Raw genomic sequence first — 56,635 nt, forward strand, 5'->3', positions numbered from 1 at the left:
TAATCATTTGGCTCGATAATCTACCGACTCAGCAATTTATTTAATCAAATGGCCAATTAATTTACCGAAATCCCCAACTAATTTACCATTTGGCCTTAAATCCAACTATAGCCGGCAGCTGTTTTCATAAATATTGCTGGAAAAAGCATTATTGATGGGCATTAGAGCTGAGTATTTGATCAGAATAACCAGGTGAGCAGCTGCTTAAACTGTGAATTTAATCATTTGGCTCGATAATCTACCGACTCAGCAATTTATTTAATCAAATGGCCAATTAATTTACCGAAATCCCCAATTAATTTACCATTTGCCTTAAATCTAACTATAAGCCGGCAGCTGCTTTCTTAAATGCATGCCGGACGGGCGAATTGCTCTGCGTCCTTGCTTAACATATCGTTGAATACAGCAACTTTAACCATGAATAATCAATTCCCAAGACAATCCACCAACACCCCAACTAGACTAACAAATATAACCCTGCTGTCCAACCCCACACTCTGCCTTCAAATGTGATTGCCTGCTGCGGCCGCCATGGACACAATGTCAAAATGGCTGCTTTCGTTCAAAAAACCACAAAAAAAAGAAGCATCAGCTTCTACGAGAATATTTCCGGTGTATTTACTTTCCGCAGTTTCTTTAGATAATATTTATATTTTGGATTGTCCGTGTCGGTGTTAATCAGATCAGATTCACAATCTGTGCAGATGAAAGAAGTATATAAATGTATGCCCCTTGTTTTATCCTCTTCGCAAATGACACAGGTTTTCTTCATCTGATTGTTTGCCAATAAAGAATCCATATCTCCACCTCCACCTCTTATTCTGTCCATTGTGCAAAAAATAATACAATTTTTTGAAAAGTCTCGAGGGTATTTACATGTTTTCTATTGTATGTTCTGCTTCGCTTCTGGGTGTATGTCTATAGGCAATTCTTTTGGCAACAGCTTATTTTTATTTAGGGGACGCATTATCTTTTTAAGATGTGGTCTGATAAAATAGGTGAAGAATCTAACAATCTGGTGATAACAATGAATGACTATAATAATATTCCCCTTTACGGCAGGCTGCTGGATCATATAGGTAAGGACAGCATTTCCCTGCATGTCCCGGGACATAAGAATGGCCTTTTATATAAAGGCAGCCAAGAGGCCTACGCAGAGGCACTGAAGCTGGATGTGACGGAATTGTCCGGTCTGGATGATCTCCATGCTGCTTCAGGTGCCATCAAAGAAGCAGAACTTTTAGCAAGCAAGCTGTATGGAGCTAAAGAGAGCTCTTTTTTAATAAATGGGTCGACTGTTGGAAACCTTGCCATGATCCTTGGGACTGTGAAGGAAGGCGAGACGGTCCTTGTGCAGCGGAATTGCCATAAGTCCGTTTTGAATGGGATACGTCTTGCCAAGGCATCTCCTGTTTTCCTGGGGCCGGAGTATAATGGTGACTGGGGGGTGGCCGGCGGCATTGCTCCAGGGACGGTGGAAAAAGCTATCAGCCTTCACCCTGATGCCAAAGCAATCATCCTGACTTATCCGAACTATTATGGCATGGTATTTGATTTGCAGGCAATCATCCATAAAGCCCATCAGCATGGGATACCTGTATTGGTGGATGAGGCGCATGGGGCTCATCTGATTAAAATGTCCCGGCTGAAGTCAGCAGTGGAGCTGGGGGCTGATTTCGTGGTGCAGTCAGCCCATAAGACGCTCCCTGCCATGACGATGGGTGCTTATCTCCATTATAATAGCCGGCTCATCGGTTATGAGGGAGCAAGGGAATATTTGCAGATGCTGCAGTCCAGCAGCCCTTCTTATCCGATCATGGCATCATTGGATGGTGCCAGGCATTATTTAGAAACATTTACAGAAGAGGATGATAAAATCCTCCTTGAGCGTATAGAATCATTCAGGCGCGGGCTGGCCGGCATAAGCGGCCTGCTGGTGCTGGAATATGAAGAAGGTGCAGGAGACCCGCTGAAAGTTGTGATCCAGCCTGAAGGGTTGTCCGGCTTTGAGCTGCAGAGCCTGCTGGAGGATGAGGGGATTTATCCTGAAATGGCGGATCCCTATAATGTCGTGTTTGTCCTCCCGCTCTTAAAGAAGGATATGGATTTTCCTTTTAAAGAGATTATTTTTAAAACGGAGAAGGCCATGTCCGGAAAAAGGAAGGGCCAGACTGCAAAAGTGAATTATTTTCAAAAGCCATCTGTTTCGACCCTTGCCGTGAATGCCCAGGACCTGATGGGGATGAGCAGAAAAGCAGTATCCATGGAGGAGGCGGCAGGAAAGATATGCGCAGAGCTGATCATTCCGTATCCTCCAGGTATTCCGCTCCTTTTTCCCGGTGAAGTGATATCAGAAGAGGATGTGAAGAGCATCCGGCTTTTACAGGCAGGCGGTGCAAGGTTCCAGGGCGGCAGCCATTTAGATAAAAATCAAATCAGCATATATGCTTTACAAGCAGAATGTAAGCAGGAGGAACATGATGGATAAAGGTTTATTTATAACAGCGGAAGGTCCTGAGGGAGCCGGCAAGACGACTATTATCAATATGCTGGCGAGCGGGCTCGCTGATGAAGGATATAAAGTGATGCAGACGAGGGAGCCGGGCGGCATTGAAATCGCTGAGCAGATCAGGGCTGTTATCCTGGATACAAAGAATACGGCAATGGATCCTCGGACAGAGGCGCTTCTTTATGCAGCAGCGAGAAGGCAGCACTTGGCAGAGAAGGTGCAGCCTGCTCTTGATGAAGGCTATATCGTCCTGTGCGACCGTTTTATTGACAGCTCGCTTGCCTATCAGGGATATGCCCGGGGGCTTGGGATTGATGAGGTCTATTCGATCAATCATTTCGCCATTGAAGGCATGATGCCTGAGCTGACCTTATATTTTGATATCGATCCGGCTTCCGGCCTCCAGAGGATCGGCCGGAATCAAGGCCGGGAAGTGAACCGGCTGGATTTGGAGAGCCTGGAATTTCATACGAAGGTACGGGAAGGCTATGAGATCCTGCTTGCAAAATTCCCGGATAGGATTAGCCGCATAGATGCTTCTCTTCCTGTGGAAGAGGTTTACCAGCTCGCATCTGCCAGGCTGAAATCGCTGTTTGCAGATAAATAGATTCTGAACGAAAGGGCCTCATGGGGCCTTTTCTCCTTTTCAGGAAAATTTTTTTGTTCTTTAGAGAACGGATTTATTTCATTGCTCCTGAATAGACGCTGTTTATAGACAGAATTCTTGCTATAATATAGATAGATACACGCGGAAAAACACTTTTTAAAGGACGTGACAATAGATGAAGCTAATATTAGCCGTTATTCAGGATCAGGACAGCAATAAGCTGATGAGTGCGTTAGTGGAGCATAATTTCAGGGCAACAAAGATGGCGAGCACCGGCGGTTTTTTAAAAGCGGGCAACACGACCTTTATGATTGGTACAGATGATATCCGGGTGGACAAGGCCCTGCAGGTCATAAAGGACAGCTGCAGTGCGCGCGACCAGCTGGTGGCGCCAGTATCGCCGATGGGCGGGAATGCCGATTCTTATGTGCCGTATCCGGTTGAGGTCGAAGTGGGCGGAGCGACAGTATTTGTTCTGCCGGTTGAAAGCTTCCATCAGTTTTAATAAGGGATAACAGGAGACGATCGCTTTGAAAATAAATCAGGATTTGCGCCTTAACCTTGATAAGGTTAAGCAGGATCAAAAGCTTCAGCCAGGCGATGGGGCAAAGTTCCAGCAGCTTGTCCAGAAGCAGGACCAAAAAATGCAGATGGCCCAGCTTCAGGGGCTTTTGAAGGATATCGACTCTGCCGGGGAACGCCTGGGGAGATCGCGCAATTTCAAGGATCTTGCCAAGTTTAAAACACTTGTCAAACGTTTTGTGAAGGAAACAGTGGATTATGGGATGGAGCTGAACCAGTCCCACAGCTGGAACCAGTATGGACAGGGCCGGTCTTTAAAGATTGTGGAGACCATTGATCAGAAGCTGGCCGATCTGACGGAGGAAGTCATGAAGAAGGAAAAGCAGTCCATCGGTATTCTCGGGAAAATCGGGGAAATCAAAGGACTGCTCATTAATATATATATGTAGGTGAGTGATCAGTTTGGCAAAAACGTGGGAGCAGCTGGAGAGGCTTCAGCCTGCCGTATTGAAATTATTCAAAAACAGCATACAGAAGGACCGGCTTGCCCACGCCTATTTATTTGAAGGGATGAGGGGGACCGGCAAGAAGGATGCCGGGCTTCTTTTGGCAAAAAGCCTGTTCTGCGAAAGGCCGGAGGGCGGCTATATCCCATGTGAAGACTGCACGAACTGCAGGAGGATCAACAGCGGCAACCATCCGGACATACATCTGCTGGAGCCTGATGGGCTTTCAATTAAAAAGCATCAGATACAGGCGCTTCAGGAGGAGTTCTCGAAAACAGGAGTGGAGTCGAAGCGCAAGCTTTATATGATCAACCATGCCGATAAAATGACGGTAAATGCGGCGAACAGCCTTCTCAAGTTTCTGGAGGAGCCGAACTCTGACTCTGTCGCCATCCTGATGACCGAACAGGGACAAAGGATGCTGCCGACCATTTTGTCCCGCTGCCAGACCATTTCATTCATTCCGCTAACGCCCCAAAATATGGAAATGCAGCTTGCGGAAAACGGTGTAAGCCCGCAAATGGCGCCATTATTGGCCCAATTAACCAATAATTTGGATGAAGCAATCGCTCTCTCCAGTGATGATTGGTTTGCACAAGCACAAAAAATAGTGTTAAAATTATATGAAGTGCTGAAAAAGAATCCTTTAGAGGCGATGGTTGCACTGCAGGAAGAATGGTTTTTGCACTTTAAAGAGAAAGAGCAGTTTGATCGCGGTTTGGATTTGCTGATACTTATCTTTAAGGATTTACTATATATACAGCTTGGGAAAAAGGGACAGGCTGTTTATCTAAACGAGATGAACCGTTTAGAGCAATATGCATTACAAACGTCCGGACGTCGTCTGACCGAGCAGATGACAGCCATTTTGGAGGCAAAAAGAAAGCTGCACGCAAATATGAATCCGCAGCTGTTGATGGAACAGCTTGTGTTAAAATTGCAGGAGGGATCTTCATTTGTATGATGTAGTGGGAGTACGGTTTAAGAAAGCCGGGAAGATTTATTACTTCGATCCCGGAGATCTCTCAATTCAAAAGGACGACTTTGTAATCGTGGAAACAGTCCGGGGCGTAGAGTACGGAAAAGTAGTAATTGCCCGGAAGCAAGTGGATGAGAACGATGTTGTCCTTCCATTGAAAAAAGTTCTGAGAATTGCAGATCAAAAGGATCGGATGATTGTTGAGGAAAACAAGGAAGCTGCACATGAAGCCTATGAGGTGTGCTGTGAAAAAGTCAGCACTCATCAGCTTGATATGAAGCTTGTTGATGTTGAATATACATTTGATCGAAATAAAGTGATTTTTTACTTTACAGCCGACGGAAGAGTAGATTTCCGGGAGCTTGTAAAGGACTTGGCAGCGATCTTTCGGACAAGGATCGAATTGCGCCAAATTGGTGTTCGGGACGAAGCTAAGATGCTCGGTGGCATAGGACCATGCGGTAGGATGCTTTGCTGTTCTACCTTCCTGGGGGATTTTGATCCGGTGTCGATCAAGATGGCAAAGGACCAGAACCTTTCCCTTAACCCAACGAAAATATCCGGACTGTGCGGACGTCTCATGTGCTGCCTGAAGTACGAGAATGATGAGTATGAGTCTGCGAAAGAGCAGCTGCCGGATATAGGAGCGGTCATCAATACTCCACAGGGCCGCGGCAAAGTGGTTGGGCTCAATATTTTAGAACGCGTTCTGCAAGTGGAAGTGAGAGACCAGGAGCGTGTCCTTGAATATACGCTGGACGAAGTGCTGACAGAAGGTGCTGTTTCGGTACAATCCACAGATTAATGAGGTGGAACGCGTGGATAAAAAAGAAATTTTTGACTCCGTGATCAATATGGAAACCCAAATCGGACAACTGTATACACAGCTTGGCGAGCTTAAACAGCATCTGGCAGAGATACTTGAGGAGAATAATTCCCTGAAGCTGGAGAATGACCATTTAAGGCGCCGGCTGGAAACAACGGCAGAGCAACAGTCCAACAGGAAGAAAGACAAGAAAGGGAAAAGCAAGCCTCAGCAGGATGATAAAGTCATCGATATTGGTGAAGGCTATGACAATCTTGCAAGGCTTTACCAGGAAGGTTTCCATATTTGCAATCTGCATTTTGGGAGCCCGCGCAAAGAAGGGGATTGCCTTTTCTGCCTTTCCTTCCTTAATAAGAAATAATGTAAGCCTTCCTTTTGCCGGGAAGGCTCTTTTTACAATGTTTATCGGAGGAAATTGTATGCTGAATTTAAAAGGGGATGAGCGGCTGGATTATCTGCTTGCTGAAAAGCTGCGCATCATCCAGAGCCCGTCTGTGTTTTCTTTTTCCCTGGATGCAGTCCTGCTGGCGAGGTTTTCTTATGTGCCGATCCAGAAAGGGAACCTGATTGATCTGTGCAGCGGGAATGGTGTAATCCCGCTGTTTTTGAGCAGCCGGACAAAAGGGTCGATCACCGGTGTGGAAATCCAGGAGAGGCTCCATGATATGGCTGTGAGAAGCATAGAGTACAATGGGCTTGAAGACAGGATTAAAATGATTCATGGGGATATCAAGGAGATGCCGGCCCTGCTTGGGCACGGGAAGTATGATATTGTAACATGCAATCCGCCTTATTTCCTTACCCCAGCCAAAGATCAGATCAATGCCAATGAACATCTTGCCATTGCCAGGCATGAGATTCTGTGCACACTTGAGGATGTGGTGCGCGTCTCAAGCCAGCTGCTGAAGCAGGGAGGAAAGGCGGCTTTTGTCCACAGGCCAGGAAGGCTCCTTGATATGGTCACTCTGATGAGGCAGTATAAGCTTGAGCCGAAGCGTCTCCAGTTTGTTTATCCGAAACAGGGCAAAGAAGCCAATATGCTCCTTGTTGAAGGGGTCAAGCAGGGGAGCCCGGATTTGAAGGTGCTGCCGCCGCTTTATATCTATAATAAAGATCATGAATATACATCGGAAATCAGTGAGATGTTATATGGAAAATGATGCACATTACTTCTATGTTTTAAAATGCAGGGATGGCAGCCTCTATGCCGGCTACACCAATGATCTCGACAGGCGGGTCAGGCTTCATAATGAAGGGAAGGCGGCTAAATATACAAGGGGGCGGGGACCGGTTGTGCTAGTCTACCATCAGGTCTTTTCAGGAAAAACTGAAGCGATGAGGGCAGAATATCAATTCAAGCAGTTAAGCAGAAAAAAGAAAGAAGACTTTCTAATGAAGGAAACAGGTGATTTGGATGTGGCAGCAAAAGAGCTTTAGCAATGATTATAAGAAGGGTACGCTTTATTTGGTGCCGACGCCGATTGGAAACCTGGAGGATATGAGCTTCCGGGCCGTGCGGATGCTGAAAGAGGCTGATTATATTGCAGCTGAGGATACACGTAATACAAAGAAGCTTTGCAATTATTTTGAAATAGAAACGCCTGTCATCAGCTATCACGAGCATAATAAAGGCCATAGCGGTGATAAGATCATTCAGATGCTTGAAGAGGGATCAGCGGTTGCCGTGGTGAGTGATGCCGGGATGCCGACTATCTCGGATCCGGGCTATGACCTGGTCGTAAAGGCGCTTGAACACCAGCTGACTGTTGTTCCGCTTCCAGGGGCAAATGCTGCACTGACGGCTCTCATTGCTTCAGGCATTGCCTCGCAGCCTTTTTATTTCTATGGTTTCCTGAACAGACAGAAAAAAGAAAAAAAGCAGGAGTTGGAAAAGCTCGCTAAAATGGATGCAACCATTATCCTGTATGAATCCCCGCATCGCCTGAAGGAAACACTGCAGCTGATGAGCGGGCAGTTGGGCGAACGCCAGGCCGTTCTATGCCGGGAGCTTACAAAGAGATATGAAGAATTCATCCGGGGCAGCCTTTCAGAGCTGGCGGAATGGGCAGAATCTGATGAAGTCAGAGGAGAATTCTGTATTATCCTGGAGGGGAACCCGGAGGGAGAATCAGCGGAAGAAGATATGTGGTGGGAGCAGCTTTCCATTGAAGAGCATGTGAAGCACTATATATCTGTGAAGGAAATGACCTCCAAGGATGCCATTAAGCAGACAGCGAAGGATAGGAGCCTGAATAAAAGAGAAGTTTACAGCGCCTATCATATTGAGCAATAGAAAAAAGCTTCCGGTATATGGAAGCTTTTTTCTTTTCATATAGTATCAAAAAGTATTACACTTACACAGAGCGCAAGTGACTATACTTTTATTATTTTGCAGTTTCAAATGTGCTTTGGATTTCTTTCAGCAGCTGCTCTGCACCGTCACGGCTCAGGATCAGCTTGCCGCCTGCAAGTGTGATGTTATCATCAGAGACTTCGCCGGTAACCTGGCAAGTCATGTTTGGCTTATATTTTTTCAAAATGATGCGCTCATCATCAACATAGATTTCAAGAGCGTCCTTTTCGGCGATGCCAAGTGTACGTCTTAACTCAATCGGAATAACTACGCGTCCCAGCTCATCAACTTTACGAACAATACCTGTAGATTTCATATTAAAAATCTCCTCTCATATCTCCACTATTTTCTTTTTCTCTATCTATAGATTCGTCATTATTCGACAAAATTCTTATAGATTACATAATACCAGCCATTCCCAAATCCGTCAATTACTTTTAAATCAAATTTTTTTAGAAATTTTTAGGCGATGAAGAAAGTTGCTATATCAGGGTTTTGTGGCTGGAGAGACACATTTTTGGCATAGAGCTGTTCTGAAGATTATTTTGAATTAAGAGTATAAATTTATACTATGATAACATCATTCGACAAAATTCTACAATAATGTCGAAACGCTTCATAATATATACTTCGTGCTTGGTTCCGGATTTTTGGGGATGGAAGGGGGAGCTTCAGACCTGGGCAAGCCGCCTCCGCTTTTCTTCATGTCCAGCTCCCGGCGCTAGCCCCTCGAGTCTTAAGCCAATCAGATCAGGAGGTTAAAGAACAACCTTCCGCTCTGCCCGTCTTAAGCTTGTCGGGGCTGAGCAAGCGCCCTCCGCCTTTCTTCATGTCCAGCTCCGGGCGCTAGCCCCTCGAGTCCTAAGCCAATCAGATCAGAAGGTTAAAGAACAACCTTCCGCTCTGCTCGTGTTAAGCTTGTCGGGGCTGAGCAAGCGCCCTCCGCCTTTCTTCTTGTCCAGCTCCGGCTCCTAGGTGCTCGAGTCATAAGCCACTTTGGAACCGAAGGCAAAGAACGCCTTCAATTCCAAAGCGTCTTATGCTGGGCTCACAGGATGTGGGTCATGCAGGCGTTGCCACAGGACGTGGCGTATTTAGCCTCCGTTCCTTAAATTGCAAGTCGCCTCCGCCTTTCTTATGTCCAGCTCCAGCGGCTAGAGCCTCGAGTCATAAGCCACGGCAGAATTAAAGACAAAGAACGCCTTTTATTCTGCCGCGTCTTATGCTTGTCGGCTCTGGGCAAGCCGCTTCCGCCTTTCTATTTGTCCAGCTCCGGGCGCTAGCCCCTCGAGTCTTAAGCCAATCAGATCAGAAGGTTAAAGAACAACCTTCCGCTCTGCTCGTCTTAAGCTTGTCGGGGCTGAGCAAGCGCCCTCCGCCTTTCTTAGTTGCACTATTTGATATTTTTAGGTATATTTTGAGGGTATAAGAGGCTATGCTGACGAGTATAGAAAACATAGTGAATTTGCTTGATTGCGGGCATGCTAGGCTGATTTTCGCTCTCGTCCTGGAAAGGGCGGGATTTTTTGCATTCAGGGCCTGAGATGCCATGTCAAATAGATGGACGAGCTTGTTTCTTTTGCTTGCTCTTACTTTGCTGAACATTAACAGGAGGGAAACCAATGGAAGGAAAATTGAAGACCTTTTATCTTACAACCCCGATCTATTATCCGAGCGGAAATCTGCATATCGGCCATGCCTACACAACAGTGGCCGGAGATGCGATGGCCCGCTATAAGCGCCTGCGCGGCTATGATGTAATGTATTTGACCGGTACGGATGAACATGGACAGAAAATTCAGCAGAAAGCTGAAGAAAAAGGCGTAACGCCGCAGGAGTATGTTGATGAGATCGTCGATGGCATCAAGGACCTGTGGAGCAAGCTGGACATCTCCTATGATGATTTCATCCGCACGACCCAGGATCGCCACAAACAGGTGGTTGAAAAGATTTTCGCCCGCCTGCTTGAGCAGGGCGATATTTATTTGGGAGAATATGAAGGCTGGTATTGTACGCCTTGTGAATCATACTTCACAGAACGCCAGCTGGTTGACGGCAACTGCCCTGACTGCGGACGCCCTGTCAATAAAGTGAAGGAAGAATCCTATTTCTTCAAGGTGAGCAAATACGCAGACAGGCTGCTTAAGTATTATGAAGAAAATCCGCATTTCATCCAGCCAGAATCACGCAAGAATGAAATGATCAACAATTTCATCAAGCCTGGACTTGAGGACCTGGCTGTTTCAAGGACAACCTTTGACTGGGGCGTAAAAGTGCCGGACAATCCAAAGCATGTGGTATATGTATGGATCGATGCGCTTTCCAACTATATTACGGCCCTTGGCTACGGAACAGAAGACGACTCCAAATATCTGAACTATTGGCCTGCGGATGTCCATCTGGTCGGCAAGGAAATTGTCCGTTTCCATACGATCTACTGGCCAATCATGCTGATGGCGCTGGATCTGCCGCTGCCAAAGAAGGTATTTGCCCATGGCTGGCTTTTGATGAAGGATGGGAAAATGTCCAAATCCAAAGGGAATGTCGTTGATCCTGTTACATTGATTGACCGCTACGGACTGGATTCCCTCCGCTATTACCTCCTTCGCGAAGTGCCGTTCGGCGCTGATGGTGTTTTTACACCGGAAGGATTTGTTGAGAGGGTCAATTTCGACCTGGCAAATGACCTGGGCAATCTGCTTAACCGTACGGTGGCAATGATCGAGAAGTATTTTGACGGAACGATACCTGCCTATCAAGGATCTGAAGGCGAGTTTGACAAGCAGCTGCTTGATATGAACAAAGAAACAGTCGCCAAGTATGAAGAAGCGATGGAAAAGATGGAATTCTCTGTAGCCCTTTCATCTGTGTGGCAGCTTGTGAGCAGGACGAACAAGTACATCGATGAAACACAGCCATGGGTGCTTGCGAAGGACGAAGCACGCAAGGAAGAGCTGGGCAATGTGATGTTCCACCTGGCTGAGTCTCTGAGAAGGACCGGCGTATTGCTGAAGCCTTTCCTGACACGCACGCCGGATGGAATCTTCAATCAGCTGAATGTGAATACAGAAGAGCTGACATCATGGGAAAGCCTCGAGACGTTCGGCCTGATTCCGGAGAATACGAAGGTAGTCAAAGGAGACCCGATCTTCCCAAGGCTTGATATGAAAGAAGAAGTGGAATACATTAAAGAAAAAATGCAGGGAAGCGCACCAGCTCCTGCAGCAGAAGAGAAGAAGGTGCCTGAGAAGCCGGACAGCGAGGAAATCACAATTGATGATTTTATGAAGCTGGACCTGCGGGTAGCTGAAGTCATTTCGGCTCAGCCGGTCAAGAAAGCGGATAAGCTTCTAAAGCTTCAGCTTGATCTTGGGTATGAAAAGAGGCAGGTAGTTTCCGGGATTGCAAAATTCTATAAGCCGGAAGAGCTTGTCGGCCGCAAGGTTATCTGTGTGACCAACCTTAAGCCGGTTAAGCTGCGGGGCGAGCTTTCAGAAGGTATGATCCTGGCCGGAAGCGAGGACGGAGCGCTGTCACTTGCGACTATTGCCGAGTCACTGCCAAACGGAGCGCGTGTAAAATAAGCCAGTAGAATGGACATAGGGATGTTTTGCGTTTCATAAGCGTCGGACAGCCCTATGTTTTCTTTCATTTAAGGACAGGAAAGATATTTTGTAACATAAATGAAATAATAGAGATGTAAATATAATATTTTCTCTAGTAAGGAGTTTTTCTATGTTATTCGACACGCATGTACATTTGAATGCCGAACAGTTTGAGGAAGATCTGGAAGAAGTGATCGGGAGGGCGCAGGCAGAAGGTGTCTCCCATATGGTGGTTGTCGGCTTTGACCGCCCGACAATCACCAAAGCCATGGAGCTGGCAGAAGCCTATGATTTTATTTTTGCATGTGTCGGCTGGCATCCTGTCGATGCTATTGATATGACTGATGAGGACCTGGCCTGGATCGAGGAGCTGGCTGCCCATCCAAAAGTAGTGGCAATCGGGGAGATGGGGCTTGACTATCATTGGGATAAATCGCCGAAGGATGTCCAGAAGGATGTATTCAGAAGGCAGATCAGGCTGGCGAAGAAAGTTAAGCTGCCGATCGTCATCCATAATCGGGACGCAACGGCTGATGTTGTGGAAATCCTGAGGGAAGAGGGAGCGGGAGAGGTCGGCGGCATCATGCATTGCTACAGCGGGAGTGTCGAAGTGGCTAAGGAATGCCTTGATATGAATTTCTATATTTCTCTCGGTGGCCCGGTAACCTTCAAAAATGCGAAAAAACCGAAGGAAGTCGCAGAGGCAGTTCCTCTTGAAAAGCTATTGATTGAAACCGACTGCCCTTATCTTGCTCCGCATCCCTACCGGGGAAAAAGGAATGAGCCTGCCTATGTTAAGCTGGTGGCTGAGCAGATTGCCGAACTGAAAGGGCTGGCATTCAAAGAAGTGGCAGAAGCGACAACGGAAAATGCAAAAAGATTATTCGGCATCAACCGCTAAGCGTTTTTGTCGATTCATGGGGGAGCTTGTCCCTATTAAGTCCAATTCTTAAAAGTTCTACACGCCTCCTTTTCGTCATAGGATAACCGTGTCGATAAGTCTCTCTTTCCTTTCTCTTGTTTTTTTTGCATAATAGGAAATACGTTTTCCCCCTCCCGCCCAGGAAAGCAGCAAAATGAGAGAAAAGTGTTTGAGTTGACAGCCGGCAAGATACTCTATATAATCACTCCGAAGAGAAAAGGAGGCGTTTTTCATCGCGATTGAGAACATGAAAAACCTGTTTTCCAAGTCTTTGAGTAAGAAAAAACTGACCGTCATGGTTGCTAGTTTAATAGTTTTTTCGGCAGCTGCCGGGTTCATGATTTTTGAAACCACGAAAAAAACAGTAGCAGTTTCCATGAATGGCCAGGACAAAGTCATCAAAACACATGCAGATACAGTTCAAGATATATTCGATGATCTGGAAATATCCCTTCGCTCAGAAGACTATCTGTTTCCCTCGGGAAGCACAAAGGTAAAGGACGGCTTAGAGGTAGTATGGGAGCCGGCAAAACAGGTTCAACTGACAGACAGCAGCGGGAAGAAAACGATTTGGACAACGGCGGATACGGTTGGCGGGCTTTTAAAGGAGCAGAATATTGCACTTTCAGAGCATGATAAAGTCAATCCGAAGCCGGATGAGGGAATTAAGGACGATTTAAAGATAGAAGTGGAAAAAGCTTTTGCGTTGACGCTCATTGAGGGCGGCAAGAAACAACAAATGTGGTCAACTTCGACTACGGTCGCTGACTTTTTATCGCAGCAGGGAATTACACTAAACAATATGGACCGTGTTGAACCAAAGCTAGAAGAGACAGTCAAGGAAAATGCCATTGTCAATGTCATTCGAGTTGAAAAAGTCACCGATGTAGTGGAAGAACCAATCAGTTATGCCGTGGTTACAAAGAAGGACGCCAGCCTTGCCAAGGGGAAGGAACAGGTTGTCTCCCACGGGCAGGAAGGCCTTTTATCAAGGCAGTATGAAGTTGTTTTGGAAAACGGAAAAGAAACATCCAGAAAATTGCTCAGTGAAAAGAAAGTAAAAGAGAAAAAGGATAAGATTGTTGCTGTCGGCACGAAGGTTATGGCGCAGAGGGTTGCTGTTTCCCGCGGAGCGGGCTCAAGCGAGTCCGGCAGGGAGATGTATGTTTCCTCTACTGCATATACTCCAAGCTGCAGCGGATGCTCGGGCATAACCGCTACAGGGATCAATCTTAAATCAAACCCAGGCATAAAAGTCATCGCCGTTGATCCGCGGGTAATCCCGCTAGGCACGAAAGTCTATGTCGAAGGATATGGCTATGCAGTGGCAGCCGATACCGGCTCTGCCATTAAGGGCAATAAAATCGATGTATTCTTTGCTTCCAAGTCGGATGCATACCGGTGGGGAAGAAAGACGGTTAAAATCAAAATATTAGACTAAACGATTTATGCAGGGGAAGAATTTCTCCTGTTTTTTTGTTGGTTTAGCGGGGTCTGGCAATGCGGAATGATTTTTTCCCGGCGATTCGGTAATATATAATAAAACACAGACGGATTGTTTTTTATTGTTACTCATACTATTAGACGATTCAGATTACAAAAATGTTTCAAGTTTTTATCAAATTTTTCATTTTAATTTTGGAGGACCAATGAAGATTAAAGAAATCATTGTAGTGGAAGGCAAGGATGATACGACGGCTATAAAGAGGGCGGTCAATGCTGACACGATTGAAACGAACGGTTCAGCCATCAATGCGGCAACTCTGGAAAGAATCAAGCATGCTCAAAGCAAGAGGGGTGTCATCGTTCTGACGGATCCGGACTTCCCGGGCCAGAAGATCCGTGATAGCATCACCCGCCATGTGCCTGGCTGCAAGCATGCTTTCATAGATAAGACGGATGCACTGCCGAAGTCGGGGAGAGGCCTGGGGGTCGAGCACGCTTCCCCTGAGACGATCAGGAAAGCACTCCGGGAGGCCCAGACTATGCAGGAAACAGCCCGGGAGGAAATTACCCAGGAAGATTTGATCCTGGCCGGCCTCATCGGCGGGAGCAGCGCGAGGGAGCGCAGGGAGAAGCTGGGAAGGCTTCTTAAGATTGGGTATACTAACGGAAAACAGCTTCATAAGAGACTGATGATGTTCCAGGTCCCGAAAGAAGACTTTGCATCTGCCATTGAAGCGATCGACCAGGAGGAGCGCCATGCATAAAGATATCGCAACACCACTTAGAACACGTGCCATACTTGAAAAATACGGCTTCAGCTTTAAAAAGAGCCTGGGGCAGAACTTCCTGATAGACACCAATATACTGAACCGGATCGTCGACCATGCCGAGCTCCGGGAAGGTTCAGGAGCAATTGAGATCGGGCCCGGCATTGGGGCACTCACAGAGCAGCTGGCCAAGCGGAGCGAAAAAGTGGTCGCCTTTGAAATTGACCAGAGGCTCCTTCCGATCCTGAAGGAAACGCTCGCACCTTATCCGAATGCTGAAGTGATCCATCAGGATGTCCTAAAGGCTGATGTTAAAACCACAATCGAGGAAAGGTTTGCACCGGGCCAGGATCTGATGGTGGTTGCCAATCTCCCGTATTATGTGACCACTCCGATCATCATGAAGCTCCTGGAGGAAAAACTGCCGATCCGCGGGATCGTCTGCATGCTCCAGAAGGAAGTGGCTGACCGCATTTCGGCCAAGCCGGGCTCAAAGGACTATGGATCGCTTTCAATTGCCGTCCAGTATTATACAGAAGCAGAAACGGTCATGATCGTTCCCAAGACTGTATTTGTTCCGCAGCCGAATGTCGACTCGGCCGTGATCAGGCTGACGAGGAGGGAGCAGCCTCCAGTGCTGGTGAAGGATGAGGCATTCTTTTTCCAGGTGACAAAGGCAAGCTTTGCTCAAAGAAGGAAGACCATCCTCAACAACCTGACAAGCCAGCTGCATGAAGGAAAGCAGAAAAAAGAGGCCATCCTTGCTGCATTGGAGACAGCAGGCATTGAGCCTTCCAGACGCGGGGAGACCCTTTCAATCGGGGAGTTTGGCCGCCTGAGCGATGAACTTTATCCCCATTTTAAAAATTAACGAGCAGGAGCCCGGAAATCGCCGGGCTTCTTTTTTTATTTGCCTGCTGCCGCCCATTCACCCGGAAGGCACATGTGCAGGGGCATTTGCATAGTTTATGAAAGAACCAGAAGCGATTAGACCAGCTCGGCACAGGAGCTTAATGGAGTGACGCCAGTGAGCATTAACCTTATGGATATTGTAGGAAGGGTTTCATATAACTGTGACATCATGTTTCGGGTGATCGATATACGTGAAGAAGAAGGCCGGAAGCTCGCGGTTCTGTATGGAGAGGATATCAGGCTGATAGCGGATGCGCCTTATGAAGATCTGATTGTGATCAACCAGTCAGAGCGGATGAAGATGTCAAGGCAGTATCAGTCCCTTGAGGAACAGTCTTATAATCTGTTCAGGCAGGATGTGAGCCTCCTGAAGCAGAAGCAGGAATACGAAGCAACCGGCGCATACAGCAAGCCGTTCAATTATTTTCAGATCCCGGGCAGGGTGCTTCATCTGGACGGTGATCCGTCCTATTTAAAGAAATGCCTTTCCCTATATGAGAAGATCGGTGTCCCGGTAACCGGGATTCACTGCAATGAAAAAGAGATGCCGAGTAAAATAGGCCAGCTCATCGACTATTACAGGCCGGATATCCTGGTCATCACAGGGCATGATGCCTACTCAAAGGCCAAAGGCAAGGTGACCGATATCAATGCTTACCGCCATTCCAAGCATTTTGTCCAGACGGTCAGGGAAGCGCGGAGAAAGATTCCCCATCTGGATCAGCTGGTCATATTTGCAGGGGCCTGCCAGTCGCATTTCGAATCCCTGATCCACGCAGGGGCCAATTTTGCAAGCTCGCCATCACGTGTCAATATCCATGCCCTTGATCCCGTCTATATTGTGGCTAAAATCAGTTTCACGCCTTTTATGGAGCGGATTAATGTATGGGACGTCCTCCGAAATACGCTGACAGGCGAAAAGGGGCTTGGCGGGATAGAGACAAAAGGTGTGCTCCGGACGGGCATGCCGTTTAATAAAGGAGCGGAATAAGGGGAATAAGCCGGCATAAGAGCGGGCTTATTTTTTTGTTCAGGCACTGTCTGGCATTTGCTTAAGTCAGGCAGGACAGGCTTTCGCCAGCTCTGTTTTCAGGCTGCCCAAATGATAAGCAGCAAGGTTTTCCTGTCTTATTCATATTTGGCACATAATTCGCTTATTTTAGGGAATGATAAAAATGTTGAAAAATAGGATAAAAAGTAGACGAAAATATATTGACAATCTTTTTTAAAGACTGTTATAATTTATGTTTTTATTTGACTCTACTGTGTCAGTGTGATATACTTTACATAGTGAGGTGGACCGAATGGCAAAAACATTAACGGACATAAAAAAGGCTCTTGATTCAAATTTGGGGAAAAGGCTTTTGCTTAAAGCCAATGGCGGGCGCAGGAAAACGATTGAACGTTCAGGCGTGCTGGCAGAAACATATCCCTCTGTATTTGTGATTGAACTTGATCAGGATGAAAATGCATTCGAACGCGTATCTTACAGTTATGCAGATGTTTTAACAGAAACGGTTCAAATTACCTTCTACGAAGACGCATCAGGACATATGGCTTTAAGCTGATATATATCCTTTTCTAAAAAGCAGGGGCGGCAAAACAATTTTTGCCGCCCCTGCTTTTTAATTTGCTCCCGCAGAAACAGTCAAATATAGGTTTGCATGGGCAGGCTTGATGCCGCCTACAATAAAAATACCGCAATGCTTAAAAAGGGGATGTTGCATTGAGCAGGAGAAAAGGCGTCATGTCAGAAGGATTCAAGGAAGAACTGGCGAAAGAGCTCGGCTTCTATGATGTTGTCCAGAAGGAAGGCTGGGGAGGCATCCGGGCGAAGGATGCCGGCAATATGGTGAAACTGGCGGTAGAAAAAGCACAGCAGAGCCTCCTTCAGTAAAAAATGATGTTCACTGCTTCAAGCTTGAAACCAAACAGCTGCATTTGCGGGCCCGGGGGCAACCCCCGGGTTTTTTGCGTCTAAGGGGCTCCAAGGCCCTTCCAGACAGCTCATTCTGCCTTTTCTCTTTCCCATTCGCATGGTAAAATTACTTATTTGTTGAAGAATGTCTGATTCGAACGTCTTACAAGCCCTGTTTTGTGGTAAAATAGGACAAAAACTGAGACGTTGAAATGAGCAGAAGTAGGTGGGTATTTTGAAGCTTTTAGTAAAGGCGCCGGCTAAGATCAATTTATCGCTGGATGTATTATATAAACGGCCGGATGGCTACCATGAGGTGGAGATGATCATGACGACGATCGATCTCGCCGACCGCCTTGAATTGACTGAATTGAAAAAAGACGAAATCAGGATCATTTCCCATAACCGGTTTGTGCCCGATGACCAGCGGAATCTCGCATACCAGGCGGCATCCCTGCTGAAGGAGCGGTTCAAGGTAAAACAGGGAGTGGCCATTACGATAGAAAAGACCATTCCGGTCGCGGCAGGGCTTGCCGGCGGCAGCAGCGACGCAGCAGCAGCCCTGAGAGGCTTGAATAAGCTGTGGGGGCTCGGCCTTTCACTGGATGAGCTTGCAGAGATCGGAGCGGAAATAGGATCAGATGTATCTTTCTGTGTCTATGGCGGTACTGCGCTGGCGACGGGGCGGGGAGAAATGATTAAGCATCTGCCGGCACCGCCGACATGCTGGGTGATCCTCGCGAAGCCATTCATCGGGGTATCGACTGCGGATGTATACAGGCGCCTCGATCTGAAAGGGATCCATCATCCGAATACCGCGGGCATGGTAGAGGCGATCAAGGATGGCGATTACAGCAGCGTATGCGAAAATGTCGGGAATGTACTGGAAGATGTGACGCTCAATCTTTATCCTGAAGTCGCACAAATCAAAGATCAGATGAAAAGGTTCGGAGCGGATGCTGTGCTGATGAGCGGATCGGGGCCTACGGTGTTCGGCCTTGTTCACCATGATTCAAGAATGCACCGGATTTATAACGGCCTGAAAGGCTTCTGTGATCAGGTCTTCGCGGTACGAATGCTGGGTGATCAGCATAAGCTTGATTAAATCCGTATATTAGTGGTATATTATCGTTAATTATTCGGATTCCGGAGGTTTCGTAATGATGAAGTTTCGCCGCAGCGAGCGCTTAATAGATATGACGAATTATCTGCTGGAGCATCCCCGGCAGCTGGTGTCCCTCACTTTTTTTGCCGACCGTTACGGCTCTGCCAAATCTTCGATCAGCGAAGACCTGGCCATTATAAAAGAGACATTCGAACAGCGGGGGATCGGCACCCTTCAGACAGTGCCGGGTGCAGCCGGTGGAGTGAAATACTCTGTAAAGGTAAGCGATGATGAGGCACGCCCTTTTATAAGCGGGCTTTGTGAGGTCATTGCCAGCCCGGAAAGGCTCCTGCCGGGAGGCTACCTGTATATGACTGATATCCTCGGCGATCCGGCGATTGTCCAGAAGGCGGGAAGAGTCTTTGCCTCCGCTTTTGCCGATGCTGATATCGATGTAGTCATGACCGTGGCAACAAAAGGGATCCCGCTTGCCTACGCTGTCGGGGCATACTTAAATGTGCCGGTCGTGATCGTCAGGAGAGACAGCAGAGTGACAGAAGGATCGACAGTGAGCATCAACTATGTTTCAGGGTCAGCCAAGCGCATCCAGACGATGGTGCTTTCGAAAAGAAGCCTGGAAGAAGGATCGAAGGTGCTGATTGTCGATGATTTTATGAAAGCAGGCGGTACGGTCAACGGCATGATCAGCATGCTGGAGGAATTCAAGGCACATGTTGCCGGGATTGCGGTCCTGGTGGAAGCAGAAAAAGCTGAAGAACGCCTTGTTGATGAATATTTGTCTCTTGTCCAGCTTGCAGATGTGGATGTCAAAGAGAAGAAAATCAATGTGACAGAGGGAAACTATTTCAGGCATAAGAACGGATAAAGGTGGGAGAAGCCATGAAAAAAGTTCATACAGAGATGGCTCCGGCTGCAATCGGACCATACTCACAGGGAATTGTCGTAAACAATATGTTTTACAGCTCAGGCCAGATTCCATTGACTGCCGGAGGCATCATGGTGGATGGCAATGTCAAGGAGCAGACGCACCAAGTGTTCAAGAACCTCCAGGCTGTACTGAAGGAAGCGGGTGCTTCGCTGGAAACGGTCGTAAAAGCGACGGTCTTCATCAAAGATATGAATGACTTCGCGGAGATCAATGAAGTGTATGGAGAATATTTCGGAGAGCACAAGCCGGCCCGTTCCTGTGTGGAAGTAGCAAGGCTGCCAAAAGATGCACTGGTTGAAATTGAAGTAATAGCGCTCGTTAAATAAAACGGGGGCTTTTTTTTACCTCAAAATATTTTCTGAATTACCTGTAAATTTAGGCGGTTTGTACTGCTGTGGAAGGTCCGCACATGCTGTAAGCGCCTCCTTTTGCTTCCTTTTCCCCAGAGCACGGGAAAAAACCCAAAAAAAAATTCCCATTTAAGAAGGAGAATTGGAAAATTTGTTGAATTAATAAAATTAGAATTTATTTACTAGTAAAGGTGGTGAACCAAATGGAGGTAACTGACGTAAGATTGCGCCGTGTAAATACAGATGGACGGATGAGAGCAATTGCTTCAATTACTTTAGACCATGAGTTTGTTGTTCATGATATCCGTGTCATTGACGGCAATAATGGCCTATTTGTCGCAATGCCAAGCAAACGTACACCTGATGGAGAGTTCCGTGATATCGCTCACCCGATCAATTCCGGAACGCGCGGCAAGATCCAAGAAGCTGTTTTGGCAGAATATCACCGCTTAGGCGAATTAGAAGTTGAATTTGAAGAAGCCGGAGCTTCTTAAGTATAATTGCAACGAGGGCCTACTTCATTAGTCAGGCTCTTTTTTATGGCCATTTTCACTGCCTGCTCCTTATTATTGCCTTTCCCCTGTAAGACCCCTGTATAAACCATCCTTCTTAAATAATTTCCTTCCCAGAAAATCTTCCTTATGACAAAAATATGTACTTTGGCAACATTCCTTGAAATGAAAGGCTTTTTGAGATATATTCTTAATGGATAAAAAGGTAAATTGGAGGCCTGTAAATGTCTACACGTTTCGCGGTAATTTTAGCCGCAGGCCAAGGGACACGCATGAAGTCAAAGCTTTATAAAGTGCTTCATCCCGTTTGCGGCAAACCAATGGTTCAGCATGTTGTGGATCAAGTATCGAATCTTCATATAGAAAAAATCGTCACCATCATCGGGCATGGCGCCGAGCTTGTCAAATCCCAGCTGGGTGATGCAAGCAGCTATGCGCTTCAGGAGGAACAGCTCGGCACAGCCCATGCTGTCATGCAGGCTAAGGATGCCCTTGAAGGAAAAGAGGGTGTGACCATCGTTGTGTGCGGGGATACACCACTCATCAAGGCAGAAACAATGGAGTCGCTCTTCCGCCATCATGAGGAAACTGGTGCAAAAGCAACCATCCTTACTGCCATTGCTCCTGATCCTGCAGGATATGGAAGAATTGTACGGAATGAAGAGGGGCATGTCGAGAAAATCGTCGAGCATAAGGATGCGACAGAGCAGGAGAGAAGCATCACCGAAATCAACACAGGTACATACTGCTTTGATAACGCATCGCTTTTCCGTGCCCTTAACAATGTCAGCAATGACAATGTCCAAGGAGAGTATTACCTGCCTGATGTCATTGAAATCCTGAAAACTGAAGGTGAGACGGTATCAGCCTTCGCAACAGGCGATTTCGATGAGTCACTGGGCGTCAATGACCGTGTTGCTCTTTCTCAGGCAGAACGCATCATGAAAAGGCGCATAAATGAGAAGCATATGAGAAACGGTGTGTCGCTCATCGATCCTGAACAGACGTATATCAGCCCTGAAGCGGTGATCGGCCAGGATACAGTCATCTATCCGGGAACAGTCATCCAGGGGGCTGCGGTGATCGGCTCAGAATGCGTGATCGGCCCCAACACGGAAATCAAGGACTGTACGATCGGGGACACCACTGTTATCAGGCATTCTGTCGCCCACGACAGCAGCATCGGCAGTGGTGTAGCGATTGGGCCGTTTGCCCATATCCGTCCTCAGTCAGATATCCATGATGAAGTGAAGGTCGGCAATTTCGTTGAAATTAAGAAGTCTGTTTTCGGCAAAGGAAGCAAGGCCTCCCACCTCAGTTATATTGGGGATGCGGAAGTCGGAAGCGATGTGAACCTCGGCTGCGGCTCAATCACAGTCAATTATGACGGGAAAAATAAATTCCTGACAAAAATCGAAGACGGAGCATTCATTGGCTGCAACTCCAATCTGGTTGCACCTGTAACGGTCGGAAAAGGCGCGTATGTAGCGGCCGGCTCTACCATCACGGAAGATGTGCCTGGAGAAGCGCTGGCAGTGGCCCGTGCAAGGCAGACGAATAAAGAAGATTATGTGAGCAAGCTTAATAACAAGAAATAATAGTGATAAAAAGCTAATGGAGGTTAACATGTCGAACCAGTATTTAGATCCAAACTTGAAGGTGTTTTCCCTGAATTCAAATCGTGATCTGGCATCGGAAATTGCAAAGGTTATCGGAGTGGAGCTTGGAAAGTGCTCTGTTACGCGTTTTAGTGATGGAGAGATCCAGATTAACATCGAGGAAAGCATCAGGGGCTGTGATGTATTCGTGATCCAGTCCACAAGCTCTCCTGTAAACGAGCACTTGATGGAGCTTCTGATCATGATTGACGCACTGAAGAGGGCTTCTGCCAAGACAATCAACATTGTTATGCCTTACTACGGCTATGCACGCCAGGACCGCAAGGCGAGAGCCCGTGAACCGATCACGGCCAAGCTTGCAGCCAACCTGCTTGAAACGGCAGGGGCGACGCGTGTCATCACGCTGGATCTTCATGCGCCGCAAATCCAGGGCTTCTTCGATATCCCGATCGACCATCTGATGGGTGTGCCGATTTTGGCCGATTATTTCGGAAACAAAGATCTGGATGGCGATATTGTCATCGTATCACCGGACCATGGGGGAGTAACCCGCGCACGCAAGCTTGCAGAGCGCCTGAAGGCTCCAATCGCCATCATCGACAAGCGCCGTCCTAAGCCGAATGTGGCGGAAGTCATGAATATCGTCGGAAATATCGACGGCAAGATTGCTATCCTTATCGATGACATCATCGATACGGCCGGCACAATCACCCTTGCTGCGAACGCCCTGATTGAAAATGGCGCGAAGGAAGTCTATGCGTGCTGCACACATCCTGTGCTGTCAGGGCCGGCGATCGAGCGGATCCAGAACTCAAATATTAAAGAACTGGCTGTCACAAACTCCATTGCTTTGCCTGAAGAAAAGAAAATCGCAAAAGTCAGGGAGCTGTCTGTAGCCCCTCTTATCGGGGAAGCGATCATCCGCGTCCACGAGGAGCAATCTGTCAGCACTCTGTTCGATTAATTCAGCAGTACAAGAGGCTTGCCGCAGGGCAAGCCTTTTATGCTATACTCATGTTATAAAACAGCTTGCAGGCAAATGTGTTTAAAACATCTCCATTTAGGGCATTTTTAAAAAGATAAGTATGCAGTCCATTTGCATGGTTCATTTTAATTACACCTTAAATTGAGGAAGGGGACGTTTTTTATGAGCACTGTACTTCAAGCCAAAGAACGAAAAGAATTCCGCAATTCCAATCTGACGCAGCTGCGCAATGAGGGGAATATTCCTGGTGTTGTTTATGGGAATAAAATCGAAAGCAAAGCAATTTACCTGAATGGCCCTGATTTTATCAAAACAATCCGGGAAACAGGCAGGAATGCTGTTTTTTCTCTTGATGTAGAAGGCACAAAACATGATGTGGTGCTGAGCGACTATCAGGCGGACCCTTTGAAAAATGAAATCACCCACCTGGACTTCAGGGCGGTTGATATGTCGCAGGAAATCACGGCAGAGGTGAGGATCGAGCTGGTCGGCGATGCGGCAGGCGTCAAAGACGGCGGAGTCCTTCAGCAGCCTGTCCATGAGTTATCTGTATCGGCCAAGCCGAATGACATTCCGCAGAGCGTAGAAGTAAACATAGCAGATCTCCAGGTCGGAGAAAGCATTACGGCCGCAGATATTAAAGCGGGCCGCGGCTTCACGATCAATACGGATGATGAAACAGTCATTGCTTCCATCCTTGCGCCAAGGCAGGAAGAGGAAATAAGCACAGGCGAAGAGCAGGAGCCAGGCATCCCTGAGAATCAGGAAGGCCGGGAAACTGAAGCAAACGAAGAGTAAACAATAAAGGGTCTGGCCCGCTCTGGTCAGACCTTTTCTTACGTTGATAGGCGGAGGTAATAAGACATGAAATTGTTTGTAGGGCTGGGGAACCCAGGGAAAGAGTATGAGAAAACAAGGCATAACATAGGCTTTGACGTTATTGACAGGCTGTCCGGGAAGCTGAATATCCCTTTGGACCAGGCAAAGTTCAAGGGTGTGTTCGGCATGGGGCGCGTCGATGGAGAAAAGGTATTCCTTCTAAAGCCGCTTACATATATGAATCTGTCAGGAGAATCGATCAGACCGCTGATGGACTATTATGATATTGACACAGAAGATCTGGCTGTCATCTATGATGATCTTGATTTGCCGCCGGGGAAAATCCGGCTCAGGCAGAAGGGCAGCGCAGGAGGCCATAATGGCATCAAATCAACAATTGCGCACACAGGCACACAGGAATTCAGCCGCATCCGCGTCGGGATCGGGCGCCCTGAAGGCGGGATGAAGGTGACTGATTATGTGCTCGGCCGTTTTACAGCAGAAGAGCAGAAGGTCATGGATGAGGCGGCAGACCGCTCGGCTGATGCCTGCATAGATTGGATCAGGAAGCCTTTCCTTGAGGTCATGAATCAATATAACCAATCTTAGCTTTTCATTATTTCATTTGGCCTTACATATGATAAAGTTAAGTTAGCGTTTTCTGCTGCACTCTGTAAGTGAATAAGATTCCTTCCCGGGGCAATACTAGCAATAACAATTGTTAGACAGGGAGGGACAGGCATGGCACTTCATTATCATTGCCGCCATTGCGGCATGAAGATGGGAACGCTGGATAACTTGTCAATGCATGCAGAAAGCCTTGGGTTCCATAAATTGAATGAAGAAGAACGCCAGGATATGATTCTCTATGGGTCATCCGGGGATATACACATAACATCGATCTGCGAGGATTGCCAGGAATCACTGGAAAGAAATCCTGATTACCATCAGAACGATTACCTTATTCATTAAAAAGCTTTGGACGGACACTCCAAAGCGTTTTTCTGTTTTCATATGCACACATAACGACTTAGGACGAGAGGAGGGGTTGCCATGCTAGGATTAAAACAGCTTTTCACCCGGCAGGATGATATCAAGACAGTCATCACCGGAGTGAACGGGGGGCTGAAAGAGCAGCTGGTGGCCGGATTGACCGGCTCGGCACGGACGCTTTTCCTTGCCTCTATATATGAGCAGACAAAAAAGCCTATGCTGGTTGTAACTCACAATCTTTTACAAGCACAGAAATTATATGATGATATTGTCAATCTGATAGGCGAGGATGATGTATATCTTTATCCCGCCAATGAACTGATCGCATCGGAGCTCAGCATTGCAAGCCCCGAGCTGAGGGCGCAGAGAATCGACGCGCTCAACCATTGGAGCGGGAAGGGCACCGGCATTGTCATTATCCCTATGGCCGGGATGAGGAAGGTGCTTCCGCCTCCTTCCCTTTGGAAGAAGCGCCAGCTGATATTAAAGCTTGGCGATGATATAGAAATAGAGGAGCAGCTTCTTGAGTTTGTCAAAATGGGCTACAGCCGAACTGATATGGTGTCATCCCCGGGAGAATTCAGCGTCAGGGGCGGCATCCTGGACATCTATCCGCTGACCGAAGCGGATCCGATCAGGATTGAGCTGTTTGACACCGAAATTGACAGCATCCGTTCTTTTTCCCTGGAAGACCAGCGATCGAAAGAAAAGCTGAAGCAGGTCCATATCGGCCCTGCAACCGAGAATCCTTTTGAGGATGAGCATTATGACAGGGTATATGAGAAGCTGGAAAAAGGCCTTTCAGCCAGTCTGAAGAAGCTGAAGGATGAGAAGGCAAAAGAGCTGCTGGCCCAGAATATCGGGTATGAACTGGAGCAGCTCCGGAACAGGCAAAGGCCTGAGCAGATGTTCAAATACCTCTCCTATGCTTATGAATCCAATAATAGTTTGCTAGATTACCTTCCGCAGGATGGGCTTATTTTTATCGATGAAATCAGCAGGGTCCAGGAGATGAATGAGTCCCTTGAGAAAGAGGAGGCAGAATGGTATACAAGCCTGCTTGGCGAAGGAAAAATTGTCCATGACGTCAAAATTTCCCACAGTCTGAAGGAATTCATCGCCCGGTCATATCAGCCGATCGTTTACATGTCCCTATTTTTAAGGCATGTCCCGAATACGAATCCGCAGAATATCATCAATGTTTCCTGCAGGCAGATGCAGAACTTCCACGGCCAGCTGAATGTGCTGAAAAGCGAGCTGGAACGCTGGAGGAAGAGCGGCTTCTCTGTTTTGTTCCTCGGCCCTGACATGGCCCGGGTCAAGAAGCTTCAAAGCGTTTTGGCCGACTATGAAATTGAGGCTGCTGTCATCGAGCCTGATAAAGAAGTGCTGAAGGGCAAGTTCCAGATCACGGAAGGAAGCCTGCAGACAGGCTTTGAACTGCCGATCCAGAAAATTGCCGTCATCACGGAAGAAGAGCTTTTCAACAAGAAAACAGCAAAGCGGTCACCGCGCAGGCAGAAGCTTTCGAATGCTGAAAGAATCAAAAGCTATTCAGAGCTTAAAATCGGCGATTATGTTGTCCATGTGAACCACGGGATCGGCAAATATCTTGGCATTGAAACACTCGAAATCAATGGCCTTCATAAGGATTATCTGAATATACGCTATTCAGGCAGCGATCAGCTGTATGTTCCGGTCGATCAGATTGATCTTGTCCAGAAGTATGTAGGGTCCGAAGGCAAAGAGCCGAAGATCTATAAGCTTGGCGGCAATGACTGGAAGCGTGTCAAGAAGAAGGTTGAAAGCTCTGTTCAGGATATAGCGGACGATCTGATCAAATTGTACGCCGAGAGGGAAGCGTCGAAAGGTTATGCATTCTCTCCTGACGGGGACATGCAGCGCGAATTCGAGTTGTCCTTCCCTTACCAGGAAACAGAGGATCAGCTGAGGTCCATCCATGAAATCAAGCTGGATATGGAAAAAGAGCGGCCGATGGACCGCCTCCTGTGCGGCGATGTTGGCTACGGGAAAACTGAGGTGGCCATCAGGGCTGCCTTTAAGGCAATTGCGGACGGCAAACAGGTGGCCATCCTTGTGCCGACAACGATCCTTGCCCAGCAGCACTACCAGACAATGAGAGAAAGGTTCCAGGAATACCCTGTTGAGATCGGGCTCTTAAGCCGCTTCCGGACAAAGAAGCAGCAGACCGAGACAGTCAAGGGCCTTAAAAACGGCACCGTTGATATTGTTGTCGGCACCCATCGCCTGCTCTCAAAGGAAATCATTTATAAAGATCTCGGGCTGCTCATCATTGACGAAGAGCAGCGGTTCGGCGTCACTCATAAAGAAAAGATCAAACAGCTCAAAACAAATGTTGATGTTCTGACATTGACTGCGACGCCGATTCCCCGGACCCTGCATATGTCGATGCTCGGCGTGAGAGACTTGTCTGTCATCGAGACACCGCCGGAGAACAGATTCCCGGTCCAGACCTATGTAATGGAATACAATGGCGGACTTGTCCGTGAAGCCATCGAACGGGAGATGGCGCGGGGCGGCCAGGTATATTTCCTGTATAACAGGGTTGAGGACATCGAACGGAAGGCAGAGGAAATCTCCATGCTTGTACCGGATGCCAAGGTGGTTGCCGCCCATGGCCAAATGACTGAAAATGAGCTCGAATCAGTTATGCTGAGCTTCCTTGAAGGAGAAGCGGACGTCCTTGTCAGCACAACGATCATTGAAACGGGAGTCGATATCCCGAATGTGAACACCTTGATCGTATTTGATGCAGACCGGATGGGGCTCTCCCAGCTGTACCAGCTGAGGGGGCGGGTTGGCCGCTCAAACAGAGTTGCCTATGCGTATTTCACCTACCGGAAGGATAAAGTGCTGACTGAAGTGGCAGAAAAGCGCCTCCAGGCCATCAAGGAGTTCACGGAGCTGGGGTCAGGATTTAAGATTGCGATGCGCGATCTTTCCATCAGGGGTGCCGGCAATCTGCTCGGCTCTCAGCAGCACGGATTCATCGATTCTGTCGGCTTTGACCTGTATTCCCAGATGCTTAAAGAGGCGATAGAAGAACGGAAGGAAAATCCGGAAACATATAAAAAGCCTTCTGTGGAAATCGATCTTGAAATCGATGCCTACATCCCTGATGCTTATCTGGCGGATGGAAACCAGAAGATTGAAATGTATAAAAGGTTCCGCGGCATCGACTCGATGGATGAGGTCGAAGGGCTGAAGGAAGAAATGACAGACAGGTTCGGAGATTATCCGGATGAGGTCGCTTACCTGTTCCGGGTCGCCGAGATGAAGGTCCATGCCCAGGAGGCCGGTGTAGAGCTCATCAAACAGTCCAAGGCTGAAGTCCTGATTCTCTTGTCAGAGGAGGCAAGCTCTCTGATCGACGGACAGAAAATCTTCCAGGAAAGCACCAAACATGGACGGATGGTCGGCCTCGGCATGGAAGGCAAGAAGCTGAAGATGGTCATCCAGACAAAGGGTTACAGTACAGACAAATGGCTTAACACCGCCTATGATATGATTCTTGGAATAGATAAGGCCAAAAAGAAGCAGCAAAATCCAATATCGTAAAGTAATGGAAAAGTTCCTGTCACCTAAATGAAATGAGAAAAGTGTTTAATTAGAGTAGACAAGGGTATTTCAAATGGTAAGGATTTTTATACTGGAATGTTTATCCTATTGAGGAAATGTTATCACCCGAGAGAAAAAATATTTGCAAGTGTATAGAACTTTCCATATGAAAGATACTAAGTTCAAACATGGAGAAGATTTCAACAAAAGGAAGCAGAAATCTACTCCTGCTAAAAATCATCAGATGAAAGTGAGGCAACGCAGGATGAAAGCAACTGGTATAGTTCGTCGTATCGATGATTTGGGTCGTGTAGTAATCCCGAAGGAAATCCGCAGGACACTGCGAATTCGTGAAGGTGACCCGCTGGAAATATTTGTAGACCGCGATGGTGAAGTCATCTTAAAGAAGTACTCGCCAATCAGCGAATTAAGCGATTTTGCAAAAGAATATGCAGAAGCTCTGTATGACAGCCTTGGAAACCCGGTCCTGATCTGTGACAGGGATACATTTATCGCAACGGCAGGCGGATCAAAAAAGGATTATCTGAACAAAAACATCAGTGATCTGCTGGAAAAAACAATGGAAGACAGAACTTCTGTCCTCGTCAACACTCAAGGTGAGTATGCCCTTGCAGATGGGAATGAGGAAAGCCTTTCTGCTTATACAATCGGTCCGATCATTGCCAATGGCGATCCGATAGGGGCAGTCATCATTTATGCGAAGGAAGATTCGCTTGGTGATGTAGAACAGAAGGCTGTAGAAACGGCAGCTGGATTCTTGGCAAGGCAGATGGAGTCCTAATACCAATTTTGAATCTTATAGAGATGAAAAGGGGCAGCCTGGCTGCCTTTTTTCTATGGGAAAAATGAAAATGAATGCTTCAAAGCTATTTGTTTTATGACAGACGGGTAACGAAACAAGGTTAATGCGCTATCATCCCATCCTGCGGCCAATAGTTATGCTATAATACTTTTCGAATTCATTATTGGAAGGAGATGGGCAATGAAGCCCGTTAATCAATCAGGAGATCTGTTCAAAGGAGCCCTGATCCTTGCAGCTGCCGCTTTGATCACAAAGGTTTTGAGCGCAGTTTACAGAGTCCCCTTCCAGAATATCGTAGGGGATGTCGGCTTTTATATTTACCAGCAGGTATATCCTTTTTACGGGATTGCCATCGTGCTGTCTACATACGGTTTTCCGGTCGTGATTTCAAAGCTTTATGCTGAACAGGCAAAGAGCAGGAAAGAAGCTCTTCAGCTGTTGGCTGCCTCCGGTCTTTTCCTTTTGGCCACTGGTCTGGCTGCTTTCTTGATAATGTTTGCCGGGGCAGATTGGATTGCTTCGCAAATGGGAGATCCAAAGCTGGGTATCCTTTTAAGGACTCTTTCACCAGCCTTCCTTCTTCTGCCGGCGACAGCTCTTCTCAGGGGTTATTTCCAGGGCCGGGGCGACATGCTTCCGACTGCTGTTTCCCAGGTGGGAGAGCAGGCCATCCGTGTGGCGACCATTTTGGCTGCTGCGTTCATCCTCATGAAAGAAGGAGCATCACTATATACAGCCGGCAGCGGGGCCATTTTCGGTTCAGTGACAGGAGGCATTGCTTCTGCAGTCATCCTGTCCGCCTTTTTCTGGCGTGTGATAAAAAAGGAAGCAGCTGGGGCAGCGGGTATTGAACTGAGTGGAAAAGCAGTCCTGAAGACGATGAAAACCATCGCTCTCCAGGGTGCGGCCATCAGTGCGGCTTCTATGCTGCTCATCCTTCTTCAGCTGGCAGATTCTCTGAATCTGTATTCCCTGCTTGTATCGGCAGGGCTGGATGCTGAAGAGGCAAAGAAGCTGAAAGGGATTTATGACAGGGGCCAGCCGCTCATACAGCTTGGGACCGTTATTGCCACCTCAATGTCGCTTTCGCTTGTTCCGCTCATCACAGCTGAAAAGCTGAAAAACAATCAGAAGTTCCTTGCTGAAAAGGCAGGCCTAGCCCTCCGTGTCAGCCTGCTCTTTGGGACAGGTGCGGCCTTAGGATTATGGGCCATTATCAAGCCGGTCAATATCATGCTGTTTGAGAATGCGGAAGGATCAGAAGTGCTCTCAGTGCTGAGCCTGTTCATTTTCTTTGCCTCGATCATCATGACCCTGGCGGCCATTCTGCAGGGGCTGGGCCACACCTTTTTCCCGGCGGCAGTGATTGTTGGAGGCTTCGGGATAAAATATATCCTTAACATTCTGCTTGTGCCGGCTGCAGGGACGATGGGAGCAGCTATTGCTGCATGTGCAGCACTCGCCGTTGTGCTGCTTGTCCTGCACGCCAGGCTCCGCTTCTTATTCCGGCAGCCTTTAGTGCCGGGCCGCTTCATCCTGGGGCTCGGAACTGCTGCTGCTGTCATGCTGCTGTATTTGAAGGCCTACCTGCTGGCAGCAGGATCTTTGGCAGGGGAAGGGCGCCTTGCGGCCGGCCTTATAGCTTTAAGTGCAGCTGCAACAGGCGGAATTGTATTCATGCTTTTAGCTTTAAAAGGAGAGACTTTTAGAAAAGAAGAAATCAGCATGCTGCCTTTTGGAAGCAAGCTGGGCTATTTGCTGCCCGGCAGGAACAGGAGATGATTTGACATGAATAAGATTACGATTTACGGCCTTGGGGCGGGAGACCTTGAACAGCTGCCCTTTGGCGTCTATAAAGCTCTTCAGGCTGAGGGAGCGGTATATTTAAGGACAGAGGACCACCCGGTGATCCGGGAGCTTCAAGATGAAGGGATGGCTTTTCAATCATTTGATCGTATATACGAAAAGCACAGCCGCTTTGAAGAGGTATATGAGGAAATTTGCGATATTCTCCTGGCGAAAGCAGCAGATAGGGATGTTGTCTATGCTGTACCGGGCCATCCGCTGGTTGCGGAGAAAACGGTTCAGATTCTGCTTGAGAAAGGCCCTGTGCTGGGAATTGATATCGTGATTGGGGGAGGCCAGAGCTTTCTGGACGCCCTGTTTCAGGCACTGAAAATAGATCCGATCGAAGGTTTTCAGCTGCTGGATGCCACTGATCTGAAAAAAGATGAAGTGATGCTTAAGCATCATATGATCATCGGGCAGGTGTATGATACCTACGTGGCGAGCAATGTGAAGCTGACCCTGATGGAAATGCTTCCGTACGATTATGAAATTTATATTGCCACGGCAGCAGGGAGCAGCAGGGAAAGCATCAGGAAGGTGCCTTTGTTTGAGCTTGACCGGGAAGCGGAAATCAATAACCTGACCTCAGTCTATGTGCCGCCGGTAAAGGATGAAACCCTCCTTTACAGGGAATTCAGCAAGTTCCGGGAAATCATCGCCGCATTGAGGGGGCCGGACGGCTGTCCGTGGGATCTCAAGCAGACGCACCAATCGCTCAGGAAATACTTGATCGAGGAAGCTTATGAGCTTATCGAAGCGATTGATAATGAAGATATCGACCATATGATCGAGGAGCTGGGAGATGTCCTCCTGCAGGTAGTTCTGCACGCGCAGATCGGGGAAGATGACGGCTATTTCTCTATAGATGATGTCATTCAGGGTGTCAGCGAAAAAATGATACGCAGGCATCCCCATGTTTTTGGCGACGCCTCGGCGGATACAGAAGAGCAGGTGCTGAAAAATTGGCAGGAAATCAAGGCTGAAGAAAAAGGAGCAGTTCCTGAGTCGCTCTTAAGCGGAATCGTCAAATCAATGCCGCAGCTGCTCCAGGCGGCGGATATCCAGAAGAAAGCAGCCGGCGCAGGCTTTGACTGGCAGGAAATCGGGCCGGCTTGGGAGAAGGTTAAAGAAGAGCTGTCTGAATTTGAAGAGGAAATGAACCGGGACCCGCGGTCAGAAGAAGCAGCAAAAGAGTTCGGCGATATCCTGTTTGCACTTGTGAATATTGCGAGATTCTGCAAGATCGATCCGGAGCAGGCGGTCTTCACGACCAATCAGAAGTTCATCAGACGTTTTAAGTATATTGAAGATAAAGTCAGGGAGAGCGGCCGGGACTTCAGCGGATACAGCCTGGAAGAGCTGGACCGGTTCTGGGATGAAGCGAAACAGCAAGGACTATAAAGGGGGAGACAAGAATGAGACTGGATAAATTTTTGAAGGTATCAAGACTGATTAAAAGAAGAACGCTGGCAAAGGAAGTGGCTGACCAGGGAAGGATCCTGATCAACGGACAGCAGGGGAAGGCCAGCTCAACCGTAAAGGTCGGCGATGAGCTGACGGTCAGGCTCGGGCAGCGGATTGTAACAGCGAAGATTGAGCGCCTCCAGGAAACAAGCCGCAAGGAAGAAGCCGCTGAAATGTACACCATCCTGAAGGAAGAGCGCACCGGCCAGCAGGAAAATTAATGTTTAAGTCAGCACCAGCGGGGAAACAGGTATTGTATAATGGCCGGACCTGACTGAATTGTTCTAAACGGCCCCCCTCCCTCATAACATGTACAAAAGGTTGTACTATGCGATTGTGGGGGATGAGGATGAGTCAATACTATGAATCAAACACAGGCAAAAGCAATGCTCCTGATCATGATGTCATCATGAGGGGACGAAAGCTTCTGGATATTACCGGCGTCAAGCAGGTCGAAAGCTTTGATAATGAAGAATTCCTTTTGGAGACAGTCATGGGCTTCCTGGCCATCCGCGGCCAGAATCTCCAGATGAAGAATCTGGACGTGGAGAAAGGAATCGTATCCATTAAGGGGAAAGTATTTGACCTCGTATATATGGATGAACAGCAAGGGGAAAAAGCTAAAGGGTTCTTTAGCAAGATATTCCGATGACCCTTTCTGCGCAGTTTCTTACCATGCTTGCCATGATTGGCATGGGAAGCGCGTTCGGCGCGTCGCTCGATACATATAACCGCTTCCTGCGCCGCGCCAAAAGAAAAAGCTGGATTGTCTTCATCAATGATTTTTTATTTTGGAGTCTGCAGGGACTTGCTGTCTTTTATGTATTGTTCGTAATCAACCAGGGCGAGCTGAGGTTCTACATCTTTATTGCCCTGTTCTGCGGATTTGCCGCCTACCAGAGCCTGCTTAAGCAGGGGTTCCTCCGGCTGCTTGAAATTTTGATAGGAGCGATTGCCGCGATATTCCGCTTTTTTGTCAGAATGGCACACCTTTTGGTTTATAAACCGATCCAATCGATCATCATGGGTATTATTTCACTTATTGTGCTGCTCGGAAAAGGCATACTGGCCCTTATGCAACTGGTACTTAGGATCATATGGACCCTTTTAAAAGTGATTTTAAGCCCTGTCAAATGGATTTGGTCACTTTTTTGGTTTATTTTGCCGAAAAAGATTAAAAATAGCGTCGAGAAGTTATATAATAAATTGGCAGGAAATTTACACACATTCAAGAATAACTTAAACAGCTTAATAACCAGATGGAAAAATAAATAAATGGGCAAGGAGGGGCTGCGAGAGTGAGTGCCATCAGGAAACGCAAAGTAGCAAAAATCGAGACAAACTATGCCAAACAGCAAGAGAATACAGAGATCAGCACAGCCAGGAAGAGAGTCCTGCTTATCCGCAGGCTGACTGTCTTTTTCGTTGGGGCTGCAGCCATCGCCGTATTGATGATCTCTACACTCGTCACGCAATCCTCTGCTCTTGAAGAAAAGGCCCTCGAAAAAGAGAAATTTGAAAAGAAGCTCGCCTCCCTTAAAAAGAATGAGGTCCTCCTGGAAGAAGAAATCGTCAAACTGAATGATGATGAATATATAGCCAAGCTTGCGAGGAAGAACTATTTCCTTTCCGAAAAGGATGAAATCATCTTTAATCTGCCTGAGGACAAGGACGGAAAGAAGGAAAAGGAAAAAACATCCGAGTAGCAGTCTTATTGACACTCTTTTTTGAAATTCTGTATAATATAAAGTAAGTTTAATTCTTTTAATCTTTAAGGAGGCAAAATCTTTTTATGTCAATCGAAGTAGGCAGCAAGTTACAAGGAAAGGTAACCGGCATTACAAACTTCGGCGCGTTCGTAGAACTGCCGGAAGGTTCAACCGGTCTTGTCCACATTAGTGAGGTCGCAGATAACTATGTTAAGGATATTAATGATCACCTGAAGGTCGGTGACCAGGTAGAGGTTAAAGTCATTAATGTGGAGAAGGATGGAAAGATCGGCTTATCCATCAAGAAAGCAATAGACAGGCCAGAGAGACCTGCCAGACCAGAAAGAACTGACAGGCCTGAACGCCGCGATTCACGGGGCGGATATTCCGGATCCCAGCGTCCGCGCCACGGAAGATCCAATGACAGCCGTCCGCCAAGAGAGAACTTTGAGTCTAAAATGGCCAAGTTCCTGAAAGACAGTGAAGACCGATTGGCCTCGCTAAAACGCAATACTGAATCCAAACGCGGAGGAAGAGGCGCTAAACGAGGATAACTTGCTGCTGATTTTTTCTATATATTGCATGACCATGACAGGCCGAGGGGCTTGTCTTTTTTTTTGCGCTTTAACAGAACGAAAAAACACCTGCTCCCAATTGAGCAGGTGTTTTTGGATGTATGGGAAGAATCAGACAACCATCGAGTCTTAATCTAGGTCTCAAAAATAGAACTAAAAAGACGCCTTCATTTCTGAGGCGTCTTAAGCTTGTCGGGGCTGTTCAAGCAGCCTCCGCATTTCATGTATGACCCCTACGGGATTCGAACCCGTGTTACCGCCGTGAAAGGGCGGTGTCTTAACCGCTTGACCAAGGGGCCGTATTAAAGATAAGGATAGCGGCGGAGGGGATCGAACCCCCGACCTCACGGGTATGAACCGTACGCTCTAGCCAGCTGAGCTACACCGCCATAATATAAGCACAAGGAATATAATACAAAGGATTGACCGTGGTGTCAATAATATTTTAAAAGAAAAATGTCGGTTCTCCTTTTTTTCGGTTCGCCAATTTTTTTTGACGGGCAAATCGCGCTTTCAAGGCATTATCAACCTCTTTTTGAGCGAATATTCAAAACATAAATTATATTTTAGGGATTATCTTCCATTATATTGTTTGCTTTTTTGTTATTAGGAGGAAAGCCGTCGAAAGAAAAACATGGGCTTGTCTCCTCTTTTGACAAACTTTTATGCATAACCAATTTTATAATAATCAGCAACGATACAAATACGGGGAGTGGAATAAATGGAAAAGGCGGAACAGACGGTAATGGATCCTGCTGGGGAAGTTGATTTCAACGGATCGAAGCTCGAATTGGCAAAAGGCCTTCACAAGTTCCAGATGAAGATGGAGACCTTTTTTATCAAAAAGGGCTATATCCTTCTATTGATCGGATTTCTCCTGGGAAGGGCGCTCATCCTGGCGAAATTGACGCCCTTCAGCCTGCCGTTCTTTGCAGCGGTCTATCTGATCAAGAGGGATAAGGCACCGCTGGCCCTGATTGGGCTTACTGCCGGTGCATTTACTTTATCTATGATGAATGCAGCATCAGTGTTTGGAATCTGCTTTATTTTCCTCTTCGCCTTCCGGGTTTCTAAAAAGTGGCTGAAAAATGAAGTAAGGGCCCTGCCGGTCTATACATTTTTCGTATTGGCGATCGGGAAGATTGCAGAAGCTTATATTGTTTCAGGACAGCTGTCGCTTTATGATGCGATGATGGCCGGCGTGGAAGCAAGCCTCGGCTTTATCCTTACTCTGATTTTCCTGCAGAGCCTGCCATTGCTCAGCATATCAAAAAGAAGGCAGTCTTTGAAAACTGAGGAAATAGTCTGCCTGATCATCATGCTAGCCTCAGTCATGACCGGAACGATCGGCTGGTCGGTGTATGACCTGTCTGTTGAACATATATTATCCAGATATCTGGTTCTATTATTTGCATTTGTTGCAGGCGCAACGGTCGGGTCAACAGTAGGGGTGGTGACCGGATTGATTTTCAGCCTGGCGAATGTTTCTAGTTTCTATCATATGAGCCTTCTTGCTTTCTCCGGCCTCCTGGGCGGCCTGCTGAAGGAAGGGAGAAAGCTTGGCGTGGCGTGCGGACTGCTGATTGCCACCTTATTAATCGGGATGTATGGGGAAGGAACGGGTACCTTGCTGAAAACAGTTCTGGAGACTGGTGCAGCAACGGTCTTATTTTTCCTGACCCCGCAGGCGCTGACAGGGAAGCTTGCCAGGCATATACCGGGGACCCCAGAGTATGCGGCGGAGCAGCAGCAGTATATGCGGAAGATGCGGGACGTTACAGCCCAGCGCGTTGCCCAATTCTCGACTGTATTCCAGGCTTTGTCCAAAAGTTTCTCTTCCCATGATAATCCCATTGATTGGGATGGGGAGGAAAGGGAGATGGATTATTTCCTGAGCAATGTCACGGAGAAAACATGCCAGACCTGTTTCAAGAAAGACCATTGCTGGGCAAGGAACTTTGATACAACCTATGAATATATGAAGGAAATTATGCATGAAATGGATGCCCAGCAGGGGACCGTTTCCGGAAGGCTGACAAGGGAGTGGGAAAAACATTGCACCCGCTCTAAAAAGGTATTGGAAACGATGCATCAGGAGCTGACGTTTTATCAGGCAAATCTGAAGCTCAAAAAGCAGGTTCAGGAGAGCAGAAGGCTTGTGGCAGACCAGCTGCTGGGCGTGTCAGAGGTAATGGGCGATTTTGCGAAAGAAATCCAGCGGGAGAGGGAAAATCATCATAGGCAGGAAGAGTCCATCCTCGACGCACTCCAGGGGTTTGGCATCCAGATCGAACAGGTGGAGATTTACAGCCTGGAGCAGGGGAATGTCGACATTGATATGACGATCCCCTACTGCAGGGGGCACGGCGAGTGTGAAAAACTGATAGCCCCGATGCTGTCAGATATATTGGGAGAAACCATTCTTGTCAATTCAGAGGAGTGTTCCACATTTGGAAGCGGCAGCTGCTACGTGACTTTCCGATCGGCTAAAGCCTATGCGGTTGAAACCGGGGTGGCCCATGCAGCAAAGGATGGCGGACTGATTTCCGGTGACAGCTATTCGACCATCGAGCTTGGAGGAGGTAAATATGCCATTGCCATCAGCGACGGGATGGGGAACGGCGAAAGGGCCCATATTGAGAGCAAGGAAACCCTCCAGCTGCTTCAAAAGATTCTTCAATCAGGGATAGAGGAGAAGGTGGCGATTAAGTCGGTCAACTCTGTACTGTCATTGAGGACGACGGACGAAATCTTTTCCACTCTTGATCTGGCCATGGTCGATCTGCAAAATGCAGCAGCCAAGTTCCTGAAGATTGGATCGACACCAAGCTTCATTAAGAGAGGCGGCAAGGTCCTCAAGGTTCAGGCAAGCAATCTGCCGATGGGGATATTGCAGGAATTCGAGGTGGATGTGGTCAGTGAGCAGCTGAAGGCAGGCGATCTCCTGATCATGATGAGCGATGGTGTTTTTGAAGGTCCCAAGCATGTGGAAAACTATGACCTGTGGATGAAGCGGAAGATCCATGAGCTGAAAACAGAGGATCCTCAGGAAATAGCCGACCTGATCATGGAGGAGGTCATCAGGTCTCGTTCAGGCCTGATCGAGGATGATATGACTGTGGTAGTATCCAAAATAAAGCATAATACGCCAAAATGGGCTTCCATCCCGGTCCAGAAGCTGCGCCAAAAAGCCAACTGATTATTTTGTCCCTCTCTTCCTCCGAACATGTATATTTCCGTCCTGTTCCGTCGAAAATGGTACCAATAAGGAACAGGAGGGGAGATTATATGAAGACCGGAACACTGAAACAGATTCTGCTTATTACAGACGGCTGCTCCAATCAGGGCGAAGACCCTGTGGCCATGTCAGCTTTGGCGAAAGAACAGGGCATTACGGTAAATGTCATCGGAGTAATGGAGAAGGATGTCATTGACGAACGGGGCATGAATGAAATTGACGGGATTGCCCTCTCCGGGGGCGGGGTAAGCCAGGTCGTATACTCGCAGGCGTTATCCCAGACGGTCCAGATGGTAACGAGGAAGGCAATGACGCAAACACTCCAGGGTGTGGTGAATAAGGAGCTTCAGCAAATATTGGGCGGCTCCCAGACGGTTGAAGACCTTCCGCCGGAAAAAAGGGGAGAGGTCATGGAGGTTGTAGATGAGCTCGGGGAAACAGTCGAGCTTGAGGTGCTGGTCCTCGTCGATACAAGTGCGAGTATGAAGCATAAACTCCCGACGGTCAAGGAAGCCCTTCTCGATTTGTCTTTGAGCTTGAATGCCCGTTCTGGCGATAACCGTTTTGCAGTTTTTGTATTTCCCGGGAAAAAGAATGATGTCGAAAAACTGCTGGATTGGACGCCAAGGCTCGAATCACTGACAAGCATTTTTTCAAAGCTGTCAACAGGAGGCATCACCCCTACCGGGCCGGCAATCCGTGAAGCTTTAAGCTATTTCAAGAAAAAACGTTCACTAAGGAGCCTGCTTTCCCGTGATGATGAACAATACATTGAAGAGTCTATGTAAAGTAAGCCCTGGGACGATTATCGAAGGGAAATGGCATCGCAACCGGTATACGATTATAAGGGAGCTTGGCTGGGGGGCGAATGGGATCGTCTATCTTGCCCAGTGCCGGAATCAGCAGGTTGCCTTAAAGATGAGTGATAATGGAATGTCCGTTACCTCTGAAGTAAATGTGCTCAAATCCTTTGCCAAGGTCCAGGGTTCTGCCCTCGGGCCTTCTTTGCTTGATGTCGATGACTGGGAGAGGAAGGATGCCCGGATTTCCTTTTATGCAATGGAATACATACACGGACCTGATCTGCTCGGCTTCATCCGGCAAAAAGGTCCTTCCTGGACAGAAGTGCTTCTTTCCCAGCTGCTCAGCGATCTGGAAAAGCTTCATCAGAGCGGATGGGTGTTTGGCGATCTTAAGCCGGAAAACCTGATAGTGACTTCCCCTCCTCCGAGGATACGCTGCATCGATGTGGGCGGTACAACCATCAAAGGGAGGGCAATCAAGGAATTTACTGAGTTTTACGACCGCGGATATTGGGGGCTTGGTACAAGGAAGGCCGATCCGCAGTATGACTTATTCGCTGCTGCAATGGTGCTGATTAATCTATATTATCCTAAGCGGTTCAATAAGACTGCAGGTGGCATCGGCCAGCTCAGGGATATGATCAGACAGAACAAAGAGCTGATGAAATATGAGCTTATGCTCATGAAGGCACTGGAGGGAAGGTATGCATCCGCTGCTGAAATGAGGAAAGAGCTTCTTGCATTGCCTGCAGCGGGGCAGCCTGAAAGCCGCACGGCCAGGCGGAGTGCAGCCAGGAACCAGGCTGCCGGTACTCGGCCAGCCCCCTCACGGACCAGGCAGGGAGCCAAGGATCAGAAGAAGAAAGGCGGATTCCTGGAAACGGTGCTCATTGTCTTTGTTATTTCAGTCCTTTATTTCGTTTATATTTATGGACAGCTGGTCTAAAGAAAAATGATGAAACTTTTCGCTTGTGCATACGTACATAATGGAGCAGGCAGAAGCCCCCTGGATGCGATATGCATTCCATCAGGGTTATGCTTTGGAGATTGCAGGCAAAGATGCTATTCTTAATATAGTAGTTTCCTTCAATAAGGTTATTCACCCATCACCAGGGGTATAAGGGACTATAGATTTTTCAGGTAAGGAAGAATTTATTATGCTTGATGCAAAAGCCGAAGCTTTCCTTCGGCATCATGGTGTGCGGCTTGAAGGCAAAAAGGTGCTTGTAGGCGTGTCCGGAGGCCCCGATTCCCTTGCACTTCTCCACCTGCTGTGGAAAAAACGCAAGGTGTGGGGAGCTGAACCCGCGGCGATTCATTTTGACCATATGTTCAGGGGTGAGGAATCCTATCAGGAAGCCCGATTTGTCCAATCCTTTTGTGAAGAGCGGAACATTCCGTTTGAGATGAGGAGGGAGGATGTATCGGCATATATGAAGGAATCCGGTAAAAGCTCCCAGACGGCGGCGCGCGAATGCCGGTACCGCTTTTTTGAAGAGGCCATGAAGGCATCAGGGGCATCATACCTGGCACTCGGCCATCATGGGGATGATCAGATGGAAACCATCCTGATGCGGCTGACAAGAGGCAGCACAGGGGAAGCAAGATCAGGGATCCCTTTCTCCCGTCCGTTTGGCGGCGGGGAGATCATCCGTCCTTTCCTGTGCCTTGAGCGGGGAGAGATTGAAGAGTATTGTTTAAGCAATGAGCTGGACCCCCGAAGAGATCCGAGCAATGAAAAGGATGTTTACAGCCGAAACCGTTTCAGGAGAAACGTCCTGCCATTCCTGAAGTCGGAAAACCCGCAGGCCCATGTTCATTTTCAGCGTTTCAGCGAAGAGCTGCGCGGCGATGAACAGTTCCTTCAGGAATTAACGGCCCGGGAAATGAATACAGTAATGAAGAAGAAGGAAGATGCCGAAATCACGATTGATACAGAACGCTTCATGCTAATGCCAATGCCTTTACAAAGGAGAGGTATTCAACTAATATTAAACTATCTCTATCAAGAGAGGCCTGCATCATTATCCGCCTTACATATTGAGAAGATATTTTCAATATTGAACAATCCTCATCCTTCCGGTTCACTTGATTTCCCAAACGGCTTAAAAATTGTGCGATCATACGGCTTTTGCCATTTCAGGTACAGCCACTCTGAGGTGCAAGCCTATCGTTTTGAGATAAATCAGCCCGGAAAAATCGAGCTTCCGAGCGCCGGTGCCCTACTGGCAGGAGAGAGCGGAGATCATAGAGGAACGGCAGATCTGAATTGCTTTGAAGTCAGCAGGGATAATGTGCATTTTCCGCTTATTGTCCGCACCCGCGAAGCCGGGGACAGAATGACGATAAAAGGAATGAACGGGACGAAAAAAGTGAAATCTATTTTTATCGACAGGAAAATCCCTTTGCATGAACGGGACAGCTGGCCCATCGTGACTGACAGCAGCGGGGAAATCCTCTGGATTCCCGGATTGAGCAAATCTGCTTATATGCTGCCTGCAGGTTCTGACACCAGGAATATTTTTTTAACATATATAAAGCATTGATCTTCTAGGGGGCACACTATTCATGAAAAACGATATCGAAAAAGTACTAATTTCCGAAGAGGAACTCCAGGCAAAGACTAAAGAGCTTGCCCAGCAGCTGACTGAGGAATATATGGACCGCTATCCTTTGGCAATCGGCGTCCTGAAAGGGGCAATGCCTTTCATGGGAGACCTTTTGAAGCGCATTGATACGTATCTTGAGATGGACTTTATGGACGTTTCCAGCTACGGCAATTCAACAGTCTCTTCCGGAGAAGTCAAAATCCTGAAAGACTTGGATACTTCAGTGGAAGGCAGGGACATCCTGATCATTGAAGACATCATCGACAGCGGCCTGACACTAAGCTATCTGGTTGAACTGTTCCGCTACAGAAAAGCAAAAAGCATCAAGATTGTCACTCTTCTGGATAAACCGACCGGCAGAAAGGCAGATATCAAAGCCGATTATGTAGGGTTCATCGTTCCGGATGAATTCGTGGTTGGCTATGGCCTTGACTATGCGGAAAGATACCGCAACCTTCCATATATAGGGGTTTTGAAGCCTGAAGTATACACAAACAATGATTAAGCAATCCTATATGTGAGAGGTTTATGACAAGCCTTGCTAAAAGCATGGACCAGCCCGGTTTTCAAAAGTGTAATTTCTTGAATTGGCATGATTTACTATGATACTATACAATATAGTTTGTTTACCGTGGGAGGAGGTAAGGGATGAATCGGATCTTCCGGAATACCATCTTTTATTTATTAATCTTTTTAGTCATTATAGGCGTTGTCAGCTTCTTTAACGGCAACAATGAGCCGACAGACCATATATCTTATGACGAATTCGTCGGTTACCTGGACAGCGGCGAGGTAACAGAGCTTTCAATGCAGCCTGAGCGCGGGGTATTTGAGGTGCGGGGCAAGCTTGAAGGCTATGATGAAGATAAATTCTTTATCACATATGTATGGAACAGCGACAATCTGCTGGACCGCATAGATGAGGCGGCAGCCAATGCGAAGGTGGATGTACAGCCTGCCAAGGAAACGAGCGGCTGGGTAACATTCTTCACTAGCATCATTCCGTTCATCATCATTTTCATCCTGTTCTTCTTCCTGCTTAATCAAGCACAGGGCGGCGGCAGCCGGGTCATGAACTTCGGCAAGAGCAAAGCCAAGCTTTATAGTGAAGAAAAAAAGAAGGTCCGCTTCAAGGATGTTGCTGGTGCGGATGAAGAAAAGCAAGAACTTGTAGAAGTCGTCGAGTTCCTGAAGGATCCACGCAAATTCGCGGATCTTGGGGCCCGAATTCCTAAAGGGGTGCTTCTGGTCGGACCTCCGGGTACCGGTAAAACCCTGCTGGCGCGTGCTGTTGCCGGTGAAGCAGGCGTACCGTTCTTCTCGATCAGCGGTTCCGATTTCGTTGAAATGTTTGTTGGTGTCGGTGCATCCCGTGTGCGTGACCTGTTTGAGAACGCCAAGAAAAATGCACCGTGTATTATATTCATTGATGAGATTGATGCAGTGGGACGCCAGCGTGGCGCCGGACTTGGCGGAGGCCATGATGAGCGCGAACAGACGCTGAACCAATTGCTTGTTGAAATGGATGGATTCGGGGCTAACGAAGGAATCATCATCGTAGCCGCAACGAACCGTCCGGATATTCTTGACCCGGCCCTTCTGCGTCCGGGACGATTTGACCGCCAGATCACTGTTGACCGTCCGGACGTTAATGGACGTGAAGCAGTACTGAAGGTACATGCCCGCAATAAGCCGCTTGATGAGTCTGTAAATCTGAAGGCTATTGCAGCAAGGACGCCAGGCTTCTCAGGTGCCGACCTTGAAAACTTATTGAATGAGGCTGCCCTTGTCGCGGCACGCCAGAATAAGAAAAAAGTCGATATGACCGATATTGATGAGGCGACGGACAGAGTTATAGCCGGACCTGCCAAGAAAAGCCGCGTCATTTCCAAGAAAGAAAGAAATATCGTGGCATTCCATGAAGCCGGGCATACTGTGATCGGTGTCATGCTGGATGAGGCTGAAATGGTCCATAAGGTAACCATCGTTCCGCGCGGCCAGGCTGGCGGATATGCCGTCATGCTGCCGAAGGAAGACCGATACTTCATGACGAAGCCGGAGCTTTTGGATAAGATTGTCGGCCTCCTGGGCGGACGTGTTGCCGAAGAGATTGTCTTTGGCGAAGTCAGCACAGGCGCGCACAATGACTTCCAGCGCGCAACCGGCATTGCCAGGAGAATGGTGACTGAATTCGGTATGAGCGATAAGCTCGGACCGCTTCAGTTTGGACAGTCCCAGGGCCAAGTGTTCCTTGGCAGGGATTTCAACAACGAGCAGAACTACTCTGATGCGATTGCCTACGAAATCGACCTGGAAATCCAGCGCATCATTAAAGAGTGTTATGAAAAAGCAAGAAAAGTCCTTACAGAAAACCGCGATAAGCTTGACTTGATTGCCAACACACTTCTGGAAGTTGAAACTCTTGATGCTGAACAGATCAAGAGCCTTGTGGACAATGGCAAGCTGCCTGACCGCAAAGTGATCGACGCAAGCACAGATGATGTGAAGGTCAATATCAACATCAAGAAAGATGAAGATGCTGTGAAGGAAATCCATCCGGCAGATTCAAATGATCCGGTTGCACCGAAGGATGATGCCGGCCCAACCGGCAGCGCTGACGAAAAGCGCGACCTATAATCGACAAAGAAGCTGACTCAGGAATGCCACAATCTGGCCGCCTGAGTCAGCTTTTTGCTTTTTGGGAAACAATAAGGGTATCTTTAAATGGGCACAGGCTCAGCAGCAGCGTCTGTTTTCAGGCATGCAGGATCTCCTGGCGGGCAAGGACAGGGTGCAGGTCTTTTTCTATTACGATTCGGCAGGAGTTGTGATATGATGTTGGCAGTGTGTTTGTGTTAGAAAAATTATAAAAGTGGTGAGAATGTTGATCTTTGTATTTGACGTGGGAAATACAAATATTGTGCTTGGTGTATATGATGGCGAAGAGCTGAAGCACCATTGGAGAATAGAGACGAACCGGAATAAAACAGAAGATGAATATGGGATGATCGTGAAATCTCTTTTTGAGCATGTGAATCTCTCATTTTCTAACATAGATGGCATCATTATTTCTTCGGTTGTGCCGCCGATCATGTTTGCGCTTGAAAGAATGTGCCAGAAGTACTTTCATCATAAGCCCCTTGTCGTTGGCCCCGGCATTAAGACCGGTCTTAATATCAAGTATGAAAATCCGCGCGAGGTGGGCGCTGACAGGATCGTCAATGCAGTTGCAGCCATCCATGAGTATGGCGGACCGCTTATCATCGTCGATTTTGGGACTGCGACAACTTACTGCTATATTAATGCTGATAAGCAGTATATGGGCGGAGCGATTGCACCAGGCGTCAACATTTCGACTGAGGCATTATATTCAAAGGCCGCTAAGCTTCCGAGGATAGAAATTGCCCGTCCTGAACATATTGTCGGCAAGAATACGGTAGCCGCCATGCAATCAGGCATTGTGTACGGATATGTTGGACAGGTAGAGGGCATCGTGAAGAGGATGAAGGACCAGAGTGATGAAAATCCATTGGTCATTGCCACCGGTGGACTTGCCAATCTGATTGCCCAGGAATCAAATATGATCGACATTGTCGACCCGTTTTTAACATTGAAAGGATTACAGTTAATTTATAAACGAAATAGGGAAAGTATAAAGAAATAGGAAATACAGCTTTGAAAGGAGTACAAGATGGAAGATTATTTGATTAAGGCGCTTGCCTTTAATGGACAGGTGCGTGCGTACGCTGCCCGCAGCACAGATACGGTGGGAGAGGCGCAAAGAAGGCATTACACGTGGCCGACGGCTTCTGCTGCTCTTGGCAGGGCAATGACTGCAGGTGTGATGATGGGGGCGATGCTGAAAGGCGAGGAAAAGCTGACCATCAAAATTGAAGGCGGCGGCCCGCTTGGCCCAATCCTGGTTGACAGCAATTCTAAGGGAGAGGTCCGCGGCTATGTGACACATCCGCAGACCCATTTCGACTTGAATGAGCAAGGGAAGCTGGATGTCCGCAGGGCAGTCGGTACTGATGGCATGCTGACTGTCGTCAAGGACATCGGGATGAGAGAGCATTTCACAGGACAGGTGCCAATCGTTTCAGGTGAGCTTGGAGAGGATTTCACTTATTATTTTGCTATGTCTGAGCAGCTTCCTTCCTCTGTCGGAGTCGGTGTTCTTGTAAATCCGGACAATACGATTCTTGCCTCTGGAGGGTTCATTCTTCAGCTCCTTCCAGGAACAGATGAAGAGACAATTACAAGAATTGAGAACAGGCTGAAGGAAATTCCTCCTGTGTCCAAGCTGATTGAAAAAGGCCTTACACCGGAAGAGCTCTTGAATGAGATTCTTGGAGAGGGAAATGTCAAGATTCTGGAAAAAATGCCAGTATCCTTTGAATGCACATGCTCCAAGGAGCGGTTTGCAACGAGCATCATCAGCCTGGGCAGGGATGAAATCCAGGATATGATCGATACAGACGGCGAAGCAGAAGCCCAATGCCATTTCTGCAACGAAAAATACCATTACTCAAAAGAAGAGCTTGAGGCACTAAAAAGCGAAGCGGTATAAAGCTGTTTTCTGGGGGAGGAAACTGTGAAAAAAAAGCATCTTTGGCTGATTATTGCCAGCCTGTTCGTTTTGAACATCATTTTTATCTTATTATTGACTATCAGGCCAGCTGTGCTGTTTGCCGGCAGCGGGGAAACAGTGGCCGAGGTCGGAAAAGATAAAATTACGAGAGAAGAATGGCTGAACGAAATGGAGCAGCGCTATGGCAAGGAAGTGCTGAATGATCTGATTGACCAGAAAGTGATCGGAGCCATGGCGGAGAAATACGATGTTGAGGTATCAAAGGATGCGGTCGAAAGGGAGCTCACGCTGGTCAAAACCATGTACCAGGGCAACCGGCTGCAGCAGCTTGATGAAAGCAAGTGGAAGGAGCAGATTAAATACAGCCTGCTCCTGGAGGAACTGCTGACAAGGGATGTTGTGGTGACTGAAGAGGAAATGAAGGACTATTATGATCAAAATAAGAGTCTTTTTCAGGTTCCGGATTCCTATCATATTTCCCAAATTGTCGTTAAAACAAAAAAGGAAGCTGAACAGACCATAAAAGAGCTTGAAAATGGCTCCAGCTTCCCGGTACTGGCCATGGAGAGGTCGATTGATGAATTCACGGCAAACCAGGGCGGGGAAACTGGCTTCATCAGCGAAGAGGATGAGCGCTTTTCACAGGATTTCATTGATGAAGCGGCAAAGCTGAAAGAAGGGGAATGGAGTGAACCGGTTGAAGTAGAGGACGGGTATGCAGTAATCCTGCTGCATGAGCATCTGGATGGACGCAATTATGCTTTCAAGGATGTGAAAAACCAAATCCGCCGGCAGGTCGCTCTCGAGCAGATGGACACCCCAGCTTCGGCCAAACCTTTCTGGAATGAAATCAAGGTCGACTCTTTCTATGATAAACAGGAAGAAAAGCAATAGGATGAAAACGGACAGGCAGCCTGTCCGTTTTTGTTTATCCGCAACATAAAGGCAGGCATGAGGGTATATAATACTACATAGTGAATTCCAAGGCTCCTTTATTAAAAGAAAATTCTAAAAAATAGGGTCGATTTGACTGCATATTGATTGACAATTCTCTGTTGCGCTGTTAAGTTTTTTATAAAACCAATAAAAATACTCGGATTAGGGAGCGGATGTAAATGGTGCGTGTAGCAAACTCGATTACAGAATTGGTCGGGCAGACCCCGATCGTCAAATTGAACCGGCTGACAGATGACAATAGTGCTGATGTTTACTTGAAGCTGGAATATATGAATCCAGGCAGCAGCGTCAAGGACCGGATTGCGCTTGCCATGATTGAAGCTGCTGAACAGGATGGGAATCTGAAAGCCGGTGATACAATCATCGAACCGACTTCAGGGAACACTGGGATCGGACTGGCGATGGTCGCAGCAGCGAAAGGCTATAAGGCCATCCTCGTCATGCCGGAAACGATGAGTATGGAGCGCCGCAATCTTCTTCGCGCTTATGGAGCGGAGCTTGTGCTCACTCCAGGGCCTGAGGGAATGGGAGGAGCGATCCGCAAGGCTGAAGAGCTGGCGAAGGAGCATGGCTATTTCATGCCTCAGCAATTCAAGAACGAAGCCAATCCAGAGGTCCACAGAAGGACAACAGGAAAGGAAATTGCTGAACAGATGGATCAGGTCGACGCTTTCATCTCAGGAATCGGCACTGGCGGAACGATCACAGGTGCCGGAGAGGTGCTTAAGGAGAAGTTTGGCTCAGTTAAGATTTATGCGGTAGAGCCCGCAGATTCACCGGTCCTCTCCGGCGGGAAGCCGGGCCCTCACAAAATCCAGGGCATAGGCGCCGGGTTTGTACCGGATATCCTTGATACTGAAGTATATGACGGGGTAATCAAGGTAACGAATGATGATGCCTTTGAATATGCCCGCCGTGCGGCAAAAGAAGAGGGAATCCTGGGTGGAATCTCATCAGGTGCAGCCATCTATGCGGCCCTCAAAGTTGCCAAAGAGCTCGGAAAAGGCAAGAAAGTCCTTGCTATCATCCCGAGCAACGGGGAGCGCTATTTGAGCACACCGCTGTACCAGTTCGAAGAATAGAAGATACAAAGAGCAGCAGCCGCCCGGCTGCTGTTTTTTTCTGCTTTTACAGAGAGCAGAGGACCTGTCCTGGCGGCTCCAAATCATGTATGATGAAAAGTAGTTATTGGGATGGGAGTGTTCAGTTTGGAGAAGCTGTCAATCTACAGCAGGAGAACTGCTTATACATATACAGAGTTTTATCAGCATTACCGTCATTTATCTGCAGGCAAAGAGAATCATGTCCTCCTGGAGAGCGGACGTGGCGGAAGGTACAGCATGGCAGCCTTTGACCCGGAAGTGATCTTGACTGGCCGGGGCGTGCAGCTTAAGGCTGTAACCCAAGCAGGTACAGAGCTGCTGGAAGGTAATCCGCTTCATTGCCTGAAGGAATATATGGGCCGCTATGAAGCTGAAAGGCTGGAAGAGCTGCCGGACTTCCAGGGAGGGGCAATTGGATATATTAGCTATGATTATGCAAGATATGTTGAAAAGCTCCCAGTCTGGTCAAAAGACGACCTAGAGCTTCCTGATGTCCATTTTTTTCTGTTCAGGGAATGGTTTGTCTTTGATCATGAAGAGGAGGAACTCTGGCTTCTGTTTTTATATGATTCCTCAGTTGATGCCGGCCGTATTGAAAAAAGGGCGGATGACTGGGTGAGCCGCTGGACAGGCACTGTTCCTGCCCTTTATATTCCGGAAAAAACACAGGCTGGCGAAGATCTTGAAGTATCAATGAAAGAAGAAGAATTCAAGGAAGCGGTAAGCAGGATTCAGGATTACATTTCCAAGGGGGATGTATTCCAGGTTAATCTGTCGGTTAGGCAGACAAGACCGATCGGTGTCGAAGCGATTGATGTGTACGACCAGCTCCGCCAGCTCAATCCGTCGCCATATATGGCTTTTATCCATACACCTGATTACCAGATTGTCAGCGGTTCGCCTGAGCTGCTGGTCAAGAAGAACGGGCAGGAGATCAGCACGCGGCCGATAGCGGGCACTAGATCGAGAGGGGCCGATGAAGCGGAGGACCTGAGGCTTGCCGAGGAATTGATCCAGAATGAGAAGGAGCGGGCAGAGCATGTCATGCTTGTAGACCTGGAGCGGAATGACCTCGGCCGTGTTGCCGAATACGGATCAGTGGAAGTGAATGAATTCATGGTGATTGAAAAGTACTCCCATGTGATGCATATTGTTTCCAATGTCAGGGGAGTTCTCGCACAAGGCAAATCTCCCTATGATGTCATAGATGCTGTTTTTCCCGGCGGGACGATTACCGGGGCGCCGAAGATCAGGACGATGGAGATCATTGAAGAGCTGGAGCCTGTCAGAAGGGGCTTGTATACAGGATCAATCGGATGGATCGGCTTCAACGGGGATATGGAGCTGAATATCGTCATCCGCACAATGCTCGTAAAAGACGGCAAGGCCCATGTGCAGGCAGGAGCCGGCATTGTCATCGACTCCAATCCGAAGCATGAATATAAAGAATCACTCAAAAAAGCGATGGCCCTCTGGAAGGCGAAGGAGCTGGCCGAGAATGGCGGGGAGCATCTGATATGATCTATATGATTGATAACTTTGATTCATTTACCTATAATCTCGTTCAATATTTGGGGGAACTGGGAGAAGAGCTGGTTGTAAAAAGAAATGATGAGGCGGCACTGGAGGACATTGCAGCAGCCAGCCCTTCTTTTCTGATGATCTCCCCAGGACCCTGCAGCCCGAATGAAGCAGGAATCAGCCTGGAAGCGATCTCCCATTTTGCAGGAAAGATCCCCATTTTTGGCGTCTGCCTTGGTCACCAGTCTCTTGCCCAGTCATTCGGCGGGGATGTTGTGCAGGCAGAAAGGCTGATGCATGGGAAAACCTCGGAAATCTACCATGACGGCAAAACCATTTTTGCCGGTTTGCCGAACCCTTTCCCGGCAACCAGATATCACTCTTTGATTGTGAAAAAAGAAACCCTGCCAGACTGCTTTGAAATTTCTGCATGGACAGAGGAAGGCGAAATCATGGCCATCCGCCATAAAACCTTGAGTGCAGAAGGTGTCCAGTTCCATCCAGAATCCATCATGACACAGTCGGGGAAAGTACTATTAAGCAACTTCATCGCCCATTATAAAAATGCTAAGATGGTTGGGGCTTAAGTATGCATATTTTAATAAACGACCGGCTTGTTTCAGCTGAAGAAGCGGTGATTTCGCCTTTTGACCATGGCTTTCTCTACGGAATGGGGCTTTTCGAAACATTCAGGGTATATGATGGCCATCCGTTTCTGCTGGATGATCATCTGGACAGGCTTAACCGGGGGCTCAGCACTCTCAATATCGAAGCTGCTTTTTCAAGAGAGGAACTAGCGGGGAAAATCAGCATGGTGCTGGAACGGAATGGCTGCACAAATGCCAATGTAAGGCTGAATGTATCTGCAGGCATTGAAGAGCTTGGCCTCCCCCCTGATGTTTACAGCAGCCCCCAGACGATCCTTTTTGCACGGCCGCTGCCGCCAGCGGGGGAAATGGCGGAAAAACAGCTGGTCCTCCTCAAAATGAGGCGCAATACGCCAGAGGGGGATGAACGGCTGAAGTCCCACCACTATATGAACAACATCCTTGCTAAAAGAGAGCTTGGGAATACACCTGGACAGGAAGGGATCTTTCTGACAAAAGAAGGGTTTCTGGCTGAAGGGGTTGTCTCTAATCTTTTCTGGACGAAAGGGAATATTTTATATACCCCATCCTTGGAAACGGGCATCCTGAACGGCATCACCAGGCAATTTGTGCTGCTGCTTGCCGAAAAAAATGGCCTGCAGGTGCAGGAAGGCTTTTATCAGGCAGAGGAAATGATGCGTGCAGACGAAGTGTTTGTTACCAACTCCATTCAGGAGATTGCACCTGCCGCAAGCTTTGCCGGTGTTTCTTTTCCAGGGGGCGCCGGCCTTCTTGCCGGAATGCTGCACAAAGAGTACAGGAAATACAGCAGTCATCTATGGGGACGAGAAGGACTTCTAATGGAGGGACAGAGATGAACAGACAAATCATAAATTGCGGGCCATATGAGCTGGACTATGGAATAAAAACATTAGTGATGGGGATCCTGAACGCGACCCCCGACTCTTTTTCTGACGGAGGAAAATACTTTGATGCTGACAAGGCGGTGAAGCATGCGCTGGAGATGGCTGCTAACGGAGCTGATATCATTGACATTGGCGGGGAATCGACAAGGCCGGGCTTTGACGAGGTTTCTGCAGAAGAAGAGCTTGAGCGGGTGATTCCGGTGATCAGGGCGGTTGCGAAGGAAGTGCCTCTGCCAATCTCGATCGATACCTATAAAGCGGCTGTGGCAGAAGAAGCCATCAGCGCGGGCGCCCACATCATCAACGATGTGTGGGGGGCGAAGAAGGACCCTAAGATGGCAGAAACGGCATCAAGGCTTGGGGTACCCATCATCCTGATGCACAACCGGGAAAACAGGGATTATTCCGTATTTGTCCGAGATGTGCTCAATGATCTGTATGAAAGCATCCATATTGCCAGGAATGCGGGGGTTAAAGAGGAAAATATCATTCTTGACCCGGGAATCGGGTTTGCGAAAAACCTGCCTTACAATCTTGAGATGATGAGGAATCTTGACACAATCACCAGTCTCGGTTATCCGGTGCTTCTGGGTACCTCAAGGAAATCTTTTATCGGCACCATCCTTGATCTCCCTGTGGAGGAAAGGGTGGAAGGAACAGGGGCAACCGTCTGCTATGGCATCCAAAAAGGCTGCCAGATCATCAGGATCCATGATGTAAAGGAGATGAGCCGTCTGGCGAAAATGATGGATGCCCTGATGGGGAAGGGGGAGCTGCATGGATAAAATATATTTAAATAATATGAAATTCTATGGCTATCATGGTGTTTTTCCCGAAGAAACAAAGCTAGGACAGCGTTTTGCTGTTGATGTAATTGTAGAGACGGATTTAGAGAAAGCGGGTAAAAGCGACAATCTCGAGGATTCCATCAATTATGGAGAGATCTATCAGGTCTGCAAAGAGGTTGTTGAAGGAAAGCCGTTCAAACTCGTAGAAGCGCTGGCTGAAAAAATATCTGCTGAGATGCTGGGGCGGTTCCCTGCAATCAGCTCAGTAACCGTCAGAGTCATCAAGCCGGATCCGCCGATCCCTGGCCACTATGATTCTGTAGCAGTTGAAATTACAAGGGGACGATAAGCGTGGAAAATAGGGTATTTATCGCATTGGGCTCCAATATGGGGGACAGAGCGGCGAATCTCAAGGAAGCCATCCGAATGCTTTCAGAGCATCCTGGAATAGATTTGGCAAGTTATTCTTCCATTTATGAAACAGATCCGGTCGGCTACGAGGACCAGGGGGAATTCTTAAATATGGTCATAGCTGCAGATACAGACAGATCGCCGCATGAATTGCTGGAAACATGCATGTCCATCGAGCAGAAGATTGGCAGAAAAAGGGATATCCGGTGGGGTCCGCGCACTATAGACCTTGACATTCTGCTGTATAATCACGAAAATATGATAACAGAGGACCTTATCATTCCTCATCCCCGAATGAAGGAACGGGCATTTGTCATTGTGCCTCTTGCTGAAATAGGGGAGAGAACGGATGTTCCGGTAATGGACACGCCTCTTGAAGCATTGCTGGAGGAAATACCTGATAGAGAAGGAGTGCGAATATGGAAGCAGAAAAATGGGGAAGACGTATTCGGGCTTTTCGAAAATTAAAAGGTTTTACACAGGAAAGCTTTGCGAAGGAGCTGGGTGTCTCAGTCTCTGTACTTGGCGAAATTGAAAGGGGCAATCGTATGCCCGCTGATGATTTCATCGTCCAGGTAGCGCATGTATTGAAAATCAGCATTGAAGAATTAACTCCGACACAGGAGATTGACTAATAGAGATTGAAAGAAACAGGAGGTACCGACATGCTTAAGATTGGCAACATTGAGATGAAGAATCCTGTTGTCCTGGCGCCGATGGCCGGAATCTGCAACTCAGCCTTCCGCCTGACCGTTAAAGAATTCGGGGCAGGCCTCGTCTGTGCCGAAATGATCAGCGATAAAGGAATCGTCATGAAAAATGAAAAGACGATGAACATGCTGTATATAGATGAGCGGGAAAAGCCTTTAAGCCTGCAGATTTTTGGCGGAGAAAAAGATACACTGGTTGAAGCCGCCAAGTTTGTAGATGAAAATACAAACGCTGATATCATTGATATCAATATGGGATGTCCGGTTCCGAAGATCACCAAATGTGATGCCGGCGCCAAGTGGCTGCTGGATCCCGATAAAATTTATGAAATGGTTTCGGCTGTAACAGCGGCTGTTTCAAAGCCTGTAACCGTTAAGATGCGGATGGGCTGGGACGATGACCATATATATGCTGTGCGCAATGCCCAGGCTGTCGAAAGTGCCGGAGGAAAAGCAGTTGCCCTTCATGGACGGACGCGTGTACAAATGTATGAAGGCCAGGCAAACTGGGATATTATTAAAGAAGTGAAGCAGAGTATCTCCATACCGCTGATTGGAAACGGCGATGTCCAGACTCCGCAGGACGCGAAAAGAATGCTGGAAGAAACAGGGGTGGACGGCGTTATGATTGGACGCGCTGCACTCGGGAATCCGTGGATGATCTACCGTACCGTTAAGTACCTCGAAACGGGGCAGCTGATGGATGAACCATCTGTGCGTGAAAAAATAGATGTATGCATCCTTCACCTTGACCGCCTGATTGCCCTGAAGAGCGAGTATATCGCTGTGCGCGAAATGAGAAAGCATGCGGCCTGGTATCTAAAGGGAATAAGAGGGAATGGCAAGGCCCGCAATGCAGTCAATGAATGCAATACAAGAGAAGAGCTTGTAACTCTCCTTAATACGCTTGCTCTTGATGCGGAAGCCAAGGAAATCCAGGCAGGCTAACATGCTATCATTTTCTTCTCTATCTGAAACACTTTTGTTATAATTAGAAACTGCCAGTGGTTTGCTGGCAGTTTTTCGCTATTTCTGCATTTATGATGTCTGTTTCACGTCAATTGTGTAAAATAATAGAAGTATACAAAACAAACCTGATGTTCCTGAATGAGGGTTTACATAAAAAGATCAGTATTGGAGATGATTTTCCGTGAGCGAAAGCCGTGAAGAGTTAAATGACTTAATGAGAGTCCGCAGGGAAAAAATGAACAGCCTGCGGGAAAAAGGAATGGATCCATTCGGTAAGAGATTTGAGCGTTCCCATCAGTCCCAGGATTTGATTGATGAGTATGGCGAACAGGAGAAAGAAGCAATAGAAGAACAGAATATTTCTGTCACTCTTGCCGGCCGGATCATGACAAAGCGCGGAAAAGGAAAAGCGGGCTTTGCACACATCCAGGATCTTAAGGGCCAGATCCAGATCTATGTAAGACAGGATGCTATAGGGGAAGAAAGCTATGAAATCTTTAACAGTGCTGATCTTGGCGACCTTGTCGGCGTAACAGGCACACTGTTCAAGACAAAGGTTGGCGAACTTTCCATCAAGGTGGAGGCATTCGAGCTTCTGACCAAGTCACTGCGTCCGCTGCCTGAGAAATTCCACGGCTTAAAGGATGTTGAGCAAAGATACCGCCAGCGCTACCTGGATCTGATCATGAGCCAGGAAAGCAAAAAGACGTTCATTACAAGAAGCCGCATCATCCAATCGATGCGCCGCTATCTGGACAGCCACGGCTATCTTGAAGTGGAAACGCCAATGATGCACTCAATCGCAGGAGGAGCATCTGCACGCCCGTTCATTACCCATCACAATGCTCTTGATATGGAACTGTATATGCGTATCGCAATCGAGCTGCACTTAAAGCGCCTGATTGTGGGCGGGCTGGAGAAAGTGTATGAAATCGGCCGCGTATTCCGTAATGAAGGTGTTTCTACAAGGCATAACCCAGAGTTTACAATGATCGAGCTCTATGAAGCTTATGCAGATTACCGCGATATCATGAGCCTGACCGAGAACCTGGTTGCGCATATAGCTGAAGAAGTCCTTGGAACTACGACTGTCCAATACGGTGACTATGAAGTGAATTTAAAGCCGGAATGGACAAGACTTCATATGGTTGATGCAATCAAGGAGCATACTGGTGTAGACTTCTGGCAACAGATGAGCAAGGAAGAGGCCCAGGCCCTTGCAAAGGAACATAATGTAGAAATCAAAGAAACAATGGAATATGGCCATATCGTCAATGAATTCTTTGAACAGAAAGTAGAAGAAAAGCTGATTCAGCCTACATTCATCTACGGGCATCCTGTTGAGATCTCCCCTCTTGCGAAAAAGAACGAAGAGGATCCGAGATTCACTGACCGCTTTGAATTATTCATTGTTGCCCGTGAGCACGCTAATGCCTTCACGGAGCTGAATGATCCTATCGACCAGCGCGAACGCTTTGAAGCACAGCTGAAAGAGCGCGAGCAAGGAAATGATGAGGCGCATATGATGGATGATGACTTTATTGAAGCCCTTGAATACGGTATGCCGCCGACAGGAGGACTGGGAATCGGGATTGACCGCCTTGTCATGCTCCTGACAAATTCCCCTTCCATCAGGGATGTACTGCTGTTCCCGCTGATGCGCCACCGTTAATAGAAAAAATAAGGCCGCAGCTTTTTTGCCTGCTGGAGGCAGACCCGATCAGCCGGGCCTGCCTCCAGCTTTTTTATTATAGAAGGAAATGGGGTTTTTAAGAGCGGGAGCGGACAATTAAGAGAGAAAGATTAGCTCCTGGCCTGCAAGTGTCCACGCTAAGCAAAAGCGGAAAAATAAGAATAGTTTTTCTTTAATAATGGTGTATATTTTTAATAAAAATGTATTGCGCACCTCTTATATAGGTGGTATATTAATATCTGTTGCTGCAAGACAGCAAGCAAGCCGAAAAAAAGAAATAAAAAAACTATTGACTCACTAACTTGGTTGTGATAAGATAGTTAAGTCGCCTAATGAGCGACAACAAAAAAAGATTGTTCTTTGAAAACTGAACGAACAAAAACGTCAACGTAAATCTTATTTTTATCAGAGCTAAATCTTACTCTTATTTGGAGAGTTTGATCCTGGCTCAGGACGAACGCTGGCGGCGTGCCTAATACATGCAAGTCGAGCGGACGGATGGGAGC

The 56,635-nt window shown here is 47.7% G+C and carries 57 protein-coding genes, 2 tRNA genes and 1 rRNA gene; 56 read left to right on the forward strand and 4 right to left on the reverse strand.

What is annotated here, in order from left to right:
• Positions 1-595: 595 nt before the first annotated feature.
• Entirely contained in the window at positions 596-799 is a 204-nt protein-coding gene (locus RBB45_RS23545; protein WP_022543201.1) for a sigma factor G inhibitor Gin, read from the reverse strand.
• Between the two features lie 228 nt (positions 800-1,027).
• On the opposite strand from RBB45_RS23545, the gene RBB45_RS23550 reads away from it, so the two are divergent.
• The 10 genes from RBB45_RS23550 to rsmI all read left to right on the forward strand — a co-directional run bounded on the left by RBB45_RS23550 (position 1,028) and on the right by rsmI (position 8,242).
• Complete coding sequence (locus tag RBB45_RS23550) at positions 1,028-2,488, forward strand: aminotransferase class I/II-fold pyridoxal phosphate-dependent enzyme (RefSeq protein WP_224952374.1); 1,461 nt, start codon at positions 1,028-1,030, stop codon at positions 2,486-2,488.
• Complete coding sequence (gene tmk / locus RBB45_RS23555; protein WP_022543202.1) at positions 2,481-3,116, forward strand: dTMP kinase; 636 nt, start codon at positions 2,481-2,483, stop codon at positions 3,114-3,116. Before RBB45_RS23550 ends, tmk begins: the two co-directional genes overlap by 8 nt.
• Positions 3,117-3,291: 175 nt before the next feature.
• Positions 3,292-3,621, forward strand: coding sequence for a cyclic-di-AMP receptor (locus RBB45_RS23560; RefSeq protein WP_009791690.1), 330 nt, complete (start codon positions 3,292-3,294; stop codon positions 3,619-3,621).
• A 25-nt stretch (positions 3,622-3,646) separates the two neighbouring features.
• Positions 3,647-4,087 carry a YaaR family protein gene (locus RBB45_RS23565; RefSeq protein WP_009791691.1) on the forward strand — a complete coding sequence of 147 codons (441 nt, stop codon included), beginning with the start codon at positions 3,647-3,649 and terminating at the stop codon, positions 4,085-4,087.
• Positions 4,088-4,100: 13 nt separating this feature from the next.
• Complete coding sequence (gene holB / locus RBB45_RS23570) at positions 4,101-5,108, forward strand: DNA polymerase III subunit delta' (protein WP_009791692.1); 1,008 nt, start codon at positions 4,101-4,103, stop codon at positions 5,106-5,108.
• Positions 5,101-5,928, forward strand: a complete 828-nt coding sequence (locus RBB45_RS23575) for a PSP1 domain-containing protein (RefSeq protein ID WP_009791693.1) — start codon at positions 5,101-5,103, stop codon at positions 5,926-5,928. The genes holB and RBB45_RS23575 overlap by 8 nt, the downstream gene beginning before the upstream one ends.
• 13 nt (positions 5,929-5,941) lie before the next feature.
• On the forward strand, positions 5,942-6,310 hold the full coding sequence (yabA, locus tag RBB45_RS23580) for a DNA replication initiation control protein YabA (RefSeq protein ID WP_009791694.1): 369 nt from the start codon (positions 5,942-5,944) through the stop codon (positions 6,308-6,310).
• 58 nt (positions 6,311-6,368) lie between these two features.
• Entirely contained in the window at positions 6,369-7,109 is a 741-nt protein-coding gene (locus tag RBB45_RS23585) for a tRNA1(Val) (adenine(37)-N6)-methyltransferase (protein WP_224952373.1), read from the forward strand.
• On the forward strand, positions 7,099-7,386 hold the full coding sequence (locus RBB45_RS23590) for a GIY-YIG nuclease family protein (RefSeq protein WP_009791696.1): 288 nt from the start codon (positions 7,099-7,101) through the stop codon (positions 7,384-7,386). The genes RBB45_RS23585 and RBB45_RS23590 overlap by 11 nt, the downstream gene beginning before the upstream one ends.
• Positions 7,364-8,242, forward strand: coding sequence for a 16S rRNA (cytidine(1402)-2'-O)-methyltransferase (rsmI, locus tag RBB45_RS23595; RefSeq protein ID WP_224952372.1), 879 nt, complete (start codon positions 7,364-7,366; stop codon positions 8,240-8,242). Before RBB45_RS23590 ends, rsmI begins: the two co-directional genes overlap by 23 nt.
• 91 nt (positions 8,243-8,333) lie before the next feature.
• Here the strand turns inward: rsmI and RBB45_RS23600 are convergent, their stop codons facing one another.
• The gene (locus RBB45_RS23600) at positions 8,334-8,618 is read right to left on the reverse strand and encodes a transition state genes transcriptional regulator AbrB (RefSeq protein WP_009791698.1); all 285 of its coding nucleotides are present in this window, start codon (positions 8,616-8,618) and stop codon (positions 8,334-8,336) included.
• A 1,306-nt stretch (positions 8,619-9,924) separates the two neighbouring features.
• On the opposite strand from RBB45_RS23600, the gene metG reads away from it, so the two are divergent.
• The 26 genes from metG to RBB45_RS23730 all read left to right on the forward strand — a co-directional run bounded on the left by metG (position 9,925) and on the right by RBB45_RS23730 (position 35,202).
• Positions 9,925-11,886, forward strand: a complete 1,962-nt coding sequence (metG, locus tag RBB45_RS23605) for a methionine--tRNA ligase (RefSeq protein WP_306010454.1) — start codon at positions 9,925-9,927, stop codon at positions 11,884-11,886.
• Between the two features lie 151 nt (positions 11,887-12,037).
• On the forward strand, positions 12,038-12,808 hold the full coding sequence (locus RBB45_RS23610) for a TatD family hydrolase (RefSeq protein WP_009796186.1): 771 nt from the start codon (positions 12,038-12,040) through the stop codon (positions 12,806-12,808).
• A 268-nt stretch (positions 12,809-13,076) separates the two neighbouring features.
• The gene (locus RBB45_RS23615) at positions 13,077-14,270 is read left to right on the forward strand and encodes a G5 and 3D domain-containing protein (protein WP_022543204.1); all 1,194 of its coding nucleotides are present in this window, start codon (positions 13,077-13,079) and stop codon (positions 14,268-14,270) included.
• Between the two features lie 208 nt (positions 14,271-14,478).
• Positions 14,479-15,039 carry a ribonuclease M5 gene (gene rnmV / locus RBB45_RS23620; RefSeq protein ID WP_009796183.1) on the forward strand — a complete coding sequence of 187 codons (561 nt, stop codon included), beginning with the start codon at positions 14,479-14,481 and terminating at the stop codon, positions 15,037-15,039.
• On the forward strand, positions 15,032-15,913 hold the full coding sequence (gene rsmA / locus RBB45_RS23625) for a 16S rRNA (adenine(1518)-N(6)/adenine(1519)-N(6))-dimethyltransferase RsmA (protein WP_009796182.1): 882 nt from the start codon (positions 15,032-15,034) through the stop codon (positions 15,911-15,913). Before rnmV ends, rsmA begins: the two co-directional genes overlap by 8 nt.
• A 156-nt stretch (positions 15,914-16,069) precedes the next feature.
• Positions 16,070-16,945 (forward strand): sporulation peptidase YabG, encoded by an 876-nt coding sequence (yabG, locus tag RBB45_RS23630; RefSeq protein WP_022543205.1) that lies wholly within the window; start codon positions 16,070-16,072, stop codon positions 16,943-16,945.
• 313 nt (positions 16,946-17,258) lie between these two features.
• Entirely contained in the window at positions 17,259-17,522 is a 264-nt protein-coding gene (gene veg / locus RBB45_RS23635; protein WP_009796178.1) for a biofilm formation stimulator Veg, read from the forward strand.
• A 158-nt stretch (positions 17,523-17,680) separates the two neighbouring features.
• Complete coding sequence (locus RBB45_RS23640) at positions 17,681-17,851, forward strand: small, acid-soluble spore protein, alpha/beta type (protein WP_009796176.1); 171 nt, start codon at positions 17,681-17,683, stop codon at positions 17,849-17,851.
• A gap of 256 nt (positions 17,852-18,107) precedes the next feature.
• Entirely contained in the window at positions 18,108-18,977 is an 870-nt protein-coding gene (gene ispE / locus RBB45_RS23645; protein WP_009796175.1) for a 4-(cytidine 5'-diphospho)-2-C-methyl-D-erythritol kinase, read from the forward strand.
• Positions 18,978-19,035: 58 nt separating this feature from the next.
• Positions 19,036-19,863 (forward strand): pur operon repressor, encoded by an 828-nt coding sequence (purR, locus tag RBB45_RS23650; protein WP_035403610.1) that lies wholly within the window; start codon positions 19,036-19,038, stop codon positions 19,861-19,863.
• A gap of 14 nt (positions 19,864-19,877) precedes the next feature.
• Positions 19,878-20,252: a 2-iminobutanoate/2-iminopropanoate deaminase gene (ridA, locus tag RBB45_RS23655; RefSeq protein WP_009796173.1), complete on the forward strand. Its 375-nt coding sequence runs from the start codon at positions 19,878-19,880 to the stop codon at positions 20,250-20,252.
• A gap of 227 nt (positions 20,253-20,479) precedes the next feature.
• Positions 20,480-20,770, forward strand: a complete 291-nt coding sequence (gene spoVG, locus RBB45_RS23660; RefSeq protein WP_009336662.1) for a septation regulator SpoVG — start codon at positions 20,480-20,482, stop codon at positions 20,768-20,770.
• 242 nt (positions 20,771-21,012) lie between these two features.
• Positions 21,013-22,386 (forward strand): bifunctional UDP-N-acetylglucosamine diphosphorylase/glucosamine-1-phosphate N-acetyltransferase GlmU, encoded by a 1,374-nt coding sequence (gene glmU, locus RBB45_RS23665; protein WP_009796169.1) that lies wholly within the window; start codon positions 21,013-21,015, stop codon positions 22,384-22,386.
• Positions 22,387-22,414: 28 nt separating this feature from the next.
• Complete coding sequence (locus RBB45_RS23670) at positions 22,415-23,371, forward strand: ribose-phosphate diphosphokinase (RefSeq protein WP_009796168.1); 957 nt, start codon at positions 22,415-22,417, stop codon at positions 23,369-23,371.
• A 183-nt stretch (positions 23,372-23,554) separates the two neighbouring features.
• Positions 23,555-24,190, forward strand: coding sequence for a 50S ribosomal protein L25/general stress protein Ctc (locus RBB45_RS23675; RefSeq protein ID WP_009796167.1), 636 nt, complete (start codon positions 23,555-23,557; stop codon positions 24,188-24,190).
• Positions 24,191-24,256: 66 nt separating this feature from the next.
• Positions 24,257-24,820: an aminoacyl-tRNA hydrolase gene (pth, locus tag RBB45_RS23680; protein ID WP_009796166.1), complete on the forward strand. Its 564-nt coding sequence runs from the start codon at positions 24,257-24,259 to the stop codon at positions 24,818-24,820.
• Between the two features lie 132 nt (positions 24,821-24,952).
• Entirely contained in the window at positions 24,953-25,183 is a 231-nt protein-coding gene (gene fin, locus RBB45_RS23685) for an anti-sigma-F factor Fin (RefSeq protein WP_022543206.1), read from the forward strand.
• A gap of 81 nt (positions 25,184-25,264) precedes the next feature.
• Positions 25,265-28,804 (forward strand): transcription-repair coupling factor, encoded by a 3,540-nt coding sequence (mfd, locus tag RBB45_RS23690; protein ID WP_101552990.1) that lies wholly within the window; start codon positions 25,265-25,267, stop codon positions 28,802-28,804.
• Between the two features lie 265 nt (positions 28,805-29,069).
• Positions 29,070-29,606 carry a stage V sporulation protein T gene (spoVT, locus tag RBB45_RS23695; RefSeq protein WP_009796163.1) on the forward strand — a complete coding sequence of 179 codons (537 nt, stop codon included), beginning with the start codon at positions 29,070-29,072 and terminating at the stop codon, positions 29,604-29,606.
• A 201-nt stretch (positions 29,607-29,807) separates the two neighbouring features.
• Positions 29,808-31,409, forward strand: coding sequence for a putative polysaccharide biosynthesis protein (locus RBB45_RS23700; RefSeq protein WP_306010455.1), 1,602 nt, complete (start codon positions 29,808-29,810; stop codon positions 31,407-31,409).
• Positions 31,410-31,415: 6 nt separating this feature from the next.
• Positions 31,416-32,876, forward strand: a complete 1,461-nt coding sequence (yabN, locus tag RBB45_RS23705) for a bifunctional methyltransferase/pyrophosphohydrolase YabN (RefSeq protein WP_009796161.1) — start codon at positions 31,416-31,418, stop codon at positions 32,874-32,876.
• Positions 32,877-32,890: 14 nt separating this feature from the next.
• Positions 32,891-33,160: an RNA-binding S4 domain-containing protein gene (locus RBB45_RS23710; RefSeq protein ID WP_009796160.1), complete on the forward strand. Its 270-nt coding sequence runs from the start codon at positions 32,891-32,893 to the stop codon at positions 33,158-33,160.
• 128 nt (positions 33,161-33,288) lie between these two features.
• A complete protein-coding gene (yabP, locus tag RBB45_RS23715; protein ID WP_022543208.1) occupies positions 33,289-33,591 on the forward strand; it encodes a sporulation protein YabP in 303 nt (100 codons plus the stop codon).
• Positions 33,588-34,214, forward strand: coding sequence for a spore cortex biosynthesis protein YabQ (gene yabQ, locus RBB45_RS23720; RefSeq protein ID WP_009796158.1), 627 nt, complete (start codon positions 33,588-33,590; stop codon positions 34,212-34,214). Before yabP ends, yabQ begins: the two co-directional genes overlap by 4 nt.
• 23 nt (positions 34,215-34,237) lie before the next feature.
• Positions 34,238-34,645, forward strand: a complete 408-nt coding sequence (locus RBB45_RS23725) for an FtsB family cell division protein (RefSeq protein ID WP_148977043.1) — start codon at positions 34,238-34,240, stop codon at positions 34,643-34,645.
• A gap of 86 nt (positions 34,646-34,731) precedes the next feature.
• On the forward strand, positions 34,732-35,202 hold the full coding sequence (locus RBB45_RS23730; RefSeq protein ID WP_009796156.1) for a S1 domain-containing RNA-binding protein: 471 nt from the start codon (positions 34,732-34,734) through the stop codon (positions 35,200-35,202).
• A gap of 248 nt (positions 35,203-35,450) precedes the next feature.
• On the opposite strand, the gene RBB45_RS23735 is transcribed toward RBB45_RS23730, so the two are convergent.
• Positions 35,451-35,522, reverse strand: a tRNA-Glu gene (locus tag RBB45_RS23735).
• Between the two features lie 16 nt (positions 35,523-35,538).
• A tRNA-Met gene (locus tag RBB45_RS23740) sits at positions 35,539-35,612 on the reverse strand.
• Between the two features lie 332 nt (positions 35,613-35,944).
• Between RBB45_RS23740 and spoIIE the strand changes: the two genes are divergently transcribed.
• The 20 genes from spoIIE to RBB45_RS23840 all read left to right on the forward strand — a co-directional run.
• Positions 35,945-38,422, forward strand: a complete 2,478-nt coding sequence (spoIIE, locus tag RBB45_RS23745) for a stage II sporulation protein E (RefSeq protein WP_306010456.1) — start codon at positions 35,945-35,947, stop codon at positions 38,420-38,422.
• An 89-nt stretch (positions 38,423-38,511) separates the two neighbouring features.
• Positions 38,512-39,249 (forward strand): vWA domain-containing protein, encoded by a 738-nt coding sequence (locus RBB45_RS23750; protein WP_009796154.1) that lies wholly within the window; start codon positions 38,512-38,514, stop codon positions 39,247-39,249.
• Positions 39,218-40,210: a serine/threonine protein kinase gene (locus RBB45_RS23755; RefSeq protein WP_306010457.1), complete on the forward strand. Its 993-nt coding sequence runs from the start codon at positions 39,218-39,220 to the stop codon at positions 40,208-40,210. Before RBB45_RS23750 ends, RBB45_RS23755 begins: the two co-directional genes overlap by 32 nt.
• 211 nt (positions 40,211-40,421) lie before the next feature.
• Positions 40,422-41,810: a tRNA lysidine(34) synthetase TilS gene (gene tilS / locus RBB45_RS23760; protein WP_306010458.1), complete on the forward strand. Its 1,389-nt coding sequence runs from the start codon at positions 40,422-40,424 to the stop codon at positions 41,808-41,810.
• 22 nt (positions 41,811-41,832) lie between these two features.
• Positions 41,833-42,378 carry a hypoxanthine phosphoribosyltransferase gene (hpt, locus tag RBB45_RS23765; protein WP_009796150.1) on the forward strand — a complete coding sequence of 182 codons (546 nt, stop codon included), beginning with the start codon at positions 41,833-41,835 and terminating at the stop codon, positions 42,376-42,378.
• 143 nt (positions 42,379-42,521) lie between these two features.
• Positions 42,522-44,510: an ATP-dependent zinc metalloprotease FtsH gene (gene ftsH / locus RBB45_RS23770; RefSeq protein ID WP_009796149.1), complete on the forward strand. Its 1,989-nt coding sequence runs from the start codon at positions 42,522-42,524 to the stop codon at positions 44,508-44,510.
• 247 nt (positions 44,511-44,757) lie between these two features.
• Positions 44,758-45,537, forward strand: coding sequence for a type III pantothenate kinase (locus tag RBB45_RS23775; RefSeq protein WP_165352714.1), 780 nt, complete (start codon positions 44,758-44,760; stop codon positions 45,535-45,537).
• A gap of 27 nt (positions 45,538-45,564) precedes the next feature.
• Positions 45,565-46,443, forward strand: a complete 879-nt coding sequence (gene hslO, locus RBB45_RS23780) for an Hsp33 family molecular chaperone HslO (RefSeq protein ID WP_009796146.1) — start codon at positions 45,565-45,567, stop codon at positions 46,441-46,443.
• A 24-nt stretch (positions 46,444-46,467) separates the two neighbouring features.
• Positions 46,468-47,358 (forward strand): peptidyl-prolyl cis-trans isomerase, encoded by an 891-nt coding sequence (locus tag RBB45_RS23785; RefSeq protein ID WP_009796145.1) that lies wholly within the window; start codon positions 46,468-46,470, stop codon positions 47,356-47,358.
• Positions 47,359-47,579: 221 nt separating this feature from the next.
• Positions 47,580-48,503 carry a cysteine synthase A gene (cysK, locus tag RBB45_RS23790; protein WP_022543210.1) on the forward strand — a complete coding sequence of 308 codons (924 nt, stop codon included), beginning with the start codon at positions 47,580-47,582 and terminating at the stop codon, positions 48,501-48,503.
• Positions 48,504-48,629: 126 nt separating this feature from the next.
• Positions 48,630-50,045, forward strand: a complete 1,416-nt coding sequence (locus tag RBB45_RS23795; protein WP_022543211.1) for an anthranilate synthase component I family protein — start codon at positions 48,630-48,632, stop codon at positions 50,043-50,045.
• Positions 50,042-50,632 (forward strand): aminodeoxychorismate/anthranilate synthase component II, encoded by a 591-nt coding sequence (pabA, locus tag RBB45_RS23800; protein ID WP_009796142.1) that lies wholly within the window; start codon positions 50,042-50,044, stop codon positions 50,630-50,632. The genes RBB45_RS23795 and pabA overlap by 4 nt, the downstream gene beginning before the upstream one ends.
• Before the next feature lie 2 nt (positions 50,633-50,634).
• Positions 50,635-51,510 (forward strand): aminodeoxychorismate lyase, encoded by an 876-nt coding sequence (gene pabC, locus RBB45_RS23805; protein ID WP_224952366.1) that lies wholly within the window; start codon positions 50,635-50,637, stop codon positions 51,508-51,510.
• Positions 51,507-52,343: a dihydropteroate synthase gene (gene folP / locus RBB45_RS23810; RefSeq protein WP_224952364.1), complete on the forward strand. Its 837-nt coding sequence runs from the start codon at positions 51,507-51,509 to the stop codon at positions 52,341-52,343. The genes pabC and folP overlap by 4 nt, the downstream gene beginning before the upstream one ends.
• Positions 52,336-52,695, forward strand: a complete 360-nt coding sequence (gene folB / locus RBB45_RS23815) for a dihydroneopterin aldolase (RefSeq protein WP_009796139.1) — start codon at positions 52,336-52,338, stop codon at positions 52,693-52,695. Before folP ends, folB begins: the two co-directional genes overlap by 8 nt.
• A 2-nt stretch (positions 52,696-52,697) precedes the next feature.
• Positions 52,698-53,225 (forward strand): 2-amino-4-hydroxy-6-hydroxymethyldihydropteridine diphosphokinase, encoded by a 528-nt coding sequence (gene folK, locus RBB45_RS23820; RefSeq protein WP_101552976.1) that lies wholly within the window; start codon positions 52,698-52,700, stop codon positions 53,223-53,225.
• Positions 53,177-53,392: a helix-turn-helix domain-containing protein gene (locus RBB45_RS23825; protein ID WP_009796137.1), complete on the forward strand. Its 216-nt coding sequence runs from the start codon at positions 53,177-53,179 to the stop codon at positions 53,390-53,392. Before folK ends, RBB45_RS23825 begins: the two co-directional genes overlap by 49 nt.
• A 30-nt stretch (positions 53,393-53,422) precedes the next feature.
• Positions 53,423-54,415, forward strand: coding sequence for a tRNA dihydrouridine synthase DusB (gene dusB, locus RBB45_RS23830; RefSeq protein ID WP_224952363.1), 993 nt, complete (start codon positions 53,423-53,425; stop codon positions 54,413-54,415).
• A gap of 235 nt (positions 54,416-54,650) precedes the next feature.
• Positions 54,651-56,108 carry a lysine--tRNA ligase gene (gene lysS / locus RBB45_RS23835; RefSeq protein ID WP_101553002.1) on the forward strand — a complete coding sequence of 486 codons (1,458 nt, stop codon included), beginning with the start codon at positions 54,651-54,653 and terminating at the stop codon, positions 56,106-56,108.
• A 446-nt stretch (positions 56,109-56,554) separates the two neighbouring features.
• Positions 56,555-56,635, forward strand: a 16S ribosomal RNA gene (locus RBB45_RS23840); the annotation flags it as partial.

The sequence above is a fragment of the Bacillus sp. MMSF_3328 genome (genome assembly GCF_030733525.1).
Lineage (GTDB): Bacteria > Bacillota > Bacilli > Bacillales > Cytobacillaceae > Bacillus_AB > Bacillus_AB infantis.

Coding starts and splice junctions, on each gene's coding strand:
- metG (WP_306010454.1), top strand. CDS start 9,925: ATGGAAGGAAAATTGAAGACCTTTTATCTTACAACCCCGATCTATTAT.
- RBB45_RS23590 (WP_009791696.1), top strand. CDS start 7,099: ATGGAAAATGATGCACATTACTTCTATGTTTTAAAATGCAGGGATGGC.
- spoVG (WP_009336662.1), top strand. CDS start 20,480: ATGGAGGTAACTGACGTAAGATTGCGCCGTGTAAATACAGATGGACGG.
- rnmV (WP_009796183.1), top strand. CDS start 14,479: ATGAAGATTAAAGAAATCATTGTAGTGGAAGGCAAGGATGATACGACG.
- spoIIE (WP_306010456.1), top strand. CDS start 35,945: ATGGAAAAGGCGGAACAGACGGTAATGGATCCTGCTGGGGAAGTTGAT.
- RBB45_RS23675 (WP_009796167.1), top strand. CDS start 23,555: ATGAGCACTGTACTTCAAGCCAAAGAACGAAAAGAATTCCGCAATTCC.
- pabC (WP_224952366.1), top strand. CDS start 50,635: ATGCATATTTTAATAAACGACCGGCTTGTTTCAGCTGAAGAAGCGGTG.
- RBB45_RS23670 (WP_009796168.1), top strand. CDS start 22,415: ATGTCGAACCAGTATTTAGATCCAAACTTGAAGGTGTTTTCCCTGAAT.
- glmU (WP_009796169.1), top strand. CDS start 21,013: ATGTCTACACGTTTCGCGGTAATTTTAGCCGCAGGCCAAGGGACACGC.
- lysS (WP_101553002.1), top strand. CDS start 54,651: ATGAGAGTCCGCAGGGAAAAAATGAACAGCCTGCGGGAAAAAGGAATG.
- RBB45_RS23585 (WP_224952373.1), top strand. CDS start 6,369: ATGCTGAATTTAAAAGGGGATGAGCGGCTGGATTATCTGCTTGCTGAA.
- hpt (WP_009796150.1), top strand. CDS start 41,833: ATGAAAAACGATATCGAAAAAGTACTAATTTCCGAAGAGGAACTCCAG.
- hslO (WP_009796146.1), top strand. CDS start 45,565: ATGGAAGATTATTTGATTAAGGCGCTTGCCTTTAATGGACAGGTGCGT.
- pth (WP_009796166.1), top strand. CDS start 24,257: ATGAAATTGTTTGTAGGGCTGGGGAACCCAGGGAAAGAGTATGAGAAA.
- spoVT (WP_009796163.1), top strand. CDS start 29,070: ATGAAAGCAACTGGTATAGTTCGTCGTATCGATGATTTGGGTCGTGTA.
- folB (WP_009796139.1), top strand. CDS start 52,336: ATGGATAAAATATATTTAAATAATATGAAATTCTATGGCTATCATGGT.
- yabP (WP_022543208.1), top strand. CDS start 33,289: ATGAGTCAATACTATGAATCAAACACAGGCAAAAGCAATGCTCCTGAT.
- RBB45_RS23755 (WP_306010457.1), top strand. CDS start 39,218: ATGATGAACAATACATTGAAGAGTCTATGTAAAGTAAGCCCTGGGACG.
- RBB45_RS23610 (WP_009796186.1), top strand. CDS start 12,038: ATGTTATTCGACACGCATGTACATTTGAATGCCGAACAGTTTGAGGAA.
- ftsH (WP_009796149.1), top strand. CDS start 42,522: ATGAATCGGATCTTCCGGAATACCATCTTTTATTTATTAATCTTTTTA.
- RBB45_RS23700 (WP_306010455.1), top strand. CDS start 29,808: ATGAAGCCCGTTAATCAATCAGGAGATCTGTTCAAAGGAGCCCTGATC.
- purR (WP_035403610.1), top strand. CDS start 19,036: ATGAAGTTTCGCCGCAGCGAGCGCTTAATAGATATGACGAATTATCTG.
- ridA (WP_009796173.1), top strand. CDS start 19,878: ATGAAAAAAGTTCATACAGAGATGGCTCCGGCTGCAATCGGACCATAC.
- tilS (WP_306010458.1), top strand. CDS start 40,422: ATGCTTGATGCAAAAGCCGAAGCTTTCCTTCGGCATCATGGTGTGCGG.
- cysK (WP_022543210.1), top strand. CDS start 47,580: ATGGTGCGTGTAGCAAACTCGATTACAGAATTGGTCGGGCAGACCCCG.
- tmk (WP_022543202.1), top strand. CDS start 2,481: ATGGATAAAGGTTTATTTATAACAGCGGAAGGTCCTGAGGGAGCCGGC.
- rsmI (WP_224952372.1), top strand. CDS start 7,364: ATGTGGCAGCAAAAGAGCTTTAGCAATGATTATAAGAAGGGTACGCTT.
- mfd (WP_101552990.1), top strand. CDS start 25,265: ATGCTAGGATTAAAACAGCTTTTCACCCGGCAGGATGATATCAAGACA.
- RBB45_RS23750 (WP_009796154.1), top strand. CDS start 38,512: ATGAAGACCGGAACACTGAAACAGATTCTGCTTATTACAGACGGCTGC.
- RBB45_RS23550 (WP_224952374.1), top strand. CDS start 1,028: ATGAATGACTATAATAATATTCCCCTTTACGGCAGGCTGCTGGATCAT.
- RBB45_RS23615 (WP_022543204.1), top strand. CDS start 13,077: ATGAAAAACCTGTTTTCCAAGTCTTTGAGTAAGAAAAAACTGACCGTC.
- dusB (WP_224952363.1), top strand. CDS start 53,423: ATGCTTAAGATTGGCAACATTGAGATGAAGAATCCTGTTGTCCTGGCG.
- RBB45_RS23730 (WP_009796156.1), top strand. CDS start 34,732: ATGTCAATCGAAGTAGGCAGCAAGTTACAAGGAAAGGTAACCGGCATT.
- folP (WP_224952364.1), top strand. CDS start 51,507: ATGAACAGACAAATCATAAATTGCGGGCCATATGAGCTGGACTATGGA.
- yabQ (WP_009796158.1), top strand. CDS start 33,588: ATGACCCTTTCTGCGCAGTTTCTTACCATGCTTGCCATGATTGGCATG.
- RBB45_RS23600 (WP_009791698.1), bottom strand. CDS start 8,618: ATGAAATCTACAGGTATTGTTCGTAAAGTTGATGAGCTGGGACGCGTA.
- RBB45_RS23710 (WP_009796160.1), top strand. CDS start 32,891: ATGAGACTGGATAAATTTTTGAAGGTATCAAGACTGATTAAAAGAAGA.
- RBB45_RS23545 (WP_022543201.1), bottom strand. CDS start 799: ATGGATTCTTTATTGGCAAACAATCAGATGAAGAAAACCTGTGTCATT.
- yabN (WP_009796161.1), top strand. CDS start 31,416: ATGAATAAGATTACGATTTACGGCCTTGGGGCGGGAGACCTTGAACAG.
- veg (WP_009796178.1), top strand. CDS start 17,259: ATGGCAAAAACATTAACGGACATAAAAAAGGCTCTTGATTCAAATTTG.
- fin (WP_022543206.1), top strand. CDS start 24,953: ATGGCACTTCATTATCATTGCCGCCATTGCGGCATGAAGATGGGAACG.
- RBB45_RS23560 (WP_009791690.1), top strand. CDS start 3,292: ATGAAGCTAATATTAGCCGTTATTCAGGATCAGGACAGCAATAAGCTG.
- rsmA (WP_009796182.1), top strand. CDS start 15,032: ATGCATAAAGATATCGCAACACCACTTAGAACACGTGCCATACTTGAA.
- RBB45_RS23825 (WP_009796137.1), top strand. CDS start 53,177: ATGGAAGCAGAAAAATGGGGAAGACGTATTCGGGCTTTTCGAAAATTA.
- pabA (WP_009796142.1), top strand. CDS start 50,042: ATGATCTATATGATTGATAACTTTGATTCATTTACCTATAATCTCGTT.